A 56,238-nucleotide genomic window follows, 5' to 3' on the forward strand; every position below is an offset into this window, starting at 1 on the left:
GCCGTTGAAGGTGGATCGGGAGGTCTGCTGGAGGTATCACAAGTGCGAATGCTGACATGAGTAACGATAAGGGAGGTGAAAAACCTCCCCGCCGGAAGACCAAGGGTTCCTGTCCAACGCTAATCGGGACAGGGTTAGTCGACCCCTAAGGCGAGGGCGAAAGCCGTAGTCGATGGGAAACAGGTTAATATTCCTGTACTCGCTATTACTGCGACGGAGTGACGGAGAAGGCTAGGCCGGCATGGCGATTGGTTGTCCATGTTTAAGGTTGTAGGCTGGGGACTTAGGCAAATCCGGGTCCCTAAGGCTGAGAACTGATGACGAAGCCCACTTAGTGGGTGAAGTGGTTGATGCCCTGCTTCCAGGAAAAACTTCTAAGCTTCAGGTAATAGTGAATCGTACTCTAAACCGACACAGGTGGTCAGGTAGAGAATACCAAGGCGCTTGAGAGAACTCTGGTGAAGGAACTAGGCAAAATGGTACCGTAACTTCGGGAGAAGGTACGCCGGTTTTGGTGATGGGACTTGCTCCCTAAGCTGAGGCCGGTCGAAGTGACCAGGTGGCTGCGACTGTTTATTAAAAACATAGCACTGTGCAAACTCGTAAGAGGACGTATACGGTGTGACGCCTGCCCGGTGCCGGAAGGTTAATTGATGGGGTTAGCTTCGGCGAAGCTCTTGATCGAAGCCCCGGTAAACGGCGGCCGTAACTATAACGGTCCTAAGGTAGCGAAATTCCTTGTCGGGTAAGTTCCGACCTGCACGAATGGCGTAACGATGGCCACGCTGTCTCCACCAGAGACTCAGTGAAATTGAAATCGCTGTTAAGATGCAGTGTACCCGCGGCTAGACGGAAAGACCCCGTGAACCTTTACTACAGCTTTGCACTGAACTTTGAGCCTATTTGTGTAGGATAGGTGGGAGGCTTTGAAGCAATGACGCTAGTTGTTGTGGAGCCGTCCTTGAAATACCACCCTGGTATGTTTGAGGTTCTAACTCTGGTCCGTTATCCGGATCGAGGACAGTGTATGGTGGGTAGTTTGACTGGGGCGGTCTCCTCCCAAAGAGTAACGGAGGAGTACGAAGGTGCACTCAGCATGGTCGGAAATCATGCAATGAGCATAATGGTATAAGTGCGCTTGACTGCGAGACAGACATGTCGAGCAGGTACGAAAGTAGGTCATAGTGATCCGGTGGTTCTGTATGGAAGGGCCATCGCTCAACGGATAAAAGGTACTCCGGGGATAACAGGCTGATACCGCCCAAGAGTTCACATCGACGGCGGTGTTTGGCACCTCGATGTCGGCTCATCACATCCTGGGGCTGAAGCCGGTCCCAAGGGTATGGCTGTTCGCCATTTAAAGTGGTACGCGAGCTGGGTTTAGAACGTCGTGAGACAGTTCGGTCCCTATCTGCCGTGGGCGTTGGAGATTTGAGAAGAGTTGCTCCTAGTACGAGAGGACCGGAGTGAACGAACCTCTGGTGTTCCGGTTGTCACGCCAGTGGCATTGCCGGGTAGCTATGTTCGGACGGGATAACCGCTGAAAGCATCTAAGCGGGAAGCCTCCTTCAAGATAAGATCTCCCTGAGGCCTTGAGCCTCCTGAAGGGCCGTGGAAGACTACCACGTTGATAGGCTGGGTGTGGAAGCGTTGTGAGGCGTTGAGCTAACCAGTACTAATTGCCCGTGCGGCTTGACCATACAACAGAGATGGTTACTAACGACTAGCTAAGCTAGCGGATTGTGAGTTAGAGACATACGATCGCTTGCGGTGTATTACTACAGATTGTTTTACCGACTTATTTGGGGTTATCGCCGGTCACCAACATGACCGAGGCAAACAGCGATAACGCGGCAGGCCAAGCACATTGCTTATAAGACCAACGCCAACCCAAGCCAGTTTGCCTGACGACCATAGAGTTGTGGAACCACCTGATCCCTTGCCGAACTCAGAAGTGAAACGCAACATCGCCGATGGTAGTGTGGGGCTTCCCCATGTGAGAGTAGGTCATCGTCAGGCTTCTAATCCGAAAGGGCCACCCAGCAGGGTGGCCCTTTTTTTATGGCTGAAAAATATTTTAAAGAAGCAAAAAACAAAAGACAAAAAAGAGAAAAGAGAAAGCAGAAATTACTTAGTCGAAATTAAATAGAAAAAATAAAATAGCTCTGAAAAACTTTAATGCTCAACTTTCTATTTAAAAGTCAGTCAGTAAATAAAAAAGAAAAAGCTAAAATTACTTGAGCACCTTTAACAGACGCCCTCCTAAAAAGCCTATAAAAATAGGTCTTTACCGATCTTCTCTCCAAGCGCCTTTACACTCACTCAAAAAATAATCCAACAAAAATAACCCGCGTAAAAACCAGAAAAGTACCCATACCACTCCCGCCAAAAATTAAATTTAGCCGGTAAAAATATCGGTGATTTTTTAGTCTCTGCAGTGATCCCCTGTAACCACGGGGCCTGTAGCCCGTTTATTAAAGTTATGCACAACTCTATCCAGACTTTCTGTTAGTAACACCTGGCTGTGGAAATCCGCGCAAAAAGTGCTGCTTTTTTACCCGCCTTCAATAGAGCCAAGCAACCACGGGGCTGGCCGGGGATATCCCGGAGTTATACACAGCTCTATCCATGGTTTCTGTTGGTAACAAAGACGCCATAAAACGGACATCAGTTATTAACAGTGTTATGAGCGATAAATCTGTGGATTACTGCGGCTGATTGGTACGCCAGTATGCGAGAGAAGAAAAATTTGGGGATAAAAAAAGCCCCACCAGGTGGGGCTTGGGTGGGCTAGTAAGCAAAGGCGTTATCTGGAACGAGATCAAAGTTCATATCATTCAAACTGAGGTCTTCCAGTGGAACCAGCTCGGCTGGGAGAGCAAAGCGTCGTGTGGCATTGTTCTGGTGCCAATCCAATACTTCAATGTCTGCTGACTCTTCTTGCTGTAGATCTTGTAAAAAGGTCTTCAGCTCAATGGTGCTCGCAGTAATTAGCGACTGGTAGTCGTAGGTTCCCAATAGTTTAACGAAGCGGTATTCATCCGTGGCATCTTCAATACGCAGCCAGGCCTGCCCATTGGAATTACCATCCTCGCCGAGAATAACCGGGCCGTGATCATCGTCGAATACTGGAATGAGCTGATAATCGGGAACAGGTAGTATTGTCCCCACCCATACCCAACCAGAGAGGCTGGTGCGGCTTAATTGCCATTCACATAGCCATACCGTCTGATCATCGTCTATACGAAATTCCCGGTACTCTCTTTGGCTTAAATAGTTGTCAAAGCTCACTTCGGCATTGGGGTTATCTTTACGAAAACTATGAAGCTGTTGTGTCATTTCATAGTTTACTTCCCAATGCTTTTTCAAGCGCCACTGCATTGGGTATTGGCCCCATTCAACGATATATTCTTCGTGCTCGCGAACAGTTTCGACTACGCGCCAAAAGGCGCCGTCAATAAGAATGCAGGTATCCCCGAGCTTGCAGCCCGGTGCAATGATGCTGCATTCAGGTGAGGCTTCGGATGCACTCACTAAGTGTTCGCTACGCCCTTCAATAACGTCATACCAGGGAAATCCGTGACGCAATGGTGGCGGGAATGCCAATGGCGGCCGACCGCCAAGTAATCGTCGGAAGAGAACCGATTTTTCAATTTCAAGATCAGAAAGTGTATAGCCTTCCTGTTGTGTGATTTGGCCCCAGGCAAAGGCGGCTCGGATTAGGTGTTTTTCTCGGTCTGAAAAGCTCATGGGTGCAATCATGGGCAAGTAAATAAGAAACCATACCACTGTGCAGGGGTGGGCGCTAATGCAAATGCAATTATCTGCCTTTTGTTGGATGACGACACCTTAGGAGCAGTTCGATACACTGGTTGGGATAAATTCGTTGGATAGGGGGTTGGCAGTGGTTTGGATACAGAGGTTTGCGATCTTCGCGATCAGCTTGTTTATAGGGCTATCTCCAGCAGTTGCAGAAGAGAGAGAAGAGAATAACTTCGAGTCCTGCTACCTGGACGGCTGGAGCCATGCTCTGCACTGTACAACGATACCGGTTGGTGGAGGAGAAGCTGCAGTAGATCTAGCGGTAATGATAGCCCCAGCAGTTAATGACATTGGACTGGAGCCACTTTATTTACTGGCCGGTGGCCCCGGTCAGGCAGCCAGTTATCTGACCCCGATTCTAAATGCCTTATATAAAGTCAATCAGAGTAGGGCGATCGTTCTTGTCGATAGGCGCGGCTCGGGTTACTCGGCTGCATTTGACTGTGGGATCGACGGAGAAGTCCATATGGATCTGGAGGCGGTCACCGATCAATTCTCAACTTGCTACCTTGAAAACTCCTCCTTTGCGAAAGCGCTGCATAGCCGTCAAGCGGTTGATGATCTGGAGGAAGTGCGCCTTCAGTTGAGACATAAAAAAATTGCTTTGTGGGGAGGTTCTTGGGGAACTCGCACCGCGCTTCTTTACCAGCAATGGTATCCCGAAAGTTTAAGTGTCCTGATCCTGGATGCCGTAGCCCCGATTGATTCAAAAGTTTTTCTTACTGCGCAAGCTGCTGAAAAGGCGCTGCTAAAATTGGAGAAAGACTGCAGTCAGGATCCGGTGTGCTCCGAATTTGGCGATTGGAGATCTGACCTGGATAGCTTGCTTAGGGACTGGGATGGAAGAGCATCGAACTTCCCGGACCCCCACTCTGGTCGCACAATGGAAACAAGTGTTCCCCGTAGCTTCATACAAAACCTGATAAGGACCGCGCTCTACGCACCTGAAACGGCAGCGCAGTTACCATACGCTATTAGCCAGGCTGAGGAGGGTAATTATTTACCGCTATCGGGGTTGGTTGGACTTTTATCTGATGATGGAAGTATGTCTATGGGGCTCACCTTATCAGTTGCTTGCGCTGAAGAATTAAATCGCACTACAGGGGAAGAGCTGGCTGCAGATATTCGCGATAGCTTTTTAGGTGATGCTTTTTTTGAGATTTTTGCTGAGGGTTGCAAGGTATGGCCCGTATCTCCTATCACTTACGAAGTCCCGGAAGAAAGAAATCATCCTGTGTTAATTATTTCCGGGGAGGCTGACCCTATTACCCCACATTATTATGCGGAACAAAGCTTGGGGTATCTTTCAGAATTAAAACAGGTAGTGGTTCCAGGTGGTGGACATATCAATAGTATGCGCGGTTGTATACCAAAGCTAATAGATGATTTTCTAAAATCTCCACTTGCTTCTTTAGATAGTGATTGTATTGCGGATATTCAAAGACCACCTTTTATGGCGGGTGCTTTTGGACCTGAAATTGATAAAGCGGTATCCAGTGAGTTGCTATCGAGCCAAGGGGATAACAAATGATTGCTGTTAAATCTATTCACAAGCAATTCTCTGGAAAGAAAGTACTCAAAGACCTGAATTTCAATATACCTGATGGCCAAATAACCGCTTTGCTGGGGGCCAATGGAGCCGGTAAAACTACTTGCCTGAGAATTATAACGGGGTTGGTAAAACCGGATGAAGGTACAGTATTTGTTAGTGGGCTTAATGTGGCCGAAAAGCCATTAGAAATAAAGCGGCAATTGGGCGTTGTCGGCGATCGTGAAGGCTTGTATGAACGACTTACTGTAGCGGAGTACTTATCATTTTTTGCCAGTGCGCAGGGATTATTTGGGGCAGAGCTTAAGCGCGCATTGAATTCTGTTCGAGAAGAGCTGGAATTAGAAGATTTGTGGCAACGTCGGACAAAAGGCTTTTCCCAGGGGGAGAGAATGAAAGTGTCGCTGGCGCGGGCACTAGTCCACCGGCCTACGCATTTGATACTCGATGAACCGACTCGCGGGCTTGATGTCCTTGCAGCGAGACTGCTGCGGAAAACACTTCTGCGGTTGCGCTCTGAGGGCGTAGCCATTTTATTTTCCAGCCATATTATGGCTGAAGTCACTGAGTTGTCAGATAGAGTGTTGGTGATGGCTAACGGTGCTATTGTCGACAGTGGTACCCCCGATGAGCTCGTAGAACGCACAGGCTGTAAAAACCTGGAAGATAGTTTCGTCACTCTGGCTTACGGGGTTAAAGGGGAGGTGATGGCATGAAATTTTTAAACCTATTATTTACTCCCGCCATGTCTGCTCTTCTGAAGAAGGAGTTATTAGAGGTTTGGCGTGACCGGCGAGCACTGTATTTATCTTTGCTGTTTGCCATTTCATTTCCCGGAATGATCGCATCGATGACTCTGTTTATGTTTAAGTCCCAAGGGGAGAGGACATTTCAGCTAGCGTTGTTAGGCGGGCAGGATTTACCAGTATTAGAGCAGCAGCTGAGTAAAGGGCGGGTGGAACTGGATAGCCTGTCAGAAGGGGACCCGATAGCTTTACTTGATGAAGGTTACGATGCAGTTGTGAAAATTGATGAAGGTTTTTCTACCGATTATCGCAATTTCCGCAGCCCCAAGGTTTATTTGTATGTTGATAGCTCCGATCGTTTCAGCGGGCAAGGCGCGAGTCATGTTCAACAAAAGCTGGGTGAGCTACAACAGCTCATTGTTCAACAAAGAATGGCCGCTAGGGGAGTCCCACTAAAAACAATAGCACCCTGGCAAGTCCAGGTCAGGGATGTCAGTACCCCGTCTACCCGCAGTGCCTGGATTGTTGGTTCAATACCGACACTCCTGATAATGACGCTGTTTATAGGTTGCTTGTCCTCGTCCATTGATGCCTCTGCCGGTGAGCGGGAGAGAATGAGTTTTGAGGTATTACTGCAACAACCTCTGGCCGCCTGGCAGGTGGTCCTGGCCAAGGTGCTCGCTGTAGCCAGTATCAGTTGGTTATCTTCAATTCTTGCGTTAGTTTCGCTAATGGCTGTTTTTCCATTTTTGCCCTTGGCTGAAATGGGGATACAACATGCAACTACGCTGAGTGGCATGGTTGCTATGGCGCTAGCCCTGCTGCCATTGGCTCTATTGGTTGCCGTACTGCAAATATTGTTAGCGTTGCGTTCCCAGTCATTTAAAGATGCCCAAACTCAATTGAGTATTTTGCAGATTTTACCTGTCACTATGTTGTTAATATTGGATATGTCATCCATAGAGCTAGAGGAGCCTGCCTGGCAGTTGGTCCCGCTGGTCGCGCAACAGCAGTGGTTTAAGGCTCTACTGGTTGGGGATACGGTCTCCATATCACTGATGATCGCTGGCTCACTGGTCAGCCTTTTATTGGTTGTTGGGTGTATATTAGGCGGTGCCCGAGCGCTGCAGCGAGAGAGTCTGCTCGGAGCTACCTAGCTTACTGATTTAGAGAGTTGTACTGGTATGAGTGACTTTCGTGAAGGGTTATTAAGTATCAACCTGAGGTCAATAGCAGATAACTATCAGGATCTGGCTAATCGCTTGAAAGCCGGCGCCCGGTGCGGTGCTGTGGTTAAAGCGGATGCTTACGGCTTGGGAATGGCTCATGTTGCACCAGCGCTATACGCTCAGGGATGCCGCGATTTCTTTGTGGCCACCCAAGTCGAGGGGGAGCGCTTGCGCAGTGACCTCGGCAACGATGTGAATATAGTCATTTTTACCGGTGTCAGGCCTGGTGCTGAACTAGAGTGCGCTCGCGCGGGTTTGATCCCCACATTGTTTACTCTGGATCAATTGAAGAACTGGGTCGAAATCTGCGAGAAAGCTCAGTTAGAGGCCCCTTGCGCCGTAAAAATTGATACCGGCATGACTCGGCTGGGCTTGACCCCGGATGAGTTCGAATTGCTGCTCAAGGACCGCCCTCTCTTGGAGTCCGCCGATGTTCGGATGTTCTTCAGTCATCTTGCCTGTGCAGACCAGCCCCAGCATCCGCATAACAAGCTTCAGTTGAACGAGTTTAAGACCGCGGGCGATCGCTTGCGGGAACTGTGCCCGGATATTCAGCTCAGTCTTGCGAACTCATCCGGCATCTTTTTGGGTGAGGACTATCACTTTGATATTGCCCGACCGGGCTCCGCACTGTACGGCCTTAACCCTGTCCCTGAGGCAGAAAACCCGATGCGTCCAACGGTGACTTTGGGCTTGCCAATTGTCCAAAAGCGCTATGTCAGTCAGTCCCGGTCTGTGGGGTATGGTGCGACCCAGGAAGTTCCCGGAGATAGTTGGCTTGCGGTAGCTCGGGGTGGATATGCCGATGGCATTATACGAGCTCAAGGGGGGCGGGGGCGCGGATGGGGTCACGGCCGCCCGCTACCAATTGTCGGGCGTATATCAATGGACTCTACCACTTTCGATATTTCGGGGCTCAGTGAAGAGGAGCGGGACTCCCTTCAGTCAATCGAGATTCTCAATGACCAGCTTACGGTGGATGAAGTCGCTGGGTATGCCGGGACTATCGGTTATGAAGTCCTGACGAGCCTCGGGCATCGCTATGGCCGCCATTATGTAAAAGGTTGAACAAATTGCAGGACGTCGCCGCAAAAACACCATTAGAACAGCTTCGCCCGGTGCTGGAGCTTCTGGCGGATGGGGAAATACACTCGGGAGAATCCCTCGGGAATGCGCTTGGTGTCAGCCGAGCCGCTGTTTGGAAACAACTACAAAAGCTCGAGAACTACGGCCTGACGCTTGAGTCTGCTAAGGGGCGAGGTTATCGCTTGCCGGGAGGTCTCGACTTGCTATCCGAGCAGACTGTTACCAATCAGCTGGATGGTTCAGCCCGAGCGCTACTGCGCGAGTTGCAGGTTTTTGATGAGTTGAGTTCAACGAACTCCCTGTTACTGGAACGTTTTGAACAAGGTAAGGGTCACGCTGTAGCGATTCTCGCCGAGCGGCAAAGTGCCGGTCGGGGTCGCCGTGGTCGCAATTGGGTCAGCCCCTACGCCACAAGTATCAGCCTCTCAGTGGGCTGGGAGTTTAATGGTGGTGTACAAAGCCTGGAAGGGTTGAGTCTTGCCGTCGGTGTTGCTGTGGCAAAAGCGCTCGAGCGTTTTTCTGTACCGGGCGTGCGCCTGAAGTGGCCAAATGATGTGTGGTGCCAGGGCCGTAAATTGGCCGGTGTATTGCTCGAGCTAAAAGGGGATTTAACCGATCGCTGTTCAGTGGTTATCGGTATCGGGTTGAATAATGGTCTCAATGCGAAGACAGCTGAGGAGATTGATCAACCATGGGCAGATCTCCAGCAAGTCCGTCCTGGTATTGGCCGCAGTGAATTAACTGCGGCGATACTCAGCGAGCTGTTACCGATGCTGGAAACCTACCCGGAAGAGGGCTTCGCCGCTTACCGGGAATCGTGGTCAACCCTAGACCAGTTTGCCGGGCAGCCAGTTCAGTTGCGGTCAGGTAATTTGAGCTGGGAAGGTGTTGCGGCCGGTGTCGATGAAAAAGGAGCCTTGTTACTCGACACTGATAAAGGGCAAAAGTCATTTCATGGGGGGGAAATCTCGTTGCGGGGGCAGGTGTGATTCTAGAGCTGGATGTCGGCAATACTCGAGGTAAGTGGCGCTACCTGGTCGAAGGCGAGGTAATAGCCCGTGGTGATATCGAAACAGGGCAGTTGCGCCAGCAGGTTTTGCCTGAGGGTTGGGCAGAGTTAACCCCCTACCGTTTTCGGGTGGTGAATGTCGCCGGTCCCGTTGTTGCTGAATTCTTGAGTCAGGTGGCCCGAGACCTGTTCACACTGGAGGCTGAATTCTCCGCAGTAGCGCCCCAATGTGCCGGCGTTATCTGTGGGTATGAAGACCACTCCGCCCTGGGGGTGGATCGGTGGCTGGCAATGTTGGCGGCCTACCAGCAATCTCCCCGAGCATCATTAATTGTGGATTGCGGCAGTGCGGTCACCTTAGATTTGCTGGACAATAGCGGGCGCCACATTGGGGGATATATCGTTCCCGGTTTCGGATTGATGAATCGCGTTCTCAGTGTCGATACCCATGCAGCAAAGAGTCGTGAGGCACTGACCCTGACAAAAACATTGGGCGCGGGACGCAATACCAATGAGGCGATAAACCGTGGCCTCTTGCTGATGGTGTTGGGTGCGGTTGATCGAGCAATGGAAGAATTGCAGGTCCACTCCGGTTCCCCCCCTTTATTGTGGTTAACCGGTGGAGATGCGCAGTTGCTCTCCGCAGTTTACCAGCACGAACATCGCCTGGTTCCTGATTTGGTGATGGATGGGTTGGCCCTTAGTAATCCATAAAAATTTACTCTGTTATGCGCTGGATAGCCCTTTCTTTAGTCGCCCTGAACGCTGTGCTTTTTGCCTGGTATATGTTGGTAGCGCCATCTCCGCAGTTAAGTAGCGGCAAGAGCCCGATCCCTCACGAGTCGGAGGGAAAGAAAATTACCCTCGTTAGCGAAATATCCCCTGAAGAGCTGCCTGCTCCAGAGAAGGCTGGGGCACTGAGTAAGGAGTCCTTTGAGGTTGAGCAGTTTTGTACGCTGTTGGGGCCTTTCGCGGAGGAGTACCAGGGCGAGGATCTCTTGCAGCGAATCCGGTCCCTTCAGGTTAAAGCCGAACTGCGTGATATAGAAATGCAGGGGCAGATGCGCTACTGGGTATATCTGCCGCCACTGAGTTCGAGGCGGGAGGCCTATAACCGCTTGCGTGAACTACAGTCTCAGGGGATCGACAGCTATGTCATTCCCAAAGGCGCATTGGAAAATGGCATTTCATTTGGGATTTTCAGTGAGCGAGCCCGAGCTGAGTCCCATACCGCCGTTTTGAAGGAGAGGGGGGTTGCCGCGCAGTTCAAGGAGGAGCCGCAAACCTATATGGAGCGGTGGATAGTTATGCCCCCCGGCAGCACAGAAAGTCTTGCAGAAGAATTTTGGCGACAATTGCAAAGTGAATACCCGGACCTGGATCGGCGCCCAAATCTTTGTTCTGAAGTACTTGGCTAACAAAAAAGCAGATTTATCAGAAAATCATCAGGTGGCGTCTCGAATCGCTGTTTTTTTCAACAAGTTGGAATAGGCGACATAAAAAATATGATTTATCTGCAAAAAGGGTGTTGCGTGTCGAGATAAGTTCCCATAGAATCCCGCCTCCATTGACGAGGGTGACTTAAACAACTTCGGCAATGAACGGGATAGGGCTGGCGTAGCTCAGTTGGTAGAGCAGCTGACTTGTAATCAGCCGGTCGGGGGTTCGACTCCTCTCGCCAGCTCCATTTTCATCCCGTTGCTGTCAAAATTGGGTTTCGCTGCTAAGTATGTGAAATTTAAAGAAAAATTGTTGACAGCGCAGCGAGATGTGTAGACAATGCACACCGCTTTGAGCAGGGGTTCCCGAGTGGCCAAAGGGATCAGACTGTAAATCTGACGCGAAAGCTTCGGTGGTTCGAATCCACCCCCCTGCACCATATTACACCTTAGGGTGTTGCGCGAAATCTAAGGGTTTCGCATGGAGGTCCCGAAAGCGGGCATAGTTCAATGGTAGAACCTCAGCCTTCCAAGCTGATGATGCGGGTTCGATCCCCGCTGCCCGCTCCAAGTTTTGGGGTTGGTTGGAATGCTCTCCAGGGTGCAACATTTTAAGATGCCGTTATCGGCAAGATTTTAGCTCATGTAGCTCAGGGGTAGAGCACACCCTTGGTAAGGGTGAGGTCGGCGGTTCAAATCCGCCCATGAGCTCCATTTTATATGACCGCAAGAGTGAAAGCTCTTGCGGTTGTTTGTGTCCGGGGTCGGATTTTCCGGGTCGGATGTGCATGTTCTGGACGTGGGTGGTGCCGTTATCGGCTCGCCTATATATAGGAGGCTGCAATGGCAAAAGAAAAGTTTGAACGTTCCAAGCCCCACGTGAACGTGGGCACCATCGGTCACGTTGACCACGGTAAAACCACCCTGACTGCTGCTCTGACCCGCGTATGTGCGGAAGTTTGGGGCGGTGACGCTGTTGCTTTCGATGGTATCGACAATGCACCGGAAGAGCGTGAGCGCGGTATCACCATCGCTACTTCTCACGTTGAGTACGAGTCCCCGACTCGCCACTACGCTCACGTAGATTGCCCGGGACACGCCGACTACGTTAAGAACATGATCACCGGTGCTGCTCAGATGGACGGCGCTATCCTGGTATGTTCCGCAGCTGACGGCCCCATGCCGCAGACTCGTGAGCACATCCTGCTTTCCCGTCAGGTAGGTGTACCTTACATCGTTGTATTCCTGAACAAAGCGGACATGGTAGACGACGAAGAGTTGCTCGAGCTGGTAGAAATGGAAGTTCGCGAACTTCTGGATCAGTACGAGTTCCCAGGTGACGACACTCCGATCATCGTTGGTTCCGCTCTGATGGCCCTGAACGGCGAAGACGACAACGAAATGGGTACTACCGCTGTTAAGAAGCTGGTAGAGACTCTGGACGAGTACATCCCTGAGCCAGAGCGCGCTGTAGATCAGCCGTTCCTGATGCCGATCGAAGACGTATTCTCTATCTCTGGCCGTGGTACTGTTGTAACTGGTCGTGTAGAGCGCGGTGTGATCAACACTGGCGACGAGATCGAAATCGTTGGTATCAAAGAAACCACCACTACTACCTGTACTGGTGTTGAAATGTTCCGCAAGCTGCTCGACGAAGGTCGTGCTGGTGAGAACATCGGCGCACTGCTGCGCGGCACCAAGCGTGACGAAGTAGAGCGTGGTCAGGTGCTGGCTAAGCCGGGCTCCATCACTCCGCACACCAAGTTCGAAGCGGAAGTGTATGTACTGTCCAAGGACGAAGGTGGTCGTCACACCCCGTTCTTCAAAGGCTACCGTCCTCAGTTCTACTTCCGTACTACCGACGTAACTGGTGCGGTAGAGCTGCCGGAAGGTACTGAAATGGTAATGCCGGGCGACAACATTCAAATGGTTGTTACCCTGATCGCTCCGATCGCCATGGAAGACGGCCTGCGCTTCGCTATCCGCGAAGGTGGTCGTACCGTAGGTGCGGGCGTTGTTGCTAAGATCATTGAGTAATCTTTGATTTCTGCATCACAATATTCTATGTGGTGCATCAGGTGGGAGAGTTCCTGTAGCTCTCTCATCTTTGAGTGCGAAAGTGCTCACACTGTACAGGCCAGTAGTTCAATTGGTAGAGCACCGGTCTCCAAAACCGGGTGTTGGGGGTTCGAGTCCCTCCTGGCCTGCCATTTTTAATCACTCCGCTTGGATAAGCTTAGGGGTGTCGCAAAACCCTACTTGTCAGTGGGGCTTTTGTGTTTATGAGCGCTAAAAGATTATCTATAGTGCGCTAAGGGCTTCTTATATGAATGCTAAAACAGAAGCGAAAACCTTTCGTCTTGACGGTCTGAAGTGGTTGTTAATAGTGCTGCTGGTGGGCGGTGCTGTTGCAGGCAATTCATATTACGCCGAATTCCCTTTGTTTTACCGAGTGTTGGCAGTAACTGCCATCTGTCTGGTAGCTCTGGTTGTGGCTGTAAATACCGCCAAAGGCAATGCGTTGTGGCAACTGTTGCGCGAAGCGCAAACTGAAGTCAGGCGTGTGGTTTGGCCGACCCGCCAAGAAGCAACCCAGACCACAGCGATTGTGGTTGTTTTCGTGTTGATTATGGCGCTTATCTTGTGGGCGCTTGATTCGGCTCTGGGTTGGGCGGCTTCCAAATTTATCGGCTAAAGGTTGATACATGTCAAAGAATTGGTATGTGGTCCAGGCTTACTCGGGCTATGAGAAGCGTGTCGCCAGCTCCCTGAAAGAGCGCATTGAGCTGAACGAAATGGACCACCTGTTTGGTGAAGTCCTGGTTCCCACGGAAGAAGTGGTTGAGATGCGCGCAGGACAAAAGCGTAAGAGTGAGCGCAAGTTTTTCCCGGGCTATGTCCTGGTAGAAATGGAATTGAATGACGATACCTGGCACTTGGTGAAAGAAACTCCCCGAGTACTGGGTTTTATCGGCGGTAAGGCGGATAAGCCAGCCCCGATTACTGACCGCGAAGCGCAGGCTATCCTGAATCGCATTGACGATTCCGCCGATAAGCCCAAGCCCAAGACTCTGTTTGAGCCCGGTGAAATGGTTCGAGTTATCGACGGTCCGTTTAATGATTTCAACGGTGTGGTTGAAGAGGTTAACTACGAGAAGAGTCGCTTGCGAGTGGCTGTGTTGATCTTCGGACGTTCCACCCCGGTTGAACTGGAGTTCAGTCAGGTAGAGAAGACCTGATTCCAGTATAAATTTTTTGCCCCCTTTCGCCGCGAGGTGGAAGGGGGTTTTCGCGTCCCCGAAAAATGAGTTTTCATTTCGGGGTTCGGGGAGCTTGCCCTTAAACCTTATGGCTGAGTGGCGGGCGTTAATACCCAACTAGAGGAGAGCTGTAATGGCTAAGAAAGTAGAAGCTTATATCAAGCTGCAAGTTAAGGCCGGTCAGGCCAACCCGAGTCCGCCCGTTGGTCCCGCACTGGGTCAGCACGGTGTGAACATCATGGAATTCTGTAAGGCGTTCAACGCCCAGACCCAGAGCCTCGAGCCAGGTCTGCCAGTTCCAGTTGTAATCTCTGTATACAACGACCGCTCCTTCACCTTCATCATGAAGTCGCCGCCCGCCGCTGTACTGCTGCGCAAGGCTGCCAAGATCAAGAGCGGTTCCGGTCGTCCGAACACTGAGAAAGTGGGTAAAGTAACCCGCGCTCAGTTGGAAGAGATCGTAGAAATGAAGAAAGCAGACCTGACTGCATCCGACTTGGACGCGGCCGTGCGCACTATCGCCGGTTCCGCTCGCAGCGCCGGTATCGAAGTGGAGGGTCTCTAAGTGGCTAAATTGAGCAAGCGTCAGCGCGTAATCGCTGAGAAAGTTGAAGCTGGTAAGGCTTACGGCATCGAAGAAGCCGTAGCCCTGCTGAAAGAGCTGTCCAACGTTAAGTTTGCAGAAACTGTAGACGCTTCTGTAAACCTGGGCATCGACCCACGTAAATCCGACCAGGCTGTTCGCGGTGCAACTACTCTGCCGCACGGTACTGGTAAAGAAGTTCGCGTAGCTGTTTTCACCCAGGGTGCTAACGCTGACGCCGCTAAAGAAGCGGGCGCTGACTTGATCGGTATGGACGAGCTGGCTGCCGACGTTAAAGCAGGCAAGATGGACTTCGACGTAGTAATCGCTTCCCCCGATGCGATGCGCGTTGTAGGTCAGCTGGGTCAAATCCTCGGCCCGCGCGGCCTGATGCCGAACCCGAAGACTGGCACCGTAACTCCAGACGTTGCTACTGCGGTTAAAAATGCCAAAGCTGGTCAGGTGCGTTTCCGCGCTGACAAAGGCGGCATTATCCACGGTGGTATCGGTAAAGTTGCTTTCGATGCGAACTCTCTGAAAGAGAACCTGGAAGCTCTGGTTGCCGACCTGAAGAAAGCCAAGCCGGCTTCTGCAAAAGGTGTATATCTGAAGAAGATCACCCTGAGCACCACTATGGGCCCGGGTCTGGTTATCGATCAGTCTTCCCTGAACATCTAAATATCACTGCGGGGTGTGATCACCTCTCAGTAAATCGAACTTTGGGGTCCACCTGAATGCTTCGGCAGAAGGTGGGCCGTCAAAGACCGTAGGTGTCAGGTGCGTTGAGGTTTAACGTGCCTGGCTTAATCCGAACTTCGGCCAGGTTGGCCATTGCGAGGTTCGAGCCTACGCAGACGGTGTCGCCCAAACCAGTATTTTTACTGGATTTGAGCTTTATGCACCGGAACGGATCGGACGTTTAAGTCCGGTTTTTTTCAAATCCAGGAGTGACACTATGGCTATTGGACTCGAAGACAAGAAAGCGATTGTCGCAGATGTCCAGCAAGCTGCTGAAGGTGCTCTGTCTGCGGTTGTTGCGGATTCCCGCGGCGTAACCGTGAATGACATGACCACTCTGCGCAAAGAGGCTCGCGAGAACGGCGTTTGGTTGAAAGTCGTCCGCAATACTCTGGCGCGTCGCGCTCTGGCAGGTACCGAATACGAATGTCTGACTGACAAGTTCGTAGGTCCTAGCATCATTGCATTCTCTAACGAACACCCAGGTGCCGGCGCGCGCATCCTGAGCCAGTTCGCTAAAGGCAATGACAAGCTGGAACTGAAAGGTGCTGCCTTCGAAGGCGCGATCACCGACGTCGCATTGTTGGCAAGCCTGCCGACTTACGACGAGGCGATCGCCAAGCTGATGAGCGTGTTGAAAGAAGCATCTGCTGGCAAGTTGGTTCGCACTATTGCGGCCGTTCGCGACCAAAAAGAGCAGGAAGCTGCGTAATTTTTTCGCTAGAGCGAATCGCAGTTTCAAAACGAAATACGAGCAGCTACTGCTCAAACCAATTCAGGTACTGAATCATGTCTCTGACTAAAGAAGATATCATCAATGCTGTTGCCGAAATGTCCGTTAAGGATGTTGTTGAGCTGATCGAAGCAATGGAAGAGAAATTCGGCGTAACTGCTGCTGCAGCAGTTGTAGCTGGCCCAGCTGGTGGCGAAGCTGCCGCTGAAGAGAAAGACTCTTTCGACGTAATCCTGACCTCCCCAGGCGACAAGAAAGTGAACGTGATCAAAGTTGTTCGCGGCATCACTGGCCTGGGCTTGAAAGAAGCTAAAGGTCTGGTAGACGGCGCTCCGAGCCCGCTGAAAGAAGGCGTAAGCAAAGACGAAGCTGAAGCAGCTAAGAAAGAGCTGGAAGAAGCTGGCGCAGTTGTAGAACTGAAGTAATTCGGTTCTTGCGTCTCCCGCTAGCTGTCGCGTAAAGCGGCGGGTAGCGGTAAGGCTGGTGGACTTTTGTCCGCCGGCCTTTTTGCCGTTTGCGGTACTGAGGTTTTTACCGGTGCCGGCGGGATTTAAAAACCGTGGCAAACCTCATTTAACCATAGCGCAGTAGCGCTACCCAAAAGCAAGCGGAGAGGTTTCTGGCCAGTGCAGGCAAGTTGCATTGACCAGAGGCTTCTCGCCCGGAGGGGCTCTGGACTGGAGTCCCACGAAGTCTTGTCACTGATCAAGCTGGGGAATTTGAATGGCTTACTCATATACTGAGAAAAAACGTATCCGCAAGGATTTTGGCAAACTGCCTAAGGTCATGGATGTGCCCTTTCTGCTTGCGATACAGCTCGATTCTTATCGCAACTTTACACAGGCCGACAAGCGCCCCGACGACCGTATGGACGTTGGCCTGCAAGCGGCGTTTAAATCTGTATTTCCGATTGTCAGCTATTCCGGCAATGCCGCCCTGGAGTACGTAAGTTATACGCTGGGTAAGCCCGCTTTTGACGTTAAGGAATGTACCTTGCGCGGCGTTACCTATGCATGTCCGCTGCGCGTGCGCGTGCGTCTGATTATTTACGATAAAGAATCTGCGAATAAGTCCATTAAGGACATTAAAGAGCAGGAAGTTTACATGGGCGAGATTCCGCTCATGACCGACAACGGTACCTTCGTAATCAATGGTACCGAGCGCGTTATCGTATCCCAGCTGCACCGTTCCCCGGGTGTATTCTTCGATCACGACAAAGGCAAGACTCACTCTTCCGGTAAGCTGTTGTACGCCGCGCGTGTCATCCCCTACCGTGGCTCATGGCTGGACTTCGAGTTCGATCCGAAAGACCTGGTATTCGTTCGTATCGATCGTCGCCGTAAATTGCCAGCGACTATTCTGCTGCGTGCCCTGGGTTACACCTCCCAGGAAATGCTGGAAATGTTCTTCGAGACCAGCACCTTTGAGCTGTTGGAAGACCGTGTCAGCCTGGAGCTGATTCCGTCTCGCCTGCGCGGTGATGTTGCTTCTTTTGACATCAAAGACGGCCAGGGCAAGGTGATTGTCGAAGAGGGTCGCCGTATTACCCCGCGTCATATCCGTCAGTTGGAAAAGGCCGGCGTAGAAAAGCTGGAAGCACCGCTTGAGTACCTGTTTGGCCGTGTACTGGCGAATGACATCATCGATGAGTCCACCGGTGAGATTGCGATCGACTGTAATACCGAGATTACTGATGAAGTAATCGCCAAGCTGCGTGTACTGAACGTTAAGAGTTTCCAAACGCTGTACACCAACGATCTGGATCGCGGTCCGTTTATCTCCGATACCCTGCGTGCAGAGCCGTCTCGCACTGTGTTGGAAGCGCTGGTAGAGATCTACCGTATGATGCGCCCGGGCGAACCGCCCACCAAGGAGTCCGCAGAAGCGCTGTTCGAGAACTTGTTCTTTACTGACGAGCGCTACGACCTGTCCGCTGTCGGCCGCATGAAGTTCAACCGTCGCCTGGGTCGGGAAGACGAGACTGGCCCCGGCACTCTGAGTAAAGAAGATATCGTCGAAGTTCTGAAGACTTTGATCGATATCCGCAACGGTCAGGGCATGGTCGACGATATCGATCACCTGGGTAACCGTCGCGTGCGTTCCGTAGGCGAAATGGCTGAAAACCAGTTCCGCGTTGGTCTGGTACGTGTAGAGCGCGCTGTTAAAGAGCGTCTGTCCATGGCGGAGTCCGAAGGCCTGATGCCTCAGGACCTGATCAATGCCAAGCCGGTTGCCGCTGCCGTGAAGGAATTCTTCGGTTCCTCGCAGCTGTCCCAGTTTATGGACCAGAACAACCCGCTGTCGGAAGTGACCCACAAGCGTCGTGTTTCCGCCCTCGGCCCGGGTGGTTTGACCCGTGAGCGCGCTGGCTTTGAGGTGCGCGACGTACACCCGACTCACTACGGCCGCGTATGTCCGATTGAGACGCCGGAAGGACCGAACATCGGTCTGATTAACTCCCTGGCTACTTACGCCCGCGCCAACCATTACGGTTTCCTCGAGAGCGCCTACCGCAAAGTGGTTGACGGCAAGGTAACTGATGAAATTGCGTACCTGTCCGCGATCAATGAAGCCAACTTCATTATTGCCCAGGCGTCTGCGGAAGTAGACGACAACGGTAACTTTGTTGATGACCTGATCAGCGTGCGTCACCAGGGCGAATTTACCCTGAAAGCACCGGGCGAAATCCAGTATATGGATGTTTCCGCCAAGCAGGTGGTTTCCGTAGCTGCGGCGATGATTCCATTCCTCGAGCACGATGACGCCAACCGTGCATTGATGGGATCGAACATGCAACGTCAGGCGGTACCGACCCTGCGCGCTGAAAAGCCGCTGGTGGGCACCGGTATGGAGCGCACTGTAGCGCGCGACTCCGGCGTGTGTGTGGTTGCCAAGCGCGGCGGCATTATTGAGCGCGTTGACTCCAGCCGTGTGGTTGTTCGCGTGGCCGACGCTGAGGTGGAAGCCGGTGATGCAGGTGTGGATATCTACAACCTGACCAAATACATCCGCTCCAACCAGAATACCTGTATCAACCAGCGCCCGATCGTTAATACTGGCGATCGTGTAGTCCGTGGCGATATCCTCGCCGATGGTCCCTCTGTAGACCTGGGTGAGCTGGCTCTGGGCCAGAATATGCGTATCGCATTTATGCCCTGGAATGGTTACAACTTTGAGGACTCCATCCTCATCAGTGAGCGCGTTGTACAGGAAGACCGCTTCACCACCATCCACATTCAGGAGCTGACCTGTATTGCCCGCGATACCAAGCTGGGCAGTGAGGAAATTACTGCGGATATCCCCAATGTTGGCGAATCTGCCCTGAATAAGCTGGACGAGTCCGGCATCGTATACATCGGCGCAGAAGTAGGCGCTGGCGATATTCTGGTGGGTAAGGTTACTCCGAAAGGTGAAGCCCAGCTGACTCCGGAAGAGAAGCTGCTGCGCGCGATCTTCGGTGAAAAAGCCTCCGACGTTAAAGACACCTCCCTGCGCGCGCCCAGTGGCACCCGCGGTACGGTGATCGACGTTCAGGTATTTACCCGCGACGGCCTGCAGAAAGACCAGCGCTCTCTCGATATCGAGAAGTCACAGCTGGACGAGGTTCGCAAGGATCTGAACGAAGAATACCGCATCGTTGAAGGTGCGACCTTCGAGCGTCTGCAACAGGCTCTGCTGGGCCAAAAGGCCGCCGGTGGTAAGAGTGTTAAGAAGGGCGATGAGATGACCGCTGAAGTCCTCGCCGCCCTGCCGCGCGAAGACTGGTTCAAGCTGCGTATGGAAGACGACAGCCTGAACGATCAGCTGGAAAAAGCGGAAGCTCAGCTGAAAGAGCGTCGCAAGCTGCTCGACGAAGCCTTCGAAGACAAGAAGAAGAAACTGGAGTCCGGCGATGATCTGGCTCCGGGCGTGCTGAAAATCGTCAAGGTTTACCTGGCGATCAAACGCCGCATCCAGCCGGGCGACAAGATGGCCGGTCGTCACGGTAACAAAGGTGTTATCTCCGTAATCAAGCCCGTTGAGGACATGCCTTATGACCAAAACGGTGAGCCGGTAGATATCGTCCTGAACCCGCTGGGCGTTCCCTCGCGGATGAACGTTGGTCAGGTTCTGGAAATGCACTTGGGCATGGCCGCTAAAGGCCTCGGCGTTAAAGTCGACAAGATGATCAAGGAGCAGCAGGAAATCGCCAAGGTGCGCGGATTCCTGGAAGAGGTCTACAACTCCACTGGCGGACGCAAGGAAGAACTCGACGAGTTCTCCGATGAGGAAGTCATGACCATGGCGCAAAACCTGCGTCGCGGTGTACCTATGGCGACCCCGGTATTTGACGGTGCCGATGAAAGTGAGATCAAGCAGCTGCTGCGTCTTGCCGATATCCCGGACTCCGGTCAGATCACCCTGCACGACGGCCGCACCGGCGATGCTTTCGAGCGTCCGGTAACTGTGGGCTACATGTACATGCTGAAGCTGAACCACTTGGTAGACGACAAGATGCACGCGCGTTCTACCGGTTCCTACAGCCTGGTAACCCAGCAGCCGCTGGGTGGTAAAGCCCAGTTCGGTGGTCAGCGCTTCGGGGAGATGGAAGTGTGGGCGCTGGAAGCTTACGGCGCTGCATACACCCTGCAGGAAATGCTCACGGTTAAATCCGATGACGTGGAAGGCCGTACCAAGATGTACAAGAACATCGTGGACTCCGACCACCGCATGGAGCCGGGCATGCCGGAATCCTTCAACGTACTGGTTAAGGAAATCCGCTCTCTCGGTATGAACTTCGAGCTTGAGCACGAGTAAATCCGAACCCGTACCGAAGCCTGTTGGCAGGTGAAATGAGACAAGTGCCAGCGCCCCTCGAAGCAGTGGGGCAGCTGGCCAGCCCGGCGGCTAGTGCGAGTGCCGGGTTGACTACCCCCTAGTGGAGGAAAGGCCTTGAAAGATTTATTAAATCTGGTGAAGTCCCAGGAGCAGCTGGAAGAGTTTGATGCGATTCGTATCGGTCTGGCATCACCGGACATGATTCGCTCCTGGTCCTACGGCGAAGTGAAAAAGCCGGAGACCATCAACTACCGTACCTTCAAGCCTGAGCGTGAAGGCTTGTTCTGTGCCAAGATCTTTGGCCCGGTAAAAGACTACGAGTGCCTGTGCGGTAAGTACAAGCGCATGAAGCACCGCGGCATTATCTGTGAGAAGTGTGGCGTTGAAGTGACCAAGGCCAAGGTTCGCCGTGAGCGCATGGGTCACATCGAGCTGGCCAGCCCGGTTGCACACATCTGGTTCCTGAAATCCCTGCCGTCCCGTATCGGCCTGCTGCTGGACATGACCCTGCGCGATATCGAGCGCGTGCTGTACTTCGAATCTTACGTTGTTACCGAGCCGGGTATGACTACCCTGGAGCGCGGCCAGCTGCTGAATGACGAGCAGTACTTTGAGGCGATGGAAGAGTTCGCCGACGAGTTTGAAGCGAAAATGGGTGCCGAGGCGATCCAGGAGCTGATGGCGGATATCGAGCTGCCCGCAGAAATCCAGCGCCTGCGTGAAGAGATCCCTGCGACCAACTCCGAAACCAAGATCAAGAAACTGTCCAAGCGCCTGAAGCTGCTGGAAGCCTTCTACAAGTCCGGCAACAACCCGGAGTGGATGGTGATGAAGGCTCTGCCGGTTCTGCCGCCGGATCTGCGTCCGCTGGTACCGCTGGATGGCGGTCGTTTCGCAACCTCGGATCTGAACGACCTCTACCGTCGTGTGATCAACCGTAACAACCGTCTGAAGCGTCTGCTTGAGCTGAACGCGCCAGACATTATCGTGCGCAACGAAAAGCGCATGCTGCAGGAATCTGTTGACGCACTGCTGGATAACGGCCGTCGCGGTCGCGCCATCACCGGCTCCAACAAGCGCCCGCTGAAGTCCCTGGCTGACATGATTAAAGGTAAGCAGGGTCGTTTCCGTCAGAACCTGCTGGGTAAGCGTGTTGACTACTCCGGTCGTTCAGTGATCGTGGTAGGTCCGACCCTGCGTCTGCACCAGTGTGGTCTGCCCAAGAAGATGGCACTGGAACTGTTTAAGCCGTTTATCTTTGGCAAGCTGGAATCCCGTGGCCTGGCCACTACGATCAAAGCTGCCAAGAAGATGGTTGAGCGCGAGGAAGCGGTCGTTTGGGATATCCTCGACGAAGTGATCCGCGAGCACCCGGTACTGCTTAACCGTGCACCGACCCTTCACCGTCTGGGTATCCAGGCGTTTGAACCGGTACTGATTGAAGGTAAGGCAATCCAGCTGCACCCGCTGGTTTGTGCGGCCTATAACGCCGACTTCGACGGTGACCAGATGGCGGTACACGTACCGCTGACGATCGAAGCGCAGCTGGAATCCCGCGCGCTGATGATGTCCACCAACAACATCCTGTCTCCTGCCAACGGTGAGCCGATCATCGTACCGTCCCAGGACGTGGTACTGGGTCTGTACTGGATGACCCGCGAGCGCGTTAACGATAAAGGCGAAGGCATGTTCTTCTCCGATATCAAAGAAGTGAGCCGCGCTTTCTACGCCAAGCAGGTTGGTCTGCAAGCGAAGATCAAGGTGCGTATCCGCGAAAATATCGTCGGCGAAGACGGTGAGAAGCACGAGACTATCTCCATTCAGGACACCACTGTAGGCCGCGCGCTGCTGTGGAACATCGTGCCGGAAGGCCTGCCGTTTGCGCACGTTAACCAGCCGATGAAGAAAAAGGCGATCTCCCGCGCCCTGAACGAGTGCTACCGCAAGGTAGGCCTGAAGGCGACGGTTATTTTTGCCGACCAGCTGATGTACACCGGTTTCGACTTCTCTACCAAGTCCGGTTCCTCCATTGGTGTGAACGACTTTGAGATTCCGGCTGAGAAAGCTGAACTGATCGATGCCGCTGAAGCGGAAGTGAAAGAGATTGAAAGCCAGTTTGCTTCCGGCCTGGTAACCCAGGGTGAGAAGTACAACAAGGTTATCGACGTTTGGTCCCGCACCAACGACAAGGTAACCCAGGCGATGATGGCCGGTATCAAGAAAGAGAAGGTGATCGACCGCGAGGGCAACGAGACCAAGCAGGACTCCTTCAACTCCGTATACATGTACGCTGACTCCGGTGCTCGTGGTTCTGAAGCTCAGATCCGTCAGCTCGCTGGTATGCGTGGTCTGATGGCCCGTCCAGATGGCTCCATTATCGAGAACGCCATTACTGCAAACTTCCGTGAAGGTCTGACCGTACAGCAGTACTTCATCTCGACCCACGGTGCTCGTAAAGGTCTGGCGGATACTGCACTGAAAACCGCTAACTCCGGTTACCTGACCCGTCGTCTGGTTGACGTGGCCCAGGACGTGGTAATTACCGAGCTGGATTGTGGCACCGACGACGGTCTGACCATGGCGCCGGTAATCGAGGGCGGTGATGTTATCGAATCTCTCGGTGACCGTATCCTCGGTCGTGTAGTGGCCCGCGATGTACTGAAGCCAGGCAGTGACGAAATCGCCGTTTCTGCCGGCACTATGATCGACGAGAAGTGGGTAGAGCGCATCGAAGCCATGGGCATCGATGAGGTTCTGGTTCGCTCCCCGATCACCTGTGAGACTGCACACGGTATCTGTGCCCAGTGTTACGGCCGCGACCTGGCCCGTGGCCACCGCGCCAACCCGGGTGAGTCTGTGGGCGTTGTTGCCGCACAGTCCATCGGTGAGCCGGGCACCCAGCTGACCATGCGTACCTTCCACATCGGTGGTGCTGCAAGCCGTGCCTCCGCTGCGGACAGCATCCAGGTGAAGCAGGGCGGTACCGTACGTCTGCACAATGTTAAGACGGTTAAAACCGAAGTCGGCACTCTGGTAGCCGTGTCCCGTTCCGGTGAGCTGGCGATTGCCGACAGCGCCGGTCGCGAACGCGAGCGCTACAAGCTACCTTACGGTGCTGTGATCAGCGTCTACGAAGGTGCCGAGGTAGACGGTGGCCAGATCGTGGCCAAGTGGGACCCGCACACCCACCCGATCATCACCGAGGTTGCCGGTTGGGTGAAACTGTCCGGTATGGAAGAAGGGCTTTCCATCCGCAAGCAGACCGACGATATCACCGGCCTGTCCTCTATCGAGATTATCGATCCGGCCGAGCGCCCGGCTGCGGGTAAAGACCTGCGCCCAGCGGTAACCCTGCTGGATGAGAACGGCGAAGAGCTGACTCTGGCGAACAGTAATGCGCCTGCGCACTACGCCTTGCCGCCGCGCGCGATCCTCAGCCTGGCTGAAGGCAAGCAGGTGAATGTGGGTGACGTAATTGCACGTATTCCGCAGGAATCCGGCGGTACCAAGGATATCACCGGTGGTCTGCCCCGCGTTGCCGACCTGTTTGAAGCGCGTAAGCCGAAAGAGCCGTCCATTCTGGCGGAAATCTCCGGTACCGTTTCCTTCGGTAAAGAGACCAAAGGCAAGGTTCGTCTGCAGATTACTCCGCGCGACGGCAAGCCGCTGGCCAATGGTAAGGACCACTACGAGGTTCTGATTCCAAAGCATCGCCAGTTGACCGTGTTCGAAGGTGAAACTGTAGAGAAGGGTGAGGTTATCTCCGATGGCCCGTCCAACCCGCACGATATTCTGCGCCTGAAAGGTGTTGAAGAGCTGGCTCGCTACATCACCAACGAGATCCAGGAGGTTTACCGCCTCCAGGGTGTAGGCATTAACGATAAGCACATCGAAACCATCGTGCGCCAGATGCTGCGTAAAGTTGAAGTCACCGAGATGGGTGATTCCAGCTTGATTAAGGGCGACCAGGTTGAATACCAGCGCGTGATCGAAGAGAACGAACAGCTGCGTGCCGAGAACAAGCAGCCCGCTCAGTTCGAACGCCTGCTGCTGGGTATTACCAAAGCGTCCCTGGCAACTGAGTCCTTCCTGTCAGCGGCTTCGTTCCAGGAAACCACTCGCGTTCTGACCGAAGCGGCGGTAACTGGTAAAGAAGACAACCTGCGCGGCTTGAAAGAGAACGTGGTTGTGGGTCGCTTGATCCCGGCTGGTACCGGTCTGGCTTACCATAGCGAGCGCAAGCGCAAGCGCAGCCTGCAGTTGGAAGAGGCCTTTGGTGAAGGACCTTCCGCAGCTGAGGTTGAAGCAGCTCTGACTGAGGCTCTGAAGTCCTCAGGCGAATAAGGCGTATCCCACTCTACCTGTTGGTGGAGTGGGGTAGGTTGGGGCACTTAGGTGCCCGATCTGATATTGGCGACTGTCTGTGATGTAAGCACTTACTTCCGTCGCCGATTGACTAGGCGGGTTGTCGCTTATAGAATGCGGCCCCCGCTTATGTGGGGTGTTCCGTTTGATCCCAGGATCGGACGATACACACAGACGATAGGCCCTCACTGTTAGAGGTGGGGGCATTTTATTTTTGGAGTGATTTTTAATGGCAACGATCAACCAGTTGGTTCGTAAGCCGAGAAAACGCAAAGTTGAAAAAAGCGACGTTCCTGCTCTGCAGGCTAGCCCGCAGCGTCGCGGAGTTTGCACTCGTGTGTACACCACTACACCGAAGAAGCCGAACTCTGCACTGCGTAAGGTTTGCCGTGTGCGTCTGACCAGCGGTTACGAAGTAACTTCGTACATCGGTGGTGAAGGCCACAACCTGCAAGAGCACAGCGTGGTACTGATTCGCGGCGGTCGTGTAAAAGACCTGCCGGGTGTGCGCTACCACACTGTACGCGGTGCACTTGACTGTGCCGGCGTAAACGATCGCAAGCAGGGCCGTTCTAAGTACGGCGCCAAGCGTCCTAAAGGTTAATCACCTTTAACGATTTGCGTTTCGGTTTCCAACCGGAGTAAGGCTGAGCTCGCCGGATTGTAATGTTTTACGGCGGCGTCTCAGAATAACCCTGAAGAGAGGCAATACCCATGCCGAGAAGACGAGTAGTCGCCAAGCGCGAAGTGCTACCGGACCCCAAGTTCGGGAACGTCACCCTGGCCAAGTTCATGAACCACGTCATGATCAGCGGCAAGAAGTCAGTTGCAGAGCGTATCGTATACGGTGCACTTGAAACTATTTCTGAAAAATTGAACAAAGATCCGATCGAAGTATTCGAGGAGTCTTTGGAAAATATCGCGCCTATGGTGGAAGTAAAGTCCCGCCGTGTTGGTGGTGCGACGTATCAGGTGCCTGTAGAAGTGCGCCCCTCGCGTCGTACGGCTCTGGCAATGCGTTGGTTGGTGGAGTTCTCCCGTAAGCGCGGTGAGAAATCTATGGCTCAGCGTCTGGCCAACGAAATGATCGATGCAGCCCAAAACAAGGGTGGCGCGGTCAAGAAGCGTGAAGATGTACACCGCATGGCAGAAGCCAACAAGGCATTCTCTCACTACCGCTTCTAAGTCTGATGAATACCAACATCGGAAATTAATACCGAAAGGCAGCACGGAAAATTCCAGGCTGCCTTTTGCCGTTATATCGAGGATACAACTGTGGCACGTAAAACGCCCATCGCACGTTACCGTAACATCGGTATCTGTGCCCACGTAGACGCCGGTAAAACCACTACTACCGAGCGCGTACTTTTCTACACTGGTCTATCCCACAAAATTGGTGAAGTACACGAAGGTGCTGCCACCATGGACTGGATGGAGCAGGAGCAGGAGCGTGGTATCACCATTACTTCTGCTGCAACTACCTGTTTCTGGTCTGGCATGCAGCAGCAGTTCGACCAGCACCGCGTAAACATCATCGATACCCCAGGACACGTTGACTTCACTATTGAAGTTGAGCGCTCCTTGCGCGTACTCGACGGTGCTGTTGTTGTGCTGTGTGGCTCCTCTGGTGTTCAGCCTCAGACTGAAACCGTATGGCGCCAGGCGAACAAATACGAAGTACCGCGCATGGTATTCGTAAACAAAATGGACCGCGCCGGTGCGAACTACCGCAACGTTGTGAGTCAGCTGAAAGACCGCTTGAACGCGAATGCTGTACCTCTGCAGATGACCATCGGCTCTGAGGACGAGTTCAAGGGTGTTGTTGACCTGGTGAAGATGAAGGCCATTCTGTGGAATGAAGCCGACCAGGGCATGACTTTCGACTACGCTGACATCCCCGCTGAGCTGCAGGACGAGTGCGACGAAATGCGCGAGTACCTGGTAGAAGCGGCCGCTGAAGCCAGCGAAGAGTTGATGGAAAAATACCTGGAAGAAGGTGAGCTGTCCGAAGAAGAAATCAAGGCAGCTATCCGTCAGCGTACCCTGGCCAACGAAATTGTACCGGTTCTGGGCGGTTCTGCGTTCAAGAACAAGGGTGTACAGGCTGTACTGGACGCAGTTATCGAATACCTGCCGGCGCCGACTGAAGTTAAGGCGATCGAAGGTACTCTGGAAGATGGCGAAACTGTTGAGAGCCGCGAAGCTGACGACAACGCGCCGTTCGCTGCACTGGCGTTCAAAATTGCTACCGACCCCTTCGTTGGTACCCTGACTTTCTTCCGTGTTTACTCCGGTAAGCTGGAGAGCGGTACTGCGGTATACAACTCCGTAAAAATGAAGAAAGAGCGTGTCGGTCGTATGGTGCAAATGCACTCCAACGATCGTCAGGAAATTAAAGAAGTACTGGCTGGTGACATCGCTGCTGCGATTGGTCTGAAAGACGTAACCACTGGTGACACCCTATGCTCCGAAGCCAACAAGATTGTTCTGGAGCGTATGGAGTTCCCCGAGCCGGTAATTTCTGTTGCGGTTGAGCCCAAGTCCAAGCCGGACCAGGAAAAAATGGGTATTGCCCTCGGCAAGCTGGCCCAGGAAGATCCGTCCTTCCGCGTGAAGACTGACGAGGAAACCGGTCAGACCATTATCTCCGGTATGGGTGAATTGCACCTGGATATCATCGTTGACCGCATGAAGCGTGAGTTCAACGTTGAAGCGAACATCGGTAAGCCTCAGGTTGCCTACCGTGAAACTATCCGCAACACCTCTGAGATCGAAGGTAAGTTCGTTCGTCAGTCCGGTGGTCGCGGTCAGTACGGTCACGTATGGGTGAAGTTTGAGCCCGCCGAAGACGAGTCTCAGGAAGGTCTGGAATTCGTTAACGAAATCGTGGGCGGTGCGGTACCGAAGGAATACATTCCTGCGGTACAGAAAGGTATCGAAGAGCAGATGAAGAACGGTGTTCTGGCTGGCTACCCGCTGCTGGGCCTGAAGGCGACTCTGTACGACGGTTCCTTCCACGATGTGGACTCCAACGAAATGGCGTTTAAGATCGCCGGTTCTATGGCGACCAAGAAGCTGTCCAGTCAGGGCGGTGCGGTACTGCTCGAGCCGATGATGAAGGTGGAAGTGGTAACTCCGGAAGAGAACATGGGTGATGTGGTTGGTGACCTCAACCGTCGCCGTGGCCTCATCCAGGGTATGGAAGACAACCCCTCCGGTAAGGTTGTCAATGCGGAAGTACCTCTGGCAGAAATGTTCGGTTACGCAACCGACCTGCGTTCTGCTACTCAGGGCCGTGCTACCTACACCATGGAATTCCTGAAGTACGCCGAAGCGCCGAAAAATGTTGCCGATGAGATCATCGCCAAGACTAAGGCCTAATTAACTTCTGCTTAAAGGGGGCCGGGCCAACAGCTGGGGCCCCTTTGGCAAACTTTTAGCTAGAGGACATCTAAAGATGGCAAAAGAAAAGTTTGAACGTTCCAAGCCCCACGTGAACGTGGGCACCATCGGTCACGTTGACCACGGTAAAACCACCCTGACCGCTGCTCTGACCCGCGTATGTGCGGAAGTTTGGGGTGGTGACGCTGTTGCTTTCGACGGTATCGACAATGCACCGGAAGAGCGTGAGCGCGGTATCACCATCGCTACTTCTCACGTTGAGTACGAGTCCCCGACTCGCCACTACGCTCACGTAGATTGCCCGGGACACGCCGACTACGTTAAGAACATGATCACCGGTGCTGCTCAGATGGACGGCGCTATCCTGGTATGTTCCGCAGCTGACGGCCCCATGCCGCAGACTCGTGAGCACATCCTGCTTTCCCGTCAGGTAGGTGTACCTTACATCGTTGTATTCCTGAACAAAGCGGACATGGTAGACGACGAAGAGCTGCTCGAGCTGGTAGAAATGGAAGTTCGCGAACTTCTGGATCAGTACGAGTTCCCAGGTGACGACACTCCGATCATCGTTGGTTCCGCTCTGATGGCCCTGAACGGCGAAGACGACAACGAAATGGGTACTACCGCTGTTAAGAAGCTGGTAGAGACTCTGGACGAGTACATCCCTGAGCCAGAGCGCGCTGTAGATCAGCCGTTCCTGATGCCGATCGAAGACGTATTCTCTATCTCTGGCCGTGGTACTGTTGTAACTGGTCGTGTAGAGCGCGGTGTGATCAACACTGGCGACGAGATCGAAATCGTTGGTATCAAAGAAACCACCACTACTACTTGTACTGGTGTTGAAATGTTCCGCAAGCTGCTCGACGAAGGTCGTGCTGGTGAGAACATCGGCGCACTGCTGCGCGGCACCAAGCGTGACGAAGTAGAGCGTGGTCAGGTACTGGCTAAGCCGGGCTCCATCACTCCGCACACCAAGTTCGAAGCGGAAGTGTATGTACTGTCCAAGGACGAAGGTGGTCGTCACACCCCGTTCTTCAAAGGCTACCGTCCTCAGTTCTACTTCCGTACTACCGACGTAACTGGTGCGGTAGAGCTGCCGGAAGGTACTGAAATGGTAATGCCGGGCGACAACATTCAAATGGTTGTTACCCTGATCGCTCCGATCGCCATGGAAGACGGCCTGCGCTTCGCTATCCGCGAAGGTGGTCGTACCGTAGGTGCGGGCGTTGTTGCCAAGATCATCGAGTAATAGTTACTCCTGATCTAAATAAAAAGCCGCAGCGGACGCGCTGCGGCTTTTTTTATGCGCCGCTATTTTGTTGGTTTTTTTAATGATTGCTTTTTTAGCTTATTAATTATTTTTGGCGTTTTTGTTTAGGGGTATTATTTGTGAAATCAGTGGAAAATTTTTTTGTGAACCCGGCTCGGCAGATCGGAAAAGATGTGAGGTCACAGCTCCCTGTAGAGCGAAGTTTCAGTGTTGGGGATATTTATTGCAAATATTTTTTCTTTGATTTTGCCCGCCCGTTAGTTGTCACGTTTGCAAATGCGGGATTTATAACGCCCAAAAAAAGTGTGAATGATCAGGGTTATAGCCCCTGGGGTTTCGATTTTGTAAAGCGGTTGAATTGTAATGTGCTCGCCTTTTCTTGTATTGATGAACCGTCGTGGTATAGGGGGCGAGATTTTCAGCGATTTATTCAGGATGTATCGTCTCATTTGAAGGTATTTCCCTGTCGTTTGGGGTATGCAGGGAGTATGGGAGGGTATGCTGTTGGTGCGTTTGCTTCTGTGATGGGCTTAGATCGAGTTCTCTTGCTGTCCCCTATAACGACTTTAAGCGCCAGCATCTTGCCGAGTGAATCGGAGCACAGAAAGAGCAAGTCGCTTGACTGGGCTGGGGACTTTGCAGATGGGGCTGATTTCGACTCTGTAGGGTATGTTGTTTATGACAACTTGCTGAGGCGCGACACCCTACATGCAAATCGGTATAAAAACTTGAAGCACCTGAGGGTTCCTGGTCTTGGGCATGGTATGCCAGCGCATGTTCACTCCATGGGTATGTTGAAAAAGTTGGTGGTTGATTTTGTGGGGAATAGCGTCGATGAGGTTTGGTTTCGACGATGTGCCAGAAGGCGAAAGTTTAAGCTTCGTTACTTTAATGAATTGCTGCAGCGAGAGGAATTACTTACCCCTGGGAGAATTAAAGTGTTAAAGAAATATAGGCGGGCAGTGTTGGCTTATAGGGGGGAGGGTGCATTTGGCGATAACTTTATTAACGCTTTACGAATGGCTGCAGAGAGAATTGAAGCGGAAGATCTGGAGCTAAGTTACCGTTTGTTAGCTGGCGCGAGCGTTCTTAGGCCAGAGGGGGCGCGGATAAAGAAAAAGTTGAAGCAATATAAGGCAGAGCTTGAAAAGGATGCTGTTGTTCAGGGTAGTTAAAGTGGTCGATGCATTTGCTCAATGAAGAGGTTGTGCTTTCAATAGTGTCGGGCGTTAATCTTTGAAATAGTGAAGTCGATATTAAGGCTGATAACCTATGGCCGCAACCTGGGGGCTGCGGCTTCATGGTGTTGTCAATCGGATATTATTTCCATCTATATTATTAGCCGCGATATATAAGCTCAATAATATTTACTTTTTTACAGTGTCTATGGCCAATCCTGGCTTAAATCACAGCTTCTGCTGCCCGCAAACAGCTTGGTGAATTGGGGGCCGCTCATCTCGACCAGCTCTTCGTGGTCACCGGCCTCAAAGTAAATGGTTTCACGGTGTCCAAGACTGGTGTCTAGCAGGGTGGTAATGCCGTAAGCCTGACCGAGGGCGGGCAGGGCGCCCAGTTCACAGTCAGGGAATATGGCGCCGAGTTCGGTTTCCGAGACCATTTGCAGTGAGTTTCGCCCCGTCTCATTGTGAAGAGAGCGCATATCGAGGCTGCTGCTGGCTGGGATCACAGCCATTACGTAACCGTCTATATCCTGAAGCAAAATCGCTTTTGCCACCTGATCCTCTCGCACATGGGCGGCGCGGGCGCTTTCCCGGCTGGTACGGGTGTGTGGGTGCTGAATCAGGTGGTAGTCGACCGATTGGTCATTTAAATATTGACTCAGTGTTGCGGCGATAGTCATTGTGGATACCTCGTTCCGCTTGGGGTACTCAATTGTAGTTTCAACAGATTGAAATTTGATCAGCCTGTACAGTTGACAGCCTGCTGCGCTCCCCGTAGAATTCGCGCTCCTTTTCGCCCGCCCTCGGGGCTGCGTAAGAGGACGTTCTTTAGTTAATAATTGGAGTTTGATTCCATGCAGGGTCAACGTATCCGTATTCGCCTGAAGGCCTTCGATCACAAGCTGATCGACGCGTCCACTCAGGAGATCGTAGAGACGGCTAAGCGCACTGGCGCACAAGTTCGCGGTCCTATCCCGCTGCCGACTCGCAAAGAGAAGTACACCGTACTGATTTCCCCGCACGTTAATAAAGACGCTCGCGATCAGTATGAGATCCGTACTCACAAGCGTTTGCTGGACATCGTTGAGCCTACCGAGAAAACCGTCGACGCGCTGATGAAGCTCGATCTGGCGGCCGGTGTTGAGGTCCAAATTAGTCTCGGCTAACACTTTTACTAACTACCGAATCCCGGGCGAAAACGGTCCGGGTAGTGTAACGCTCTGAAATTGGGCGGCCGCAGTGGGTTAAAGCCCCGTGCACTGAGAGGTTAAAAAAGATGACTATAGGTATTGTCGGCCGCAAGAGCGGCATGACTCGCATCTTCACTGAAGATGGCGTATCCATTCCGGTAACCGTTGTTGAGGTTGCTCCGAATCGCGTCACCCAAGTGAAAACTCAGGAAACTGACGGTTACAGCGCTGTTCAAGTAGCAGTAGGCAGCCGCAAAGCTTCCCGTGTCTCCAAGCCCGCAGCGGGCCACTTCGCCAAAGCCAATGTAGAGGCTGGCACAAATCTTTTCGAGCTGCGCACTGACGGTTCCGAAGAGACTTTCGAAATCGGTTCTGAAATTACTGTTTCCAGCTTCGAAGCTGGTCAGATGATTGACGTAACCGGCACATCCAAAGGTAAAGGCTTCCAGGGCGGCGTTAAGCGTTGGAATTTCCGCACCCAGGACGCAACCCACGGTAACTCCCTGTCTCACCGCGCACCCGGTTCTATCGGTCAATGTCAGACTCCTGGCCGCGTATGGAAAGGCAAGAAGATGGCCGGACATATGGGTGCTGAGCGCGTAACCGTGCAAAACCTGGAAGTGGTTCGTGTCGATGCCGAACGCAACCTGCTGTTGGTTAAAGGCGCTGTACCCGGTGCACCCGGTGGCAACGTTATCGTTCGTCCGGCAGTTAAAGCCTAAGTCTGAGGGGAAATAGATATGGAACTGAATATCGCTACTCCCGAAGGCGCTAAAGGCACAGTAGCTGTCTCTGAAGTGACTTTCGGACGTGAGTTCAACCAAGATCTGGTACACCAGGCAGTTGTGGCCTACATGGCCGGCGCTCGCCAGGGTACCAAGGCGCAGAAAAATCGTTCCGATGTTTCTGGTGGTGGTAAGAAGCCATGGCGCCAAAAAGGTACTGGCCGCGCACGTGCCGGTACTATCCGCAGCCCGCTGTGGCGTTCCGGTGGCGTAACCTTCGCCGCTGATCCGCGCGATCACAGCGTTAAGCTGAACAAAAAAATGTACCGCGCTGCACTGCGTTGCATTCTGTCTGAGCTGGCTCGTCAGGAGCGCCTGGTAGTGGTTGAGTCCTTTGATGTGGACGCGCCCAAGACCAAGCAGCTGGTAAGCAAACTGGCTCAGTTTGACCTGTCCGATGCGCTGATCGTGACTGAAGAGGTTAGCGAAAACCTCTACCTGGCCGCACGCAACTTGCACAAGATCGACGTCCGCGATGTACAGGCGATCGATCCAGTAAGCCTGATTCGCTTTGATAAGGTCGTGGTTACCGTTTCTGCGCTCAAGAAAATTGAAGAGGTGCTGGGATGAACCAAGAGCGACTCTACAAAGTACTGCTGGGCCCGGTAATTTCCGAAAAAGCTGCTGGACTGGCCGATAGCGCCAACCAGGTAGTTTTCAAGGTTACCACCGACGCCGAGAAAGCTGAGATCAAGGCTGCGGTTGAGAAGCTGTTTAACGTTTCCGTTGAGCAGGTTCGCACCGTGAACGTAAAGGGCAAAACCAAGCGCACTCGCAATGGCATGGGCCAGCGCAGCGATTGGAAAAAAGCCTACGTTCGCCTGGCTGAGGGCAGCGACATCAATTTTGAAGCTGCTGAGTAAAGGGGACCGTTACAATGGCAATTGTAAAAACAAAACCGACCTCCGCCGGCCGTCGTCACCTGGTTAAGGTTGTTAACACCGACCTGCACAAGGGTGCTCCTTACGCTCCTCTGTTGGAGAGCAAGAGCAAAAGTGGTGGCCGTAACAACAATGGTCGTATCACTACCCGTCACATTGGTGGTGGCCACAAGCAGCACTACCGTGTAATCGACTTCAAGCGCAACAAAGACGGTATTCCGGCTAAAGTTGAGCGTCTGGAGTACGATCCCAACCGCAGCGCACACATCGCTCTGGTGTGTTACGCCGACGGTGAGCGTCGTTACATTATCGCACCGAAAGGCCTGAAAGCAGGTGCCACCATTCAGTCCGGCGATGCCGCACCGATTGTTGTGGGTAACACTCTGCCTCTGCGCAATGTTCCGGTAGGTTCTGTAATCCACGCGATCGAGCTGAAGCCAGGCAAAGGCGCTCAGCTGGCCCGTTCTGCTGGTGCCTCTGTGCAGCTGGTAGCTCGTGAAGGTCAGTATGCGACCATTCGTCTGCGTTCCGGCGAAATGCGCAAGGTTCTCGCTGAGTGCCGCGCAACCTTGGGTGAAGTGAGCAACTCCGAGCACAGCCTGCGCAAGCTGGGTAAAGCTGGTGCTGCACGCTGGCGTGGTGTTCGTCCTACCGTTCGCGGTGTGGCGATGAACCCGGTAGATCACCCGCACGGTGGTGGTGAAGGCCGTACCTCTGGTGGTCGTCATCCGGTTACTCCGTGGGGCGTTCCGACCAAGGGTAAGAAAACGCGCAAGAACAAGCGCACCGATAAGATGATAGTACGTCGTCGCGGCAAGTAAGCCGCGCGATGTCTGAGCAGCTAGAGAGGAATCGACAGTGCCACGCTCATTAAAGAAAGGTCCCTTTATTGATCTGCATTTGATCAAGAAGGTGGAGGCAGCGATTGCAGCAAACGATCGTCGGCCGATTAAAACCTGGTCCCGCCGTTCCATGATTATGCCGGAAATGGTTGGACTGACGATTGCCGTGCACAACGGTCGTCAACACGTGCCCGTTTTGGTTAACGAAGAAATGGTTGGCCATAAACTGGGCGAGTTCGCTGCTACCCGCACTTACCGCGGTCATGCTGCGGACAAGAAAGCGAAGAAGCGCTAAGCCGAGGTTATAAAGATGGAAGTAGCAGCAAAATTACGCGGCGCACGTCTATCGGCGCAAAAGGCGCGACTGGTAGCTGATCAGGTTCGCGGCAAAGGCGTTGAAGAGGCCCTGGATATACTGGCTTTCAGTACTAAAAAGGGTGCGGCGATCATTAAGAAAGTACTGGAGTCGGCCATTGCCAACGCTGAGCACAACGAAGGTGCTGACGTTGACGAGCTGAAGGTTTCCACAATTTTTGTGGACGAAGGTATGACCATGAAGCGCATTAAGCCGCGTGCTAAAGGTCGTGCTGATCGCATTCTTAAGCGTACTTGTCACATCACTGTGAAAGTGGCCGAGAAATAAGAGAGCAGGCGAGAAAACCATGGGACAAAAAGTACATCCTACCGGCATTCGTCTGGGTATCGTTAAAAAGCATACCTCTGTTTGGTATGCCGGCAGCGACGAGTACGCAGACAAGCTGTACACGGATCTGAAAGTTCGCGAATACATTCGCAAAAAACTGGCCCACGCTTCTGTGAGCCGTATCGAGATCGAACGTCCGGCAAACACTGCACGTGTGAAGATTCACACTGCACGTCCGGGCATCGTGATCGGTAAAAAAGGTGAAGACGTAGAACGTCTGCGCAAAGAAGTAAGCGCGCAGATGGGCGTACCTGTGCACATCGACATCGAAGAAGTGCGCAAGCCTGATATGGACGCGGCTCTGGTTGGCCAGAACGTTGCCCAGCAGCTGGAACGCCGTGTTATGTTCCGTCGCGCTATGAAGCGTGCCGTACAGAACGCTATGCGTCAGGGTGCCGAAGGTATCAAGATTCAAGTAAGTGGCCGTCTTGGCGGTGCAGAAATCGCGCGTACCGAATGGTATCGCGAAGGCCGTGTGCCCCTGCACACCCTGCGCGCCAACATTGACTACGCCAATGTTGAAGCGAAGACTACTTACGGCATCATCGGTATCAAGGTGTGGATCTTTAAAGGCGAGGTAATCGGTGACGAAGTGCCCGATGAGAAGCCGGTAAAGAGCCGCAAAAAAGCTGCTAAATAAGGGGTACGCAAATGCTGCAACCAAAGCGTACAAAATTCCGCAAGGTACAGAAGGGTCGCAACCGCGGTCTTGCTCAGCGCGGCTCTAAAGTGAGCTTTGGCGAGTTTGGCCTTAAGGCTACCGGTCGTGGTCGCATTACTGCGCGCCAGATCGAAGCGGCTCGTCGCGCAATGACTCGTCACATTAAACGTGGCGGTAAAATCTGGATTCGTGTGTTTCCAGACAAGCCAATTACCAATAAGCCCCTCGAAGTTCGAATGGGTAAAGGTAAAGGTGGCGTTGAATACTGGGTAGCTCAGATCCAGCCGGGCAAGGTCCTCTATGAGATGGAGGGTGTGTCCGAGGAGCTGGCTCGTGAGGCTTTCGCACTAGCTGCGGCCAAGCTGCCTGTAAAAACAACTTTCGTTAAGCGTTCGGTGATGTAATGAAGACTGCAGATCTACGCGAAAAGTCAGTTGAAGAGCTGAACCAGGAACTGCTGAACCAGCTCGAAGCTCAATTTAAGCTTCGTATGCAAAAATCCACCGGTCAACTGGCTCAGACTCATCTGCTGAAGCAGACTCGTCGCGACATTGCTCGCATAAAGACTGTGTTGACCGAGAAGGCAGGTAATTAATCATGGCTGAAGCAAAACTGAAGCGTACTCTGACCGGCAAGGTTGTGAGTGACAAGATGGATAAAACCATCACCGTTTTGATCGAGCGCCGTGTTAAGCACCCGATCTACGGCAAAATTGTAAACAAGTCCACAAAGCTCAAGGCACATGATGAGAACAATGATTGCAGCATCGGTGATGTTGTAACCATCGAGGAATCTCGTCCTCTGTCCAAGAGCAAATCTTGGGCTTTACAGAAAATTGTAGAGCGTGCGGCGAAGGTATAACCCCTAGCGCATTGACTGCCGAATTGAAAGGTTTCGGAGAGAGACAATGATTCAAGCGGAATCCTACTTAGAAGTAGCTGACAACAGTGGGGCTCGCCGCGTCATGTGCATCAAGGTGCTGGGCGGCTCCCATCGTCGTTATGCCGGCGTGGGCGACATTATCAAGGTAACCGTTAAGGAAGCCATCCCCCGCGGTAAAGTGAAGAAAGGTCAGGTAATGAACGCCGTTGTGGTTCGCACCAAAAAAGGTGTGCGTCGCGCGGACGGTTCCCTGATTAAATTTGACGATAACGCAGCGGTGCTGCTGAACCAGCAACTGGCGCCGGTTGGCACCCGTATTTTTGGTCCGGTAACTCGCGAATTGCGCGGTGAGAAGTTCATGAAGATCATCTCCCTCGCTCCCGAAGTTATCTAGGCCTCGAGCGGAGAAGAGTTATGCGCAAGATCAAGCGTGACGACGAAGTGATCGTTATCGCCGGTCGTGACAAGGGCAAACGTGGTTCAGTACGTAAAGTACTGAACGACGGTCGTCTGATTGTCTCCGGCATACAGATGATCAAAAAGCACCAAAAGCCAAACCCACAGATGGGTATTGCAGGTGGCATCGTTGAGAAAGAAGCTGCTATCCAAGCTTCCAACGTAGCCATCTTCAACCCTAACACCCAGAAGGCTGACCGGGTGGGCTTTAAAGTACTGGAAGACGGCACTAAGATTCGCGTCTTCAAATCCAGCGGCGAAGCCATCTAAGGCTCTTGACGCAAAAGCAGGTTGGTAGATCATGGCAAAGCTTAAAGAGCTCTACACTAAGGACCTCGTGGCCAAGCTAAAAGAAGAGCTTGGTCTCGAGAATGTGATGGCAGTGCCGCGCATCACCAAGATCACCATCAACATGGGTGTTGGTGAAGCGATTGGTGATAAGAAGGTGCTGGAGCACGCTGTCAACGATATGACAGCAATTACTGGTCAAAAGCCCATCGTTACTAAAGCGCGCAAGTCTATTGCGGGCTTTAAGATTCGTGACGGTTGGCCGATCGGCTGCAAGGTAACTCTGCGCGGTGAGCGCATGTATGAGTTCCTGGAGCGTTTGGTTGACATCGCGATTCCGCGTATCCGCGACTTCCGTGGCATTAGCCCGAAGCAGTTCGACGGCCGCGGTAACTTCTCTATGGGCGTGACTGAGCAAATCATCTTCCCGGAAATTGACTACGACAAAGTAGACAAGCTCCGCGGTCTGGATATTTGTATTACCACTACAGCTGCAAACGACGATCAAGGTCGTGCGCTGCTGAAAGCGTTCAACTTCCCTTTCAAGGGTTAAGAGGATTCCATGGCGAAGAAATCCATGATTGCGCGCGAAAATAAGCGCGCTCGAACCGCAGCTAAGTACGCCGAGAAGCGTCAAGAGCTGAAGGCGATCATCGCCAGTTCCACTGCTTCCGAAGAGGAGCAGTGGGAGGCTCAACTCAAGCTGCAGAAAATGCCGCGCGATGCAAGCCCGGTACGTCAGCAACGCCGCTGTCGTATTACTGGTCGCCCCCACGCTGTATACCGCAAGTTCGGCCTGTGCCGTAACAAGCTTCGTGAAGCTGCGATGCGTGGTGATGTTCCTGGCCTCGTGAAGTCCAGCTGGTAATTACCAGCTGGTTTAAGGCAGATTTGAGGAGTCTCATAAGATGAGTATGCAAGATCCGTTGGCAGATATGCTGACTCGCATCCGCAACGCCCTGGCGCGCGGAAAGGCGGAAGTCACCCTGCCATCATCCAAACTGAAAGTAGCAGTGGCCAAAGTCCTGAAAGACGAAGGTTACGTTACTGATTTAAACGTAAGCGAAGGCGCTAAGCCGGAACTGACCATTGCTCTGAAATACTTCCAGGGCAAGCCGGTTATTGCCGAGCTCAATCGCGTTTCCCGTCCGGGCCTGCGCGCTTACACTGGTAAAAAAGCTCTGCCTACCGTACGTGGTGGCCTGGGTGTCGCGATCGTTTCCACCTCTAATGGTGTGATGACTGACCGCGCTGCACGTCAGGCTGGTATCGGTGGCGAAGTGCTTTGCACCGTATTCTAAGCGGGGGTTGCAATGTCTCGAGTAGCAAATAGTCCGGTAGTTATCCCCGCAGGTGTAACCGTAGACCTGAAAGGTCAAAATATCGCTGTTAAAGGCGGTAGCGGTAACCTGGATATGGTTATTCACGGTGATGTAGAAGTGAGCGAGGCCGAAAGCCAGCTGACTTTTGCCGCGCGCAATAACTCCAAGCAGGCCAGAGCCTTGGCGGGTACCACCCGTGCTTTGGTCAATAACATGGTGATAGGCGTAAGCAAGGGCTTCGAGAAGAAGCTGCAGTTGCTGGGTGTTGGTTATCGTGCGAAAGCAGCCGGTAAAGCGGTTAACCTGACCCTGGGCTTCTCCCATCCGATCGATTATCAGTTGCCGGAAGGCGTGACTGCGGAAACTCCATCCCAGACTGAAATCGTACTGAAGAGCAGCAATAAACAGCTGCTGGGCCAAGTGGCCGCTGAGATCCGCTCGTTCCGTCCGCCGGAGCCCTACAAAGGTAAGGGTGTCCGTTATGCCGACGAGCGCGTGTATCGCAAAGAGGCCAAGAAGAAGTAAGTAGGGCATAGATATGAACGTTAAGAAAGCATCTCGCTTGCGTCGTGCACGTCGTGCCCGCGCCAAGATCCGTGAGCTGGGCGCCGTTCGCCTCACCGTGAACCGCACCCCGCGCCACATTTACGCACAGATCCTGTCTGCCGAAGGCAGCGCGGTATTGGCTTCCGCCTCTACCCTGGACAAGGACCTGCGCTCTGGTAAAACTGGCAACGCTGACGCTGCTGCCGCAGTTGGCAAACTGATCGCTGAGCGCGCGAAAGCCGCTGGCGTTGAACAAGTTGCCTTCGATCGTAGCGGCTTCAGATACCATGGCCGTGTTAAGGCTCTGGCTGACGCTGCCCGCGAAGCCGGTCTGAAATTCTAAGGGTTGAGTTATGGCTAGAGAGAAAGACAAAAGCAACGACGAAGGCCTGCAGGAGAAGCTGGTCCAGGTCAACCGCGTTGCCAAGACTGTTAAAGGTGGTCGTATCTTCGCCTTTACCGCACTGACCGTAGTTGGTGATGGCAATGGCCGTGTTGGCTTTGGTCGTGGCAAGGCACGTGAAGTGCCTGTAGCGATTCAAAAGGCGATGGAATCTGCGCGCCGCAACATGATCCAGGTAGACCTGAATGGTGACACCATCCAGTACGCTACCAATGGTCGCCACGGCGGTTCCAAGATTTACATGCAGCCCGCTTCCCAGGGTACCGGTGTAATTGCCGGCGGTGCTATGCGCTCCGTTCTGGAAATGGCTGGTGTACACAACGTATTGGCTAAGTGTTACGGCTCCACCAACCCGGTGAACGTAGTACGTGCAACTTTCAAAGCTCTGGAGCAAATGCAGAGCCCGGAAGATGTAGCTGCCAAGCGCGGTAAATCTGTCGAAGAGATTCTGGGCTAATTACAGCTCGGATTTAAGGTTATTGGTGGGTTAAGACCATGGCTAAGAAGACCATAAAAGTGACCCAGACCAAAAGCATCAACGGACGCCTGAAAAGTCATCAGGCGTGCGTTGCGGGTCTGGGCCTGCGCCGCATCGGCCACACAGTGGAGGTGGAGGATACTCCCTCCGTACGCGGTATGATCAACAAAGTAAACTACCTGGTTAAGGTTGAGGGGGAATAACATGCGTTTGAACGACTTGTCTCCAGCACCAGGCCACAAGCACAGCGCCAAGCGCGTTGGTCGCGGTATTGGTAGCGGAATTGGTAAGACCGGTGGCCGCGGCCACAAAGGTCAGAAAGCGCGTTCCGGCGGCAGTGTTCGTCCGGGCTTCGAAGGCGGTCAGATGCCTTTGCAGAAGCGTCTTCCTAAGTACGGTTTCACCGCTCGTGTTTCTCGCTTTACCGCAGAAGTACGTCTGGCTGAGCTGGCGAAGGTAGAAAATGACGTAATCGATTTGGCAGCGCTTAAGAATGCCGATATTATCGGCAGCCATATTAAACGCGCCAAAGTGTTCCTCTCAGGTGAGCTGACCAAAGCTGTTACCGTTAAGGGTCTGGGAGTTACCAAAGGTGCAAAGGCAGCGATTGAAGCTGCTGGCGGTAAAATAGAAGACTAATCGAGGCGCCAATGGCACGACCAGGATCCGGTGGAAATCCCCTGGGCAACAGCAAGGGATTGGGCGAGCTTTGGGCTCGCCTTCGTTTTCTGTTTCTAGCGATTCTTGTTTATCGACTGGGGACACATATTCCGGTGCCCGGCATTGATCCGGAAAAGCTGTCAAACCTGTTTAACCAGAACCAGGGAACCATCCTTGGCCTGTTTAACATGTTTTCAGGCGGCGCCCTGGAAAGGATGAGTATTCTGGCGCTGGGCATCATGCCCTACATCTCCGCGTCCATCATCATGCAGTTGATGAGCGCGGTGACTCCCTCTCTGGAAGCGTTGAAGAAGGAAGGGGAGGCCGGAAGACGTAAGATCAACCAGTACACCCGCTATCTGACGGTAATACTGGCCCTGATTCAGGGGATCGGTATGACTTTCGGCCTGGCAGGGCAGAACCTGGCTTACTCATCTGAGCCCGCGTTTGGTTTTTACTTTGTGGCGGTAACGTCACTGGTGACTGGTGCTGTATTTATGATGTGGCTCGGTGAGCAGATCACTGAGCGCGGTGTTGGCAACGGCATTTCCATGCTGATTTTTGCCGGTATCGTCGCCGGTTTACCCGGTGCCATCGGCCAGGCATTTGAACAGGCGAGACAGGGTGAGCTGCACATACTCATGCTGTTGATGATTGGCGTCATCGCTCTTGCTGTAGTGTTCTTTGTGGTTGTTATGGAACGCGGCCAGCGCCGCATTACGATCAACCACGCCAGGCGCCAAGCGGGACGTTACTCTGCAGCTCCAGCTGCACAGGCGAGCCACTTGCCGCTGAAGGTAAACATGGCCGGTGTAATTCCGGTAATCTTTGCCAGCAGTATCCTGTTGTTCCCGGCCACACTGGCACAGTGGTTTGGTCAGGGCGGGGAAGGTCTCGGTGCAGAGATCCTGCAGTGGATGGCGTTGCAGCTTGGACCAGGGCAACCGCTGAACATTATTCTGTTCGCACTGTTGATTGGTTTCTTCTGTTTCTTCTACACGGCGTTGATGTTCAACCCGAATGAAGTTGCGGATAACCTGAAAAAGTCCGGTGCTTATGTGCCAGGTATTCGCCCTGGAGAGCAGACGGCCCGCTATATCGATAGCGTGCTGACTCGCCTCACTCTGGTGGGTGCTGTATACATCGCACTGGTATCCCTGCTACCGCAGTTCCTGGTGGTTGGGTTTAACGTTCCCTTCTATCTGGGGGGTACCTCACTGCTGATCGTTGTAGTCGTAGTGATGGACTTTATGGCACAGGTACAATCGCATCTGCTGTCGCACCAGTACGAGGGTTTGATGAAAAAATCTAACCTGCAAAGCTACGGTCGTCGCTAGGGCGTCGCCTGCTCGCAGTTTGATTGAATTGAGGTAAGGTCATGAAAGTACGCGCTTCTGTAAAAAAGATCTGCCGTAACTGCAAAATCGTGCGTCGCAAGGGTGTTCTGCGGGTAATCTGCAGCGCTGAGCCACGTCACAAGCAGCGTCAAGGCTAAGAAGGGGCCAGCCCCTTGCGGAGAGCGCCCTCAGGGCGCCTCTGTAAAAGCTGGAAAAATTCGCTACTCGATACAGCCCCGTATCGAATGGCAACACCCCGGGAAGTTTTTTGGGGTGGGAAGTTAGCAACAGCAAACTTCCAACTGGGGGCGTTGACTGTCGTCTTCATCCGCTTCGGGGGACCGATGCGGACGTTGGCTATTGCAAATTAGTGTCTGAAAAGCTATTCTTGCGCGCCTTTTTGGTGGCGCCGCCGGTTTTTTAGTCGCTGTCAGCGCCGAAATCAAAGTAGAGTCACATACTTAATATAAAGCAGTGACTCCAATACGTGGAGTACGCCTCTATGGCACGTATTGCTGGTGTCAATGTACCAGACCACAAGCACGCCGTAATCTCCCTGACCCACATTTATGGGGTTGGTCGCACTACGGCTAAGTCTATTTTGGCAGCGGTTGGTATCGCTGAATCCACCAAAATCCGCGAACTGTCTGAAGAGCAGATCGAAACCATCCGTGGTGAAGTTGCAAAACTGACCGTGGAAGGCGACCTGCGCCGTGAAATATCCATGAACATCAAGCGTTTGATGGACCTGGGTTGTTATCGCGGTCTGCGTCACCGTCGCAGCTTGCCGCTGCGTGGTCAGCGCACCAAGACCAATGCTCGCACCCGTAAGGGTCCGCGCAAGCCGATTCGCAAGTAAGCCTTAACTAAAAGGCGCGAAATCGCGGTTCAAGATGCCCCGTCCGGCTAATCGCCGAGGGGATTTGATACAGGATTTAGGATACTGGTATGGCTAAGCCAAAAACTACTGTTCGCAAAAAGGTCAAAAAGACCGTTGTCGACGGTATTGCCCACATCCACGCATCGTTCAACAACACGATCGTGACGATCACTGATCGCCAGGGTAATACCCTCAGCTGGGCCACCGCAGGTGGATCTGGCTTCCGTGGCTCGCGTAAGAGCACCCCGTTTGCAGCCCAGGTTGCCGCTGAGCGCGCAGGTACTGCAGCTCAGGAATACGGCCTGAAAAACCTCGACGTAGAAGTTAAGGGCCCTGGCCCCGGTCGCGAATCTGCCGTTCGCGCACTGAACAACTGCGGCTACAAGATCACCAACATCACCGACGTGACGCCTATCCCGCATAACGGATGTCGTCCACCTAAAAAGCGTCGCGTGTAAGAGGGGGCTGACAAAATGGCACGTTATATTGGACCAAAATGTAAACTGTCCCGTCGTGAAGGGACTGACCTGCAGCTGAAGAGTGGTGTTCGTCCGCACGACTCCAAGTGTCGCGCAGAATCCAAACCCGGTCAGCACGGCGCTGGTCGCGGTCGTCTGTCCGACTACGGTATTCAGCTGCGTGAAAAGCAAAAAGTTCGTCGTATCTACGGCGTACTGGAAAAGCAGTTCCGTAACTACTATAAGGAAGCAGCACGTCTGAAGGGCGCTACAGGTGAAAACCTGCTGCAACTTCTCGAGCAGCGTCTGGACAACGTGGTTTACCGCATGGGCTTCGGCTCAACTCGCTCTGAAGCGCGTCAGCTGGTTTCCCACAAAGCGATTCTTGTAAACGGCACTACCGTTAACATCCCTTCTTTCCAGGTTAAAGAAGGCGACGTTATCGCTGTACGTGAGAAAGCCAAGAAGCAGCTGCGTATCCAGAATTCCGTTTCCCTCGCTGCCCAGCGTGGCGATGTCGAGTGGGTAGACGTAAACGCGAGCAAACTGGAAGGCACTTTCAAGCGCACTCCGGATCGTGTCGATCTGCCGGCAGAGATCAACGAAAACCTTATCGTGGAACTGTACTCCAAGTAACAATAAGTCCACTTTAAGGAATGCAACTGTAAACAGGTATGGCTATGCAGACTGCTGTCAACGAGTTTTTGACACCGCGTCGTATTGACGTCACCGAGTACAATCCGAATCACGCCAAAGTGATTTTGGAGCCCCTGGAGCGTGGCTTTGGCCACACTCTTGGCAATGCGCTGCGTCGCATCCTGCTGTCCTCCATGCCGGGCTGCGCCGTCACCGAGGTGGAAATCGAAGGTGTCGAGCACGAGTACAGCGCGATCGAAGGTGTGCAGGAAGATGTAATTGAAATCCTGCTCAACCTGAAAGAAATCGCCGTTGTTATGCACGGTAAGGATCAGGCGGTATTGAGCCTGAGCAAAAAGGGCCCAGGTGCGGTGACTGCCGGAGATATCCAGGTAGATCACGACATCGAGATCGTTAATCCTGAGCACGTGATCGCCAATATTACTGGTGATGTCGAGCTCAACCTGCGTCTCACTGTAGCGCGCGGCCGTGGCTACCAGCCCGCCGATGCTCGTCGTGGCGAGGAAGAGGAAAGCCGTGCAATTGGCCGTCTGCAGCTGGATGCTTCATACAGCCCAGTGCGTCGCGTTTCCTACAGCGTGGAAAGCGCGCGTGTAGAACAGCGCACTGACCTGGATAAGCTGGTTCTGGATCTGGAGACCAACGGTACCCTGGACCCGGAAGAGGCTATTCGTCGCGCCGCCACTATTCTGCAGCAACAGCTCGCAGTATTTGTGGACCTGGAAGGCGAGAAGGATGCACAGCCGAAGGCTGAAGAGCCTGAAGTTGATCCGGTACTACTGCGCCCGGTAGACGACCTGGAGTTGACTGTACGTTCGGCGAACTGTCTGAAGGCAGAGAACATTTACTACATCGGTGATCTGATTCAGCGCACTGAAGTAGAACTGCTGAAGACGCCGAATCTTGGTAAGAAGTCTCTGACTGAAATCAAGGACGTACTGGCTTCCCGTGGTTTGTCTCTGGGTATGCGCCTGGAAAACTGGCCGCCGGCCAGCCTGAAAGGCGACAGCAAGTTAAGCCCCCTGTAAGCATTTGGTAGTCGCGACGGTGTCGTGATTAGTAGAAAGAACCCGAGCGGTGCTACAGCTTAGCGCGACACCGCTCCAGAACGACCTGCTGTGACAGCAACTTAGGTCGTAAGGAATTGAGTCATGCGTCATCGCTATAGTGGCCGTAAATTCAGCCGCACGAGCGCTCACCGCAAGGCCATGTTCAAGAACATGAGCGCCTCTCTGGTGGAGCACGAACTGATCAAAACCACACTGGCCAAAGCCAAAGAACTGCGCCGCGTTGCCGAGCCGCTGATCACTCTGGCTAAGAAAGACAGTGTTGCTAACCGCCGTCTGGCTTTCGCTCGTATCCGTGATAAGGATGCTGTGCGCAAGCTGTTCGACGAGCTGGGTCCTCGTTACGAAGCCCGTCCTGGTGGTTACATCCGTATCATGAAGTGCGGTTTCCGCGCTGGTGATAAGGCGCCGATGGCATACGTTGAGCTGGTAGACCGTCCTCAAGTAGAAGACGAAGCTGCTGAAGCTTAAGCGTTATTAGCCATAGCGCTACGGAAGGCCGGTCTTTGACCGGCCTTTTTTTTGCCATAAGGAGATTTTTGTATGTCTTTTGAGCAACTGTTAAAGAGTTTGAATCCCGAGATTGTGGGCAGCTTAAAGCGAGCCATTGAACTTGGAAAATGGCCCAATGGTGTTGCGCTATCCCCTGAGCAACGCAGCCTCTGCGCAGAAGCGGTTTCCAATTGGGAGTCCGCAAACCTTCCGCGGGAGCAACAGGTAGGCTATGTGGCGCCGAAGACCAAGGATGAGCCCTGTGTAGGAAAAAAAGACGATGAGCAAGCTGTTAACTGGGTTGGCTAGCTAATCAGTCTGTAAGATATTGGCACTCTATTCATTGGTGAGGGCGTTATTTTCTTTCATGCTCTCCCAATTCTCTGCTTAGATAGTTACCGACAGACAAATACATAATTTCTAATTTGCTCGGTAACTAATTATGAAAAAGCTGATTTTGCTTGCCGGAGCAGTAACGCTCGCCGTTGTAGGGGTTGATCACTACGATATTGATGTGCGCTCAAGTGTGGCCAAGGTGCGCCAGATGATAGAGCCGCTAAAAGATGATAGTGAATTAGTAAAGAATATTTCTGACAGCATACCCTGGTCCCAGCTGGAACATGGGGAAGTCGAAGAGTTATTAAATCATCCTCGGGTTCAGGCTTATCTGGACCGCGAGAATGTTAAGCAGGCGCTCAAGGACTACTTTGCAGACCTGGGCAATCTCTCTGGTGAAGAGGCCTGGGATGCAATTGAAAAAATAGAGCGGGAATCGCGTATTACAGGCTATGAAGCGCTTTCAATGAAGTTGGCCTGGCTGGAAAAAAATAGCCTTAACCAGGCAGAGTTCACCCAAAGAGCTGAAGAGCTATTTAATATTTATCGGGATAAAGCGCAAACGGTGATCAGGGATTACGACCCTCATGTCGAGGTTCCGGGCTTTTCCACCTATAAGGATCTTGAGCGCTCGATCGTTGAGGAAGTTCAGCAGATGACGTCCTTTCCCGATGGTATGAGTAGACATGAATACTTACGCAAACGCCTTCAGGACGCCCGTGAGGCGGTATATGGCAGTTAGGCTTTCTATCATTCAGCGCTGCCAGCTAGTTACCGGCAGCGCTGGGGGCATTTTAATTACATAAACAAGCCGATCAGATCATAGAACCAGTTACTATTGTCCTCATAATCTGAAACCTCATCGGTTTCGTATGCCCGAATCATTCCTCCACCGTTATGATTGACGATGTTGTCGAGGAAATCTTTTAATTCAAGCCCGTGCTCGGCAATCTCACCATAGTTTAAATCGATAATGGTTGTGCAGTGGCTCTCGTTCAAGTTGCGGAACATCGGGAAGTAATAGCCCCAGTTACTAGTTTGATCCAGCAGTGGAATCAAATTTTCATGGGTATCTTTCTGCCAGCGCTGTCGCAATTTATTTAAACGGGAGTCTGCATCGGGATCATTATAAATATCCTCATAAAATCTCTCGTAGGAGTACGATGAAAAATTCCCGTCAGCAAGAAAGTGCGTAATACCCAATCGATCTGAGGGGAATTTATTGGAAAGCGCAGCATAAAGTGAGGCTAGCTGATTGGCTTCGAATCCCGGTGTTATGGCTTTTAACATAGTGATGGGGTTTTCCGAGCTTTCATCGCTATCGGCGGTATAGGTAGTCCAAGAGCGCAGCACTTCTTTATGTAGCGGTAATGAGGGATATTGGGTGCTGTCACTCCCGTCTAAAGGTGCCTGATAGAGAGGGCCCGAATCATCGAGGAGATAGCCATAATCGACATTCATATCCTCGCGCAATTTTGAATAATTAAACAGGGCACCAATACTGCCTGCACTACAACCCGCAGTGAGCATCTGCTTCGGTTTTTGCAAATTATTTTTCACCCAGGAAGTAACTGCCTGAACGTTGCGTAATCCATTGTGGTGCCAGATAAGGTCGGGGTTCTCGCCAGTAGTGTCCTCGTATATTTCAGTTTTATCGCCTACGTAGATATCCCCAGTGCAGTATGGAACGTAAACCATATTCCACTCGCCAGTTTTATACTGGTCGTAGGGATGATGTGTATAAATCAAAGGGGATACGCCAGCGGTAGTAAGATTCTCGAAATTTGTAAAATCTAACAAGTGCACATTGCTTAGGTAATCATCGGGAATGCCATTGGGGTTGCGAGCCCCGCGAATACCAGCTTGTCCTGAGCAGCTTTCATAGTCCCAGCATGCCCCACCACCCTCGAAATAGAAAATGGTGTTACTGGTATCTGGAACACGGTGAACAAAGAACTTATAGGGTGATCCATTCCCACACATGGCACCTGTACTGGTAGGTACATCAATTTTTTGCCAGGTGTTGTAGTCGCCAGGATCAAAATCATCATTAAAACTGGGATCATCCATAGTTAGTGGATACATCCCTTCAGCTTGCTGTGAGGTGACTGGTGCATCGGCATTGGGTGGATCAAACAAATGCTTTAGGGTAGTCCAGAAGTTGTAATCACCCGGTTCTGCATTTGCATGCGCTGTGATAAGTAGAGAACTCGCTAAGAGTATTGAAATAAAACCACGGAGAATTTTTATCATTATTAATCCCCTTAAGGTATTGTGTGTTTTCTCTTTGGAGTGTGCTTTGTTGATCCTGCAATAATTGTTTGGAGGTTATTTGCTCCCTATAGATAATCAACTTGCACGCTAGTCCAAATCGCTGTTTGGGTAAAACCCAATGAGGTTAGTTAATAATGATGTTTTGGTCTAGAAAGATATGAGGGGAAACTTGTCGGTCACAGGGTTTCTGTTATATTTCTTCTGTTTTTGCCCAAAAATATTCCATTTCAACTTTTATTAAAATTATTTTGTATATTTTGGCGTAATTTTTATTCCATACCTTATGGTGTTATTTTTGAGCACTAAATAGTTCTATATCTGATAGTGTTTATGCTTGTATTAAAGGGATAGTGCCTCCCTGTGATTAAGATTCAGGCTCTGTTGGAGTTTTTTAATTAGGTCTTGTTTCTTTTTGAAAATTTCGCGCGATTCTTCAATGCTTATTTCTTGAAATGTGATTTTGTTTTTTGGGGCTAGCTGGCCCAGGCGATGAAGTTCCGATTTTATAATATGGCCTATTCGGGGGTACCCGCCAATAGTCTGTCCCTCAATAAAGGAAATAATAGGATTGGCATCGGGTGGTACTTGAATACTGCCGGGATAGAGTCCTGCTGATGATAGTTGTGTCTTTCCGTTTGTAATTTTATGAATTGTAGAATTGTTTTTAGTGGATAGACGAATGCCCATACGATTGCTTTGGGTAGAAACCAGATAGGTTGAGCCGTAAAAGTATTCAATAAATTTCTTGGAAAATAAATTGCTCTCTGGTCCAGCCACTAGCCGTAGCTTTGAATTATGTGAGTAGTGAAGGTGAAACCTTTTATTTAGCACAGATTCTTTTGCGGTGTGGACTTCTTTAAAGTGGATGACTTCGTTAGATGTGATCGGTTTGCCACTATTTGCGCCAAATTTACTAATAATGTGAGTTGCAGAGCTACCTAAGATATTGGGTGCGTCTATCTTGGCAGAAATCGCAAGGTAGGTTCTTGCACCGGAAATAGCTTGAGCTATATCCAAAATATCACCAGGCTTAACCTTATAGGTTCGGAAATTATCAATTGACTCGTTATTTAAGGAGCCTCTGAATTGGCCTCCGGCTATAGCGATAGTGAGATTGCAGAGGAATTCGATTCTAGGGCCGAGCAGGGTGATCTCAAAGGTTGGGTGCCCTAACGGGTTTCCTAATAACAGATTGGCTATTTTCATCGATAGTGGGTCGGCAGCACCTCCCCATGGAATTCCACAGTGCATCATGCCTGGACGACCCAGGTCCTGAATACTTGTCTGTAGCCCTGCTCGAAGAAAGTGAATACCCATAGACCCTCCTTTTTAGGGTGAACTACTTTTAGTACTCTGCGAGAGTATATGAAACTGCTGAGAATCTATTGCATAAAATTCAATTTCATCTAAAGGTGCAGCGATAAATGGGGAGGGTTCCGCAGGTTGAAAAAGACTAAGGGGTGTCTGGCCAATAATTTGCCATCCCCCCGGTGTAGCTTGTGGGTAAATGCCCGTTTGTTCTCCACCTATCCCGACAGCACCTGCGGGAATTCTGGTTCGGGGAGTTTCTTTTCTTGGGCAATATAGCTTTGGGTCAAGTCCACCAAGGTATAAGAAGCCCGGAGTAAAGCCCAACATATGCACTAAGTAACGTTGTGCGGTATGTCGTTTGATGATTTCCTGTGGCGATAATTTGGTATGTTCTGATAATGCCTCAATGTCTGGAGAAAATCCTTCTTCGTAGCATACGGGAATACGCACTATACGTGGTCTACTGGTGAAGGGGGCAGGGTTGTTTAGAAAGTCCTCGGTAGTTTTACTGAGTAATTGGTATAAGGTTTTGTGATCCCATAGGGAAGGATTGAAAATAACAGTTAAGCACTGGTATGCAGGAATGATATCAACGATACCCGGATGCACTTCATTTAATAGAGCCGCTCTTAAACCGATAATTGTCCGGCTAAGAGCTTTGCATGGGTTGCCGGAAAAGCGTATATCTACTGCACAATCTCCGTTAATGGTAATAGCTAGTGGTATATGGGGGGCAGGGTGTGTCACCGAGCTATACTCACGCCGTTTGCATTGAGATGTTGATTAAGTTGTCTGGCGATACTGGGCGCTTGGGGATTATCGCCGTGGAGGCAGATGGTATCCACAGAGAATTGTAATTTGTCACCATGATAATCGTTAAATTCTAAGCCCTTTGCCAAGCAGATAGCCCGCTCTAAGCACTGTTCTGTCTCAGCAATAACAGCACCCGCCATTGAGCGTGGAGCTAGTTGGTTTTTGCTGAGGTATTGCCTGTCCATAAATCCTTCGCGAATAAATGTTTTATTTCGTTTGGCAGCAGCGAACTGCATGGCAGCGTTGGCTAACCCAATAATTTTCAGTGAAGGATATTCTTTGTCGAGTAGGGTAATAATACTTTTAGCGAGTTCTCTGTTTGACTCCGTATCATTGTAGAGAGCGCCGTGTAGTTTAATATGGTCTAGCCTTGCTCCTAGGCTGCGCGCGATATTTTCTAGTTGGTTTACCTGTGTGCAAAGAGAGTCGAGTAATTTATTTTGAGGGATAACTAGAGATTTGCGGCCAAAATTTTCCCAGTCGGGGTAGCTGGGGTGCGCGCCAATTTTTAAGCTGTTTTTTACGGCATTTTCGATTGATCTACCCATGATCTCGGGGGTGCCAGCGTGGCCGCCGCAAGCTATATTGCAGCGGGAAATAAACGGCATGATTTGGGCGTCCCTGTCACAGCTGCGCAAATCAGCACCTTCACCCAGGTCGCAGTTGATATCAATGTTCACTGTGGCATCCTGCCTATTTTAAATTTGAAGTGGCTTAAGCGCTTAAAACCTGCCTAGCAAGGCAGTTAATTGTTAGGGCACTGATTTACTTCCATAGAGATTTTTTTTGAGTTTGATTCATAGCAATTTCCCAGTGGAGAACAGAAGCAGGCGGAAATAGAAAGGTTCCACCTCTCTTTATCAACTTTTTCCCACAGTTCAGAAGTTGTAGCGCCACGACTTAAAGAATAGAAAGGATACTTCGACTGTGCGGGAATGATAACTTCGTTGATCTCTGATGAGATTTGAAACCCCTCATCAAGGGAAGGGTGATGATTTTTAAGACTGCTATTGTATTTACCCATCATCATTTCATACTCCTTCTGGCAGCAGGCTTGTAAAAAAGCATGGGTACTTGAGTAATCTGTATTTTTATATTTGAAGCTAACGGACTTTAGGATGGCGGGTCCGGACCCGGCATTGCGAAAGTTAAAGGTGATTAGGTTTCGATTACTTTCCTCGTCATAGTTCTCATGGCTGAACTGGATAACCGGCATTGTCATTATTTTGACTTGTTGATTGGCGGCTCTGGCTTGTAAATAGGTGGCATAAAAGGATGCCAGAGAAATCATAATTGCACTTACCGCGATCACTAAATTTAAGCGGTCGCGATTGAATAACTTCATATCTTGTCGCACCTATCTACTGGTTATTTTTAAGTGAGCTGAGTAAGAAAGGATGCCAATCTATAGGTTGGCATCCTTTCTTGTTCAATCAGTTCAGCATGGTTTTAAGAAAACGCCCGGTATGGGAAATGTCCATTTCTGCAACATCCTCAGGTGTCCCCGTGGCAATAATTTGTCCGCCACCAGAGCCACCCTCCGGGCCCAGGTCTACAATCCAGTCTGCAGTTTTGATCACGTCCAGATTGTGTTCGATCACTACGATGGTATTGCCGTGATCGCGCAGGCGATGGAGAACATCCAGCAGTAATTGGATATCGGCAAAGTGCAGGCCGGTAGTCGGTTCGTCGAGGATGTACAGGGTTTGCCCAGTGTCTCGTTTGGATAGCTCGCGGGAGAGTTTTACCCGTTGGGCTTCACCACCTGAGAGAGTGGTGGCAGCCTGGCCTAGCTTGATATATGAGAGGCCGACATCCATTAGGGTTTGCAACTTCTTCGCGATTGCGGGCACAGGGTCAAAGAATTCCCGTGCATCTTCCACGGTCATTTCCAATACTTCGTGGATATTCTTGCCCTTGTAGTGTACCTCCAGGGTCTCGCGGTTGTAGCGCTTGCCGTGACAGGTATCACAGGGTACATAGACATCCGGCAAAAAGTGCATTTCTACCTTAATCACCCCGTCGCCCTGGCAGGCTTCACAGCGCCCACCCTTGACGTTAAAGCTGAAGCGTCCAGGTTTATAGCCCCGTGAGCGGGCTTCCTGGGTGCCAGCAAACAAGTCGCGAATTGGGGTAAAAATACCGGTATAGGTTGCCGGGTTTGAGCGAGGAGTGCGCCCGATAGGACTCTGATCAATATCCACGCATTTGTCGAAGTGCTCCAGACCGTGCACCTCTTTATAGGGAGAGGCCTTAAGGGTTGTTGCTTTGTTAAGTGCAGTGGCGGCAAGTGGATAGAGGGTTGTATTAATCAGGGTGGACTTACCAGAGCCGGATACACCGGTTACACAGGTAAATAATCCTACTGGGATCTCCAGATCGACGTCCTGTAAATTATTTCCACTGGCCCCTTCGAGGCGCAACAAATAGTCCGGGTCGGGTACGTAGCGTTCTTCCGGTACGGCAATTTTCTTTTTGCCGGAGAGGTACTGACCGGTTAGGGATTTCTTGCATTTGGTAATTTTATCGGCGGTACCCGCTGCCACGACTTCTCCACCATGGACTCCGGCACCGGGGCCAATATCGACGATAAAGTCGGCACTGCGAATGGCATCCTCATCGTGCTCCACCACAATAACCGTGTTGCCGATATCGCGCAGGTGGGTAAGGGTGTTGAGCAGGCGCTCGTTGTCCCGCTGGTGTAGGCCGATAGAGGGCTCGTCGAGAATATACATTACGCCCACGAGGCCGGCGCCGATCTGGCTGGCGAGGCGAATGCGCTGTGCTTCGCCGCCGGAGAGGGTTTCTGCACTGCGGTTTAGGGTTAGGTAATTCAGGCCGACATCGACGAGGAAGCGGAATCGATCGCGAAGCTCTTTGAGAATCTTATCGGCAATCTCTTTCTGGGCGCCTTTAAAAGCCAGCTCATGGTCGAAATACTCGAACGCATCGCCTACAGGCAGCTCAGTAATTTGCGCCAGGGTGCGGTTATCCACAAAGACATGACGGGCCTCGCGGCGCAGGCGGGTACCGTGGCACTCTGGGCATTTTTGTGTACTCAGATACTTGGCTAACTCCTCCCGTACCGATTGGGACTCGGTATCCCGATAGCGGCGTTGGAAATTGGGGATAATGCCCTCGAAGGTGTGCTGGCGCACGGTGACATCGCCGCGATCATTGACGTAGCTGAAGTCTATCTCTTCGTCGCCACTGCCCTGCAGGATAACCTTGCGGTGGGCTTTGCGTAATTTTTTCCAGGGCTTACCCAGATCGAAACCGTAGTGCTCGGCGAGGGAGTCGAGCATGTGGTAATAGTAAATGTTGCGTCTGTCCCAACCGCGAATGGCGCCCTCGGAAATACTGCTTTCCGAATCGATAATTACCTTGTCTTCATCGAAGAACTGTTTGACGCCCAGGCCGTCACAGCTGGGGCAGGCACCTGCGGGGTTGTTGAAGGAGAACAGGCGCGGTTCCAGCTCATCCAGTGAGTAATCACAGACGGGGCAGGCGTGGCGGGCAGAGAAGAGGCGATCTTCCTGGTCTCCATCCATAAAACTGATGGAGGCGATACCGTCGGTGAGATTCAGGGCAGTTTCGAAGGATTCCGCCAAACGCAGTTGCAGGTCCTCACGCACCTTAAAGCGGTCTACCACCACCTCAATGGTGTGCTTGCGGCGCTTATCCAGCTTGGGGGTGTCGTCCAGGTCGCAGATAACCCCGTCGATCCGTGCCCGCACAAACCCGTCCCGGCGCAGTTGTTCAAACACGTGCTGGTGCTCACCTTTTCGATCGCGAACTACCGGCGCCAGCAACATAATTTTGCTGCCTTCCGGTAAAGCCAGTACCTGATCCACCATCTGGCTGATCGTCTGGGCTTGCAGGGGTTCGTCGTGCTCGGGGCAGCGGGGTTCTCCAACCCGGGCAAACAGCAGCCGCAGGTAGTCATAGATCTCTGTGATGGTGCCCACAGTGGAGCGGGGGTTGTGAGAGGTGGACTTCTGCTCGATTGAAATAGCCGGTGATAGCCCCTCGACGGTATCCACATCCGGCTTTTCCATCATCGACAGGAATTGACGGGCGTAGGTGGAGAGTGATTCCACGTAGCGGCGCTGCCCCTCTGCGTAGAGGGTGTCAAAGGCCAGGGAAGATTTGCCGGAACCTGACAGGCCGGTGATAACGATCAGTTTATCGCGGGGAATGTCCAGATCGATATTCTTCAGGTTGTGGGTGCGAGCACCCCTTACATAAATCGTGTCCACGCTCTACCTATATGCTGCTAATACTGGGCCGGGCCTCGGACTTGCTCCGCGCGGGGCGATCACAACTGCGGTGCCGGAAAAACAGTCAAGTATAAACTCGCCACCTGATGTGCGAAAATTGTCTTTCGCAATACCCGACATTCAGGCAGATAGCATTCGATGATTCCTGTGATTCTCTGTGGTGGCACTGGCTCGCGCCTGTGGCCACTCTCTCGCGAGGCCTACCCTAAACAGTTCTTACCCCTTATCGGTGGTGAAACGATGTTACAGGCAACCGTAAGGCGCCTGGAGGGCATTGAGCCATTACAGGCGCCGATCCTGGTATGCAATGAAGAGCATCGTTTTGCCGCTGCCGAGCAATTGCAGGAAACCGGCCACGGTGCCCAGTCCATTTTGCTGGAGCCCTGCGCGCGGAATACTGCACCGGCTATTGCCCTGGCTGCCCTGGCAGCACTGGAGTCAGGAGCTGACCCTTTGCTGCTGGTATTACCGGCAGACCACGCCGTTTCCGACGAGGCAAATTTTCAGGAGTCTGTAGAGTCGGCCCGAGCCCTGGCTGAGCAGGGGCATCTGGTCACCTTTGGTATTGTGCCGACCCGGGTGGAGACCGGCTACGGCTACATTCGGCGCGGGGATAAATTGGCGGAAACTGCTTGGAAAGTGGCGGAGTTTGTCGAAAAGCCGGACACTGAAACCGCTGAATCTTACCTGGCATCCGGGGATTACTCCTGGAACAGTGGCATGTTCCTGTTCCGCGCCTCCCGCTATCTGGAGGAGTTGGAGCGTTACCGTGCAGATGTTCTCGCAGCCTGTCGCAGTGCTTATCAGAGTGCCGCGAGGGATCTGGATTTTACCCGGGTGGATAGAGAGGCTTTTGCAGCCTGCGCAGATGAGTCTGTGGATTATGCAGTAATGGAGCCGACAGAGTCCGCTGCAGTTGTACCTATGGATGCAGGTTGGAGCGATGTGGGCTCCTGGCAGGGGCTGTGGGAGTTGGCAAAACGCGATGCCAATGACAATTTGCTCC

At 52.2% G+C, this 56,238-nt stretch carries 60 protein-coding genes, 5 tRNA genes and 2 rRNA genes (2 of these 67 cut by a window edge); 59 read left to right on the top strand and 8 right to left on the bottom strand.

The window, feature by feature from the left end; genetic code table 11:
* Window positions 1–1,700: ribosomal RNA gene (locus ACJJI1_RS10270) — 23S ribosomal RNA — on the top strand; it begins 1,182 nt to the left of the window's first position.
* Between the two features lie 203 nt (window positions 1,701–1,903).
* Window positions 1,904–2,019, top strand: a 5S ribosomal RNA gene (gene rrf, locus ACJJI1_RS10275).
* 771 nt (window positions 2,020–2,790) lie between these two features.
* On the opposite strand, the gene ACJJI1_RS10280 is transcribed toward rrf, so the two are convergent.
* Window positions 2,791–3,750 (bottom strand): hypothetical protein, encoded by a 960-nt coding sequence (locus ACJJI1_RS10280; RefSeq protein ID WP_444959268.1) that lies wholly within the window; start codon window positions 3,748–3,750, stop codon window positions 2,791–2,793.
* 154 nt (window positions 3,751–3,904) lie between these two features.
* Here ACJJI1_RS10280 and ACJJI1_RS10285 point away from each other — a divergent pair, with 154 nt between their 5' ends.
* From ACJJI1_RS10285 to ACJJI1_RS10410, 26 genes are all read left to right on the top strand, one after another.
* Complete coding sequence (locus tag ACJJI1_RS10285; RefSeq protein WP_444959269.1) at window positions 3,905–5,353, top strand: alpha/beta fold hydrolase; 1,449 nt, start codon at window positions 3,905–3,907, stop codon at window positions 5,351–5,353.
* Window positions 5,350–6,087, top strand: coding sequence for an ABC transporter ATP-binding protein (locus tag ACJJI1_RS10290; protein WP_444959270.1), 738 nt, complete (start codon window positions 5,350–5,352; stop codon window positions 6,085–6,087). The genes ACJJI1_RS10285 and ACJJI1_RS10290 overlap by 4 nt, the downstream gene beginning before the upstream one ends.
* Entirely contained in the window at window positions 6,084–7,274 is a 1,191-nt protein-coding gene (locus tag ACJJI1_RS10295) for an ABC transporter permease (RefSeq protein ID WP_444959271.1), read from the top strand. The genes ACJJI1_RS10290 and ACJJI1_RS10295 overlap by 4 nt, the downstream gene beginning before the upstream one ends.
* Before the next feature lie 27 nt (window positions 7,275–7,301).
* Window positions 7,302–8,414: an alanine racemase gene (gene alr, locus ACJJI1_RS10300; RefSeq protein ID WP_444914835.1), complete on the top strand. Its 1,113-nt coding sequence runs from the start codon at window positions 7,302–7,304 to the stop codon at window positions 8,412–8,414.
* A 5-nt stretch (window positions 8,415–8,419) separates the two neighbouring features.
* Window positions 8,420–9,421, top strand: a complete 1,002-nt coding sequence (gene birA, locus ACJJI1_RS10305) for a bifunctional biotin--[acetyl-CoA-carboxylase] ligase/biotin operon repressor BirA (RefSeq protein ID WP_444959272.1) — start codon at window positions 8,420–8,422, stop codon at window positions 9,419–9,421.
* Entirely contained in the window at window positions 9,418–10,155 is a 738-nt protein-coding gene (locus ACJJI1_RS10310; protein WP_444959273.1) for a type III pantothenate kinase, read from the top strand. The genes birA and ACJJI1_RS10310 overlap by 4 nt, the downstream gene beginning before the upstream one ends.
* A 14-nt stretch (window positions 10,156–10,169) precedes the next feature.
* Window positions 10,170–10,859 carry an SPOR domain-containing protein gene (locus ACJJI1_RS10315; protein WP_444959274.1) on the top strand — a complete coding sequence of 230 codons (690 nt, stop codon included), beginning with the start codon at window positions 10,170–10,172 and terminating at the stop codon, window positions 10,857–10,859.
* Window positions 10,860–11,052: 193 nt separating this feature from the next.
* Window positions 11,053–11,128 (top strand) — tRNA-Thr (locus ACJJI1_RS10320).
* A 108-nt stretch (window positions 11,129–11,236) separates the two neighbouring features.
* A tRNA-Tyr gene (locus ACJJI1_RS10325) sits at window positions 11,237–11,320 on the top strand.
* A 56-nt stretch (window positions 11,321–11,376) separates the two neighbouring features.
* A tRNA-Gly gene (locus ACJJI1_RS10330) sits at window positions 11,377–11,450 on the top strand.
* Between the two features lie 69 nt (window positions 11,451–11,519).
* A tRNA-Thr gene (locus ACJJI1_RS10335) sits at window positions 11,520–11,594 on the top strand.
* Window positions 11,595–11,723: 129 nt separating this feature from the next.
* Window positions 11,724–12,917: an elongation factor Tu gene (gene tuf / locus ACJJI1_RS10340; protein WP_108731642.1), complete on the top strand. Its 1,194-nt coding sequence runs from the start codon at window positions 11,724–11,726 to the stop codon at window positions 12,915–12,917.
* 97 nt (window positions 12,918–13,014) lie between these two features.
* Window positions 13,015–13,090: transfer RNA gene (locus tag ACJJI1_RS10345), tRNA-Trp, on the top strand.
* 116 nt (window positions 13,091–13,206) lie between these two features.
* The gene (gene secE, locus ACJJI1_RS10350) at window positions 13,207–13,575 is read left to right on the top strand and encodes a preprotein translocase subunit SecE (RefSeq protein ID WP_108731643.1); all 369 of its coding nucleotides are present in this window, start codon (window positions 13,207–13,209) and stop codon (window positions 13,573–13,575) included.
* A gap of 10 nt (window positions 13,576–13,585) precedes the next feature.
* The gene (gene nusG, locus ACJJI1_RS10355; protein WP_108731644.1) at window positions 13,586–14,119 is read left to right on the top strand and encodes a transcription termination/antitermination protein NusG; all 534 of its coding nucleotides are present in this window, start codon (window positions 13,586–13,588) and stop codon (window positions 14,117–14,119) included.
* A gap of 154 nt (window positions 14,120–14,273) precedes the next feature.
* Window positions 14,274–14,705: a 50S ribosomal protein L11 gene (rplK, locus tag ACJJI1_RS10360; protein WP_108731645.1), complete on the top strand. Its 432-nt coding sequence runs from the start codon at window positions 14,274–14,276 to the stop codon at window positions 14,703–14,705.
* Window positions 14,706–15,401 carry a 50S ribosomal protein L1 gene (gene rplA / locus ACJJI1_RS10365; RefSeq protein WP_108731646.1) on the top strand — a complete coding sequence of 232 codons (696 nt, stop codon included), beginning with the start codon at window positions 14,706–14,708 and terminating at the stop codon, window positions 15,399–15,401.
* 277 nt (window positions 15,402–15,678) lie between these two features.
* Window positions 15,679–16,173, top strand: a complete 495-nt coding sequence (gene rplJ / locus ACJJI1_RS10370) for a 50S ribosomal protein L10 (RefSeq protein WP_282934404.1) — start codon at window positions 15,679–15,681, stop codon at window positions 16,171–16,173.
* A gap of 77 nt (window positions 16,174–16,250) precedes the next feature.
* Entirely contained in the window at window positions 16,251–16,619 is a 369-nt protein-coding gene (rplL, locus tag ACJJI1_RS10375; protein ID WP_282934403.1) for a 50S ribosomal protein L7/L12, read from the top strand.
* 298 nt (window positions 16,620–16,917) lie between these two features.
* Window positions 16,918–20,991 carry a DNA-directed RNA polymerase subunit beta gene (gene rpoB, locus ACJJI1_RS10380; protein ID WP_282934402.1) on the top strand — a complete coding sequence of 1,358 codons (4,074 nt, stop codon included), beginning with the start codon at window positions 16,918–16,920 and terminating at the stop codon, window positions 20,989–20,991.
* 135 nt (window positions 20,992–21,126) lie between these two features.
* The gene (gene rpoC / locus ACJJI1_RS10385) at window positions 21,127–25,356 is read left to right on the top strand and encodes a DNA-directed RNA polymerase subunit beta' (protein ID WP_282934401.1); all 4,230 of its coding nucleotides are present in this window, start codon (window positions 21,127–21,129) and stop codon (window positions 25,354–25,356) included.
* 250 nt (window positions 25,357–25,606) lie between these two features.
* Window positions 25,607–25,981: a 30S ribosomal protein S12 gene (gene rpsL, locus ACJJI1_RS10390; protein WP_108731651.1), complete on the top strand. Its 375-nt coding sequence runs from the start codon at window positions 25,607–25,609 to the stop codon at window positions 25,979–25,981.
* Between the two features lie 110 nt (window positions 25,982–26,091).
* On the top strand, window positions 26,092–26,562 hold the full coding sequence (gene rpsG / locus ACJJI1_RS10395) for a 30S ribosomal protein S7 (protein ID WP_152451131.1): 471 nt from the start codon (window positions 26,092–26,094) through the stop codon (window positions 26,560–26,562).
* A 90-nt stretch (window positions 26,563–26,652) separates the two neighbouring features.
* Complete coding sequence (gene fusA, locus ACJJI1_RS10400; protein WP_282934400.1) at window positions 26,653–28,758, top strand: elongation factor G; 2,106 nt, start codon at window positions 26,653–26,655, stop codon at window positions 28,756–28,758.
* A gap of 76 nt (window positions 28,759–28,834) precedes the next feature.
* The gene (gene tuf, locus ACJJI1_RS10405) at window positions 28,835–30,028 is read left to right on the top strand and encodes an elongation factor Tu (RefSeq protein WP_108731642.1); all 1,194 of its coding nucleotides are present in this window, start codon (window positions 28,835–28,837) and stop codon (window positions 30,026–30,028) included.
* A 140-nt stretch (window positions 30,029–30,168) separates the two neighbouring features.
* Window positions 30,169–31,224: a hypothetical protein gene (locus tag ACJJI1_RS10410; protein ID WP_444959275.1), complete on the top strand. Its 1,056-nt coding sequence runs from the start codon at window positions 30,169–30,171 to the stop codon at window positions 31,222–31,224.
* Between the two features lie 209 nt (window positions 31,225–31,433).
* Here the strand turns inward: ACJJI1_RS10410 and ACJJI1_RS10415 are convergent, their stop codons facing one another.
* Window positions 31,434–31,910 carry an aminoacyl-tRNA deacylase gene (locus ACJJI1_RS10415; RefSeq protein WP_444959276.1) on the bottom strand — a complete coding sequence of 159 codons (477 nt, stop codon included), beginning with the start codon at window positions 31,908–31,910 and terminating at the stop codon, window positions 31,434–31,436.
* A 174-nt stretch (window positions 31,911–32,084) separates the two neighbouring features.
* Between ACJJI1_RS10415 and rpsJ the strand changes: the two genes are divergently transcribed.
* The 30 genes from rpsJ to ACJJI1_RS10565 all read left to right on the top strand — a co-directional run bounded on the left by rpsJ (window position 32,085) and on the right by ACJJI1_RS10565 (window position 47,296).
* Complete coding sequence (gene rpsJ / locus ACJJI1_RS10420; RefSeq protein WP_010133849.1) at window positions 32,085–32,396, top strand: 30S ribosomal protein S10; 312 nt, start codon at window positions 32,085–32,087, stop codon at window positions 32,394–32,396.
* Between the two features lie 110 nt (window positions 32,397–32,506).
* On the top strand, window positions 32,507–33,142 hold the full coding sequence (gene rplC, locus ACJJI1_RS10425; protein ID WP_108731654.1) for a 50S ribosomal protein L3: 636 nt from the start codon (window positions 32,507–32,509) through the stop codon (window positions 33,140–33,142).
* Between the two features lie 18 nt (window positions 33,143–33,160).
* The gene (gene rplD / locus ACJJI1_RS10430) at window positions 33,161–33,775 is read left to right on the top strand and encodes a 50S ribosomal protein L4 (RefSeq protein ID WP_020411385.1); all 615 of its coding nucleotides are present in this window, start codon (window positions 33,161–33,163) and stop codon (window positions 33,773–33,775) included.
* Complete coding sequence (gene rplW / locus ACJJI1_RS10435) at window positions 33,772–34,068, top strand: 50S ribosomal protein L23 (protein WP_282934398.1); 297 nt, start codon at window positions 33,772–33,774, stop codon at window positions 34,066–34,068. Before rplD ends, rplW begins: the two co-directional genes overlap by 4 nt.
* Window positions 34,069–34,082: 14 nt before the next feature.
* Complete coding sequence (gene rplB / locus ACJJI1_RS10440; protein WP_108731657.1) at window positions 34,083–34,907, top strand: 50S ribosomal protein L2; 825 nt, start codon at window positions 34,083–34,085, stop codon at window positions 34,905–34,907.
* Between the two features lie 37 nt (window positions 34,908–34,944).
* Window positions 34,945–35,223 carry a 30S ribosomal protein S19 gene (rpsS, locus tag ACJJI1_RS10445; protein WP_069946924.1) on the top strand — a complete coding sequence of 93 codons (279 nt, stop codon included), beginning with the start codon at window positions 34,945–34,947 and terminating at the stop codon, window positions 35,221–35,223.
* A 15-nt stretch (window positions 35,224–35,238) separates the two neighbouring features.
* Window positions 35,239–35,571 (top strand): 50S ribosomal protein L22, encoded by a 333-nt coding sequence (gene rplV, locus ACJJI1_RS10450; RefSeq protein ID WP_282934397.1) that lies wholly within the window; start codon window positions 35,239–35,241, stop codon window positions 35,569–35,571.
* 19 nt (window positions 35,572–35,590) lie between these two features.
* Window positions 35,591–36,271: a 30S ribosomal protein S3 gene (gene rpsC, locus ACJJI1_RS10455; RefSeq protein ID WP_282934396.1), complete on the top strand. Its 681-nt coding sequence runs from the start codon at window positions 35,591–35,593 to the stop codon at window positions 36,269–36,271.
* Between the two features lie 11 nt (window positions 36,272–36,282).
* Window positions 36,283–36,696 (top strand): 50S ribosomal protein L16, encoded by a 414-nt coding sequence (gene rplP, locus ACJJI1_RS10460; protein WP_282934395.1) that lies wholly within the window; start codon window positions 36,283–36,285, stop codon window positions 36,694–36,696.
* The gene (rpmC, locus tag ACJJI1_RS10465) at window positions 36,696–36,887 is read left to right on the top strand and encodes a 50S ribosomal protein L29 (protein WP_020411392.1); all 192 of its coding nucleotides are present in this window, start codon (window positions 36,696–36,698) and stop codon (window positions 36,885–36,887) included. Before rplP ends, rpmC begins: the two co-directional genes overlap by 1 nt.
* Before the next feature lie 2 nt (window positions 36,888–36,889).
* Entirely contained in the window at window positions 36,890–37,153 is a 264-nt protein-coding gene (gene rpsQ, locus ACJJI1_RS10470; RefSeq protein WP_108731660.1) for a 30S ribosomal protein S17, read from the top strand.
* 46 nt (window positions 37,154–37,199) lie between these two features.
* Window positions 37,200–37,568 (top strand): 50S ribosomal protein L14, encoded by a 369-nt coding sequence (rplN, locus tag ACJJI1_RS10475; RefSeq protein ID WP_067151032.1) that lies wholly within the window; start codon window positions 37,200–37,202, stop codon window positions 37,566–37,568.
* Window positions 37,569–37,588: 20 nt separating this feature from the next.
* Complete coding sequence (rplX, locus tag ACJJI1_RS10480) at window positions 37,589–37,900, top strand: 50S ribosomal protein L24 (protein WP_108731661.1); 312 nt, start codon at window positions 37,589–37,591, stop codon at window positions 37,898–37,900.
* Window positions 37,901–37,931: 31 nt separating this feature from the next.
* Window positions 37,932–38,471 carry a 50S ribosomal protein L5 gene (gene rplE / locus ACJJI1_RS10485; RefSeq protein WP_020411396.1) on the top strand — a complete coding sequence of 180 codons (540 nt, stop codon included), beginning with the start codon at window positions 37,932–37,934 and terminating at the stop codon, window positions 38,469–38,471.
* 9 nt (window positions 38,472–38,480) lie between these two features.
* Window positions 38,481–38,786, top strand: coding sequence for a 30S ribosomal protein S14 (rpsN, locus tag ACJJI1_RS10490; RefSeq protein WP_020411397.1), 306 nt, complete (start codon window positions 38,481–38,483; stop codon window positions 38,784–38,786).
* Window positions 38,787–38,826: 40 nt separating this feature from the next.
* Window positions 38,827–39,219, top strand: a complete 393-nt coding sequence (gene rpsH, locus ACJJI1_RS10495; RefSeq protein WP_282934394.1) for a 30S ribosomal protein S8 — start codon at window positions 38,827–38,829, stop codon at window positions 39,217–39,219.
* 12 nt (window positions 39,220–39,231) lie between these two features.
* Window positions 39,232–39,765, top strand: a complete 534-nt coding sequence (gene rplF, locus ACJJI1_RS10500) for a 50S ribosomal protein L6 (protein WP_282934393.1) — start codon at window positions 39,232–39,234, stop codon at window positions 39,763–39,765.
* Between the two features lie 13 nt (window positions 39,766–39,778).
* On the top strand, window positions 39,779–40,129 hold the full coding sequence (gene rplR / locus ACJJI1_RS10505) for a 50S ribosomal protein L18 (RefSeq protein ID WP_282934392.1): 351 nt from the start codon (window positions 39,779–39,781) through the stop codon (window positions 40,127–40,129).
* Window positions 40,130–40,139: 10 nt separating this feature from the next.
* A complete protein-coding gene (gene rpsE, locus ACJJI1_RS10510) occupies window positions 40,140–40,646 on the top strand; it encodes a 30S ribosomal protein S5 (protein WP_282934391.1) in 507 nt (168 codons plus the stop codon).
* 38 nt (window positions 40,647–40,684) lie between these two features.
* On the top strand, window positions 40,685–40,870 hold the full coding sequence (gene rpmD, locus ACJJI1_RS10515; protein WP_020411402.1) for a 50S ribosomal protein L30: 186 nt from the start codon (window positions 40,685–40,687) through the stop codon (window positions 40,868–40,870).
* Window position 40,871: 1 nt separating this feature from the next.
* A complete protein-coding gene (rplO, locus tag ACJJI1_RS10520; RefSeq protein ID WP_282934390.1) occupies window positions 40,872–41,306 on the top strand; it encodes a 50S ribosomal protein L15 in 435 nt (144 codons plus the stop codon).
* 11 nt (window positions 41,307–41,317) lie between these two features.
* Entirely contained in the window at window positions 41,318–42,664 is a 1,347-nt protein-coding gene (gene secY / locus ACJJI1_RS10525; RefSeq protein ID WP_282934389.1) for a preprotein translocase subunit SecY, read from the top strand.
* Window positions 42,665–42,705: 41 nt separating this feature from the next.
* Complete coding sequence (rpmJ, locus tag ACJJI1_RS10530) at window positions 42,706–42,822, top strand: 50S ribosomal protein L36 (RefSeq protein ID WP_010133825.1); 117 nt, start codon at window positions 42,706–42,708, stop codon at window positions 42,820–42,822.
* Between the two features lie 344 nt (window positions 42,823–43,166).
* Window positions 43,167–43,523 (top strand): 30S ribosomal protein S13, encoded by a 357-nt coding sequence (rpsM, locus tag ACJJI1_RS10535; RefSeq protein WP_282934388.1) that lies wholly within the window; start codon window positions 43,167–43,169, stop codon window positions 43,521–43,523.
* 89 nt (window positions 43,524–43,612) lie between these two features.
* Window positions 43,613–44,002 carry a 30S ribosomal protein S11 gene (gene rpsK / locus ACJJI1_RS10540; protein ID WP_020411406.1) on the top strand — a complete coding sequence of 130 codons (390 nt, stop codon included), beginning with the start codon at window positions 43,613–43,615 and terminating at the stop codon, window positions 44,000–44,002.
* A gap of 15 nt (window positions 44,003–44,017) precedes the next feature.
* The gene (gene rpsD / locus ACJJI1_RS10545) at window positions 44,018–44,638 is read left to right on the top strand and encodes a 30S ribosomal protein S4 (RefSeq protein WP_108731669.1); all 621 of its coding nucleotides are present in this window, start codon (window positions 44,018–44,020) and stop codon (window positions 44,636–44,638) included.
* Between the two features lie 44 nt (window positions 44,639–44,682).
* A complete protein-coding gene (locus ACJJI1_RS10550; protein ID WP_282934387.1) occupies window positions 44,683–45,687 on the top strand; it encodes a DNA-directed RNA polymerase subunit alpha in 1,005 nt (334 codons plus the stop codon).
* Between the two features lie 123 nt (window positions 45,688–45,810).
* Window positions 45,811–46,197, top strand: a complete 387-nt coding sequence (gene rplQ, locus ACJJI1_RS10555) for a 50S ribosomal protein L17 (protein ID WP_108731671.1) — start codon at window positions 45,811–45,813, stop codon at window positions 46,195–46,197.
* Window positions 46,198–46,269: 72 nt separating this feature from the next.
* Window positions 46,270–46,527, top strand: a complete 258-nt coding sequence (locus tag ACJJI1_RS10560) for a YeaC family protein (RefSeq protein ID WP_413664284.1) — start codon at window positions 46,270–46,272, stop codon at window positions 46,525–46,527.
* A 133-nt stretch (window positions 46,528–46,660) separates the two neighbouring features.
* Entirely contained in the window at window positions 46,661–47,296 is a 636-nt protein-coding gene (locus ACJJI1_RS10565) for a hypothetical protein (protein WP_444892718.1), read from the top strand.
* Between the two features lie 56 nt (window positions 47,297–47,352).
* Here the strand turns inward: ACJJI1_RS10565 and ACJJI1_RS10570 are convergent, their stop codons facing one another.
* The 6 genes from ACJJI1_RS10570 to uvrA form a co-directional block, all read right to left on the bottom strand.
* Entirely contained in the window at window positions 47,353–48,807 is a 1,455-nt protein-coding gene (locus ACJJI1_RS10570) for a pectin acetylesterase-family hydrolase (RefSeq protein WP_444959277.1), read from the bottom strand.
* Window positions 48,808–49,167: 360 nt separating this feature from the next.
* Window positions 49,168–50,145 carry a 5-oxoprolinase subunit C family protein gene (locus ACJJI1_RS10575; protein WP_444959278.1) on the bottom strand — a complete coding sequence of 326 codons (978 nt, stop codon included), beginning with the start codon at window positions 50,143–50,145 and terminating at the stop codon, window positions 49,168–49,170.
* A gap of 12 nt (window positions 50,146–50,157) precedes the next feature.
* Entirely contained in the window at window positions 50,158–50,886 is a 729-nt protein-coding gene (pxpB, locus tag ACJJI1_RS10580) for a 5-oxoprolinase subunit PxpB (protein ID WP_444959279.1), read from the bottom strand.
* Window positions 50,883–51,632, bottom strand: a complete 750-nt coding sequence (pxpA, locus tag ACJJI1_RS10585; protein WP_444959280.1) for a 5-oxoprolinase subunit PxpA — start codon at window positions 51,630–51,632, stop codon at window positions 50,883–50,885. The genes pxpB and pxpA overlap by 4 nt, the downstream gene beginning before the upstream one ends.
* A 65-nt stretch (window positions 51,633–51,697) precedes the next feature.
* A complete protein-coding gene (locus ACJJI1_RS10590; protein WP_444959281.1) occupies window positions 51,698–52,297 on the bottom strand; it encodes a hypothetical protein in 600 nt (199 codons plus the stop codon).
* Between the two features lie 88 nt (window positions 52,298–52,385).
* On the bottom strand, window positions 52,386–55,211 hold the full coding sequence (gene uvrA, locus ACJJI1_RS10595) for an excinuclease ABC subunit UvrA (protein WP_444906484.1): 2,826 nt from the start codon (window positions 55,209–55,211) through the stop codon (window positions 52,386–52,388).
* A gap of 159 nt (window positions 55,212–55,370) precedes the next feature.
* Here uvrA and ACJJI1_RS10600 point away from each other — a divergent pair, with 159 nt between their 5' ends.
* On the top strand, window positions 55,371–56,238 hold the 5' portion of the coding sequence (locus ACJJI1_RS10600) for a mannose-1-phosphate guanylyltransferase/mannose-6-phosphate isomerase (RefSeq protein WP_444959282.1). 539 nt of this gene lie beyond the right edge of the window; 868 of the gene's 1,407 nt are visible here — the first part of the coding sequence; it begins with the start codon at window positions 55,371–55,373; its stop codon lies off the right edge, out of view.

This window comes from Microbulbifer maximicatervae (SeqCode) (assembly GCF_052467065.1).

Excerpts from the sequence above, each read along its gene's own strand:
- ACJJI1_RS10280 (WP_444959268.1), bottom strand. The coding sequence starts at position 3,750 with ATGAGCTTTTCAGACCGAGAAAAACACCTAATCCGAGCCGCCTTTGCC.
- ACJJI1_RS10290 (WP_444959270.1), top strand. The coding sequence starts at position 5,350 with ATGATTGCTGTTAAATCTATTCACAAGCAATTCTCTGGAAAGAAAGTA.
- ACJJI1_RS10295 (WP_444959271.1), top strand. The coding sequence starts at position 6,084 with ATGAAATTTTTAAACCTATTATTTACTCCCGCCATGTCTGCTCTTCTG.
- alr (WP_444914835.1), top strand. The coding sequence starts at position 7,302 with ATGAGTGACTTTCGTGAAGGGTTATTAAGTATCAACCTGAGGTCAATA.
- ACJJI1_RS10315 (WP_444959274.1), top strand. The coding sequence starts at position 10,170 with ATGCGCTGGATAGCCCTTTCTTTAGTCGCCCTGAACGCTGTGCTTTTT.
- tuf (WP_108731642.1), top strand. The coding sequence starts at position 11,724 with ATGGCAAAAGAAAAGTTTGAACGTTCCAAGCCCCACGTGAACGTGGGC.
- secE (WP_108731643.1), top strand. The coding sequence starts at position 13,207 with ATGAATGCTAAAACAGAAGCGAAAACCTTTCGTCTTGACGGTCTGAAG.
- nusG (WP_108731644.1), top strand. The coding sequence starts at position 13,586 with ATGTCAAAGAATTGGTATGTGGTCCAGGCTTACTCGGGCTATGAGAAG.
- rplK (WP_108731645.1), top strand. The coding sequence starts at position 14,274 with ATGGCTAAGAAAGTAGAAGCTTATATCAAGCTGCAAGTTAAGGCCGGT.
- rplJ (WP_282934404.1), top strand. The coding sequence starts at position 15,679 with ATGGCTATTGGACTCGAAGACAAGAAAGCGATTGTCGCAGATGTCCAG.
- rplL (WP_282934403.1), top strand. The coding sequence starts at position 16,251 with ATGTCTCTGACTAAAGAAGATATCATCAATGCTGTTGCCGAAATGTCC.
- rpoB (WP_282934402.1), top strand. The coding sequence starts at position 16,918 with ATGGCTTACTCATATACTGAGAAAAAACGTATCCGCAAGGATTTTGGC.
- rpsL (WP_108731651.1), top strand. The coding sequence starts at position 25,607 with ATGGCAACGATCAACCAGTTGGTTCGTAAGCCGAGAAAACGCAAAGTT.
- rpsG (WP_152451131.1), top strand. The coding sequence starts at position 26,092 with ATGCCGAGAAGACGAGTAGTCGCCAAGCGCGAAGTGCTACCGGACCCC.
- tuf (WP_108731642.1), top strand. The coding sequence starts at position 28,835 with ATGGCAAAAGAAAAGTTTGAACGTTCCAAGCCCCACGTGAACGTGGGC.
- ACJJI1_RS10415 (WP_444959276.1), bottom strand. The coding sequence starts at position 31,910 with ATGACTATCGCCGCAACACTGAGTCAATATTTAAATGACCAATCGGTC.
- rpsJ (WP_010133849.1), top strand. The coding sequence starts at position 32,085 with ATGCAGGGTCAACGTATCCGTATTCGCCTGAAGGCCTTCGATCACAAG.
- rplC (WP_108731654.1), top strand. The coding sequence starts at position 32,507 with ATGACTATAGGTATTGTCGGCCGCAAGAGCGGCATGACTCGCATCTTC.
- rplD (WP_020411385.1), top strand. The coding sequence starts at position 33,161 with ATGGAACTGAATATCGCTACTCCCGAAGGCGCTAAAGGCACAGTAGCT.
- rplW (WP_282934398.1), top strand. The coding sequence starts at position 33,772 with ATGAACCAAGAGCGACTCTACAAAGTACTGCTGGGCCCGGTAATTTCC.
- rplB (WP_108731657.1), top strand. The coding sequence starts at position 34,083 with ATGGCAATTGTAAAAACAAAACCGACCTCCGCCGGCCGTCGTCACCTG.
- rplV (WP_282934397.1), top strand. The coding sequence starts at position 35,239 with ATGGAAGTAGCAGCAAAATTACGCGGCGCACGTCTATCGGCGCAAAAG.
- rpsC (WP_282934396.1), top strand. The coding sequence starts at position 35,591 with ATGGGACAAAAAGTACATCCTACCGGCATTCGTCTGGGTATCGTTAAA.
- rplP (WP_282934395.1), top strand. The coding sequence starts at position 36,283 with ATGCTGCAACCAAAGCGTACAAAATTCCGCAAGGTACAGAAGGGTCGC.
- rpmC (WP_020411392.1), top strand. The coding sequence starts at position 36,696 with ATGAAGACTGCAGATCTACGCGAAAAGTCAGTTGAAGAGCTGAACCAG.
- rpsQ (WP_108731660.1), top strand. The coding sequence starts at position 36,890 with ATGGCTGAAGCAAAACTGAAGCGTACTCTGACCGGCAAGGTTGTGAGT.
- rplN (WP_067151032.1), top strand. The coding sequence starts at position 37,200 with ATGATTCAAGCGGAATCCTACTTAGAAGTAGCTGACAACAGTGGGGCT.
- rplX (WP_108731661.1), top strand. The coding sequence starts at position 37,589 with ATGCGCAAGATCAAGCGTGACGACGAAGTGATCGTTATCGCCGGTCGT.
- rplE (WP_020411396.1), top strand. The coding sequence starts at position 37,932 with ATGGCAAAGCTTAAAGAGCTCTACACTAAGGACCTCGTGGCCAAGCTA.
- rpsN (WP_020411397.1), top strand. The coding sequence starts at position 38,481 with ATGGCGAAGAAATCCATGATTGCGCGCGAAAATAAGCGCGCTCGAACC.
- rpsH (WP_282934394.1), top strand. The coding sequence starts at position 38,827 with ATGAGTATGCAAGATCCGTTGGCAGATATGCTGACTCGCATCCGCAAC.
- rplF (WP_282934393.1), top strand. The coding sequence starts at position 39,232 with ATGTCTCGAGTAGCAAATAGTCCGGTAGTTATCCCCGCAGGTGTAACC.
- rplR (WP_282934392.1), top strand. The coding sequence starts at position 39,779 with ATGAACGTTAAGAAAGCATCTCGCTTGCGTCGTGCACGTCGTGCCCGC.
- rpsE (WP_282934391.1), top strand. The coding sequence starts at position 40,140 with ATGGCTAGAGAGAAAGACAAAAGCAACGACGAAGGCCTGCAGGAGAAG.
- rpmD (WP_020411402.1), top strand. The coding sequence starts at position 40,685 with ATGGCTAAGAAGACCATAAAAGTGACCCAGACCAAAAGCATCAACGGA.
- rplO (WP_282934390.1), top strand. The coding sequence starts at position 40,872 with ATGCGTTTGAACGACTTGTCTCCAGCACCAGGCCACAAGCACAGCGCC.
- secY (WP_282934389.1), top strand. The coding sequence starts at position 41,318 with ATGGCACGACCAGGATCCGGTGGAAATCCCCTGGGCAACAGCAAGGGA.
- rpmJ (WP_010133825.1), top strand. The coding sequence starts at position 42,706 with ATGAAAGTACGCGCTTCTGTAAAAAAGATCTGCCGTAACTGCAAAATC.
- rpsM (WP_282934388.1), top strand. The coding sequence starts at position 43,167 with ATGGCACGTATTGCTGGTGTCAATGTACCAGACCACAAGCACGCCGTA.
- rpsK (WP_020411406.1), top strand. The coding sequence starts at position 43,613 with ATGGCTAAGCCAAAAACTACTGTTCGCAAAAAGGTCAAAAAGACCGTT.
- rpsD (WP_108731669.1), top strand. The coding sequence starts at position 44,018 with ATGGCACGTTATATTGGACCAAAATGTAAACTGTCCCGTCGTGAAGGG.
- ACJJI1_RS10550 (WP_282934387.1), top strand. The coding sequence starts at position 44,683 with ATGCAGACTGCTGTCAACGAGTTTTTGACACCGCGTCGTATTGACGTC.
- rplQ (WP_108731671.1), top strand. The coding sequence starts at position 45,811 with ATGCGTCATCGCTATAGTGGCCGTAAATTCAGCCGCACGAGCGCTCAC.
- ACJJI1_RS10560 (WP_413664284.1), top strand. The coding sequence starts at position 46,270 with ATGTCTTTTGAGCAACTGTTAAAGAGTTTGAATCCCGAGATTGTGGGC.
- ACJJI1_RS10565 (WP_444892718.1), top strand. The coding sequence starts at position 46,661 with ATGAAAAAGCTGATTTTGCTTGCCGGAGCAGTAACGCTCGCCGTTGTA.
- ACJJI1_RS10570 (WP_444959277.1), bottom strand. The coding sequence starts at position 48,807 with ATGATAAAAATTCTCCGTGGTTTTATTTCAATACTCTTAGCGAGTTCT.
- ACJJI1_RS10575 (WP_444959278.1), bottom strand. The coding sequence starts at position 50,145 with ATGGGTATTCACTTTCTTCGAGCAGGGCTACAGACAAGTATTCAGGAC.
- ACJJI1_RS10590 (WP_444959281.1), bottom strand. The coding sequence starts at position 52,297 with ATGAAGTTATTCAATCGCGACCGCTTAAATTTAGTGATCGCGGTAAGT.